47 protein-coding genes and 1 pseudogene (1 of these 48 running past the window's edge) are annotated in these 57,671 nt (G+C 63.1%); 27 read left to right on the top strand and 21 right to left on the bottom strand.

Translation table 11 applies throughout. The annotated features are described in order from the left end of the window. The 3 genes from QD408_RS22765 to QD408_RS22755 form a co-directional block, all read right to left on the bottom strand. Positions 1 to 653, bottom strand: the 5' portion of a protein-coding gene (locus tag QD408_RS22765; protein WP_414140859.1) for a glycosyltransferase family 2 protein. 292 nt of this gene lie to the left of the window's left edge; 653 of the gene's 945 nt are visible here — the first part of the coding sequence; it begins with the start codon at positions 651 to 653; its stop codon lies off the left edge, out of view. Between the two features lie 65 nt (positions 654 to 718). Next, positions 719 to 2,458 carry a GumC family protein gene (locus tag QD408_RS22760; protein WP_414140858.1) on the bottom strand — a complete coding sequence of 580 codons (1,740 nt, stop codon included), beginning with the start codon at positions 2,456 to 2,458 and terminating at the stop codon, positions 719 to 721. A gap of 114 nt (positions 2,459 to 2,572) precedes the next feature. Then, a complete protein-coding gene (locus QD408_RS22755; RefSeq protein ID WP_414140857.1) occupies positions 2,573 to 3,274 on the bottom strand; it encodes a sugar transferase in 702 nt (233 codons plus the stop codon). 450 nt (positions 3,275 to 3,724) lie between these two features. Here QD408_RS22755 and QD408_RS22750 point away from each other — a divergent pair, with 450 nt between their 5' ends. Genes QD408_RS22750 through QD408_RS22730 form a run of 5 tightly spaced genes read left to right on the top strand, consistent with a single transcriptional unit; the run spans position 3,725 to position 9,460 of the window. Then, positions 3,725 to 4,462, top strand: coding sequence for a Crp/Fnr family transcriptional regulator (locus QD408_RS22750; protein WP_088684858.1), 738 nt, complete (start codon positions 3,725 to 3,727; stop codon positions 4,460 to 4,462). After that, a complete protein-coding gene (locus tag QD408_RS22745) occupies positions 4,462 to 5,808 on the top strand; it encodes a glycosyltransferase family 4 protein (protein WP_414140856.1) in 1,347 nt (448 codons plus the stop codon). Before QD408_RS22750 ends, QD408_RS22745 begins: the two co-directional genes overlap by 1 nt. Beyond that, entirely contained in the window at positions 5,805 to 7,049 is a 1,245-nt protein-coding gene (locus tag QD408_RS22740) for a glycosyltransferase family 4 protein (RefSeq protein ID WP_414140855.1), read from the top strand. The genes QD408_RS22745 and QD408_RS22740 overlap by 4 nt, the downstream gene beginning before the upstream one ends. Before the next feature lie 50 nt (positions 7,050 to 7,099). Then, positions 7,100 to 8,581 carry a lipopolysaccharide biosynthesis protein gene (locus QD408_RS22735; protein ID WP_414140854.1) on the top strand — a complete coding sequence of 494 codons (1,482 nt, stop codon included), beginning with the start codon at positions 7,100 to 7,102 and terminating at the stop codon, positions 8,579 to 8,581. Positions 8,582 to 8,632: 51 nt separating this feature from the next. Next, complete coding sequence (locus tag QD408_RS22730; RefSeq protein ID WP_414140853.1) at positions 8,633 to 9,460, top strand: glycoside hydrolase family 16 protein; 828 nt, start codon at positions 8,633 to 8,635, stop codon at positions 9,458 to 9,460. A 19-nt stretch (positions 9,461 to 9,479) separates the two neighbouring features. On the opposite strand, the gene QD408_RS22725 is transcribed toward QD408_RS22730, so the two are convergent. The 6 genes from QD408_RS22725 to QD408_RS22700 all read right to left on the bottom strand — a co-directional run bounded on the left by QD408_RS22725 (position 9,480) and on the right by QD408_RS22700 (position 15,546). Continuing rightward, positions 9,480 to 10,559 (bottom strand): ABC transporter ATP-binding protein, encoded by a 1,080-nt coding sequence (locus QD408_RS22725; protein WP_414140852.1) that lies wholly within the window; start codon positions 10,557 to 10,559, stop codon positions 9,480 to 9,482. Then, positions 10,556 to 11,485, bottom strand: coding sequence for a PfkB family carbohydrate kinase (locus tag QD408_RS22720; RefSeq protein WP_414140851.1), 930 nt, complete (start codon positions 11,483 to 11,485; stop codon positions 10,556 to 10,558). The genes QD408_RS22725 and QD408_RS22720 overlap by 4 nt, the downstream gene beginning before the upstream one ends. Beyond that, positions 11,486 to 12,508: an SIS domain-containing protein gene (locus QD408_RS22715; protein ID WP_414140850.1), complete on the bottom strand. Its 1,023-nt coding sequence runs from the start codon at positions 12,506 to 12,508 to the stop codon at positions 11,486 to 11,488. It abuts the gene before it with no gap. Next, positions 12,505 to 13,350, bottom strand: coding sequence for a carbohydrate ABC transporter permease (locus QD408_RS22710; RefSeq protein WP_414140849.1), 846 nt, complete (start codon positions 13,348 to 13,350; stop codon positions 12,505 to 12,507). The genes QD408_RS22715 and QD408_RS22710 overlap by 4 nt, the downstream gene beginning before the upstream one ends. Further along, entirely contained in the window at positions 13,350 to 14,234 is an 885-nt protein-coding gene (locus tag QD408_RS22705; RefSeq protein ID WP_414140848.1) for a carbohydrate ABC transporter permease, read from the bottom strand. The genes QD408_RS22710 and QD408_RS22705 overlap by 1 nt, the downstream gene beginning before the upstream one ends. 73 nt (positions 14,235 to 14,307) lie before the next feature. Next, positions 14,308 to 15,546, bottom strand: coding sequence for an extracellular solute-binding protein (locus tag QD408_RS22700; RefSeq protein ID WP_414140847.1), 1,239 nt, complete (start codon positions 15,544 to 15,546; stop codon positions 14,308 to 14,310). Positions 15,547 to 15,775: 229 nt separating this feature from the next. On the opposite strand from QD408_RS22700, the gene QD408_RS22695 reads away from it, so the two are divergent. The 5 genes from QD408_RS22695 to QD408_RS22675 all read left to right on the top strand — a co-directional run bounded on the left by QD408_RS22695 (position 15,776) and on the right by QD408_RS22675 (position 21,758). Beyond that, the gene (locus QD408_RS22695) at positions 15,776 to 16,981 is read left to right on the top strand and encodes an ROK family transcriptional regulator (RefSeq protein ID WP_414140846.1); all 1,206 of its coding nucleotides are present in this window, start codon (positions 15,776 to 15,778) and stop codon (positions 16,979 to 16,981) included. Positions 16,982 to 17,343: 362 nt separating this feature from the next. After that, the gene (locus QD408_RS22690; protein ID WP_088684847.1) at positions 17,344 to 18,699 is read left to right on the top strand and encodes an extracellular solute-binding protein; all 1,356 of its coding nucleotides are present in this window, start codon (positions 17,344 to 17,346) and stop codon (positions 18,697 to 18,699) included. Positions 18,700 to 18,826: 127 nt separating this feature from the next. Continuing rightward, on the top strand, positions 18,827 to 19,711 hold the full coding sequence (locus QD408_RS22685) for a carbohydrate ABC transporter permease (RefSeq protein ID WP_088684846.1): 885 nt from the start codon (positions 18,827 to 18,829) through the stop codon (positions 19,709 to 19,711). Between the two features lie 10 nt (positions 19,712 to 19,721). Beyond that, positions 19,722 to 20,636 (top strand): ABC transporter permease subunit, encoded by a 915-nt coding sequence (locus tag QD408_RS22680; RefSeq protein ID WP_414140845.1) that lies wholly within the window; start codon positions 19,722 to 19,724, stop codon positions 20,634 to 20,636. Positions 20,637 to 20,648: 12 nt separating this feature from the next. Continuing rightward, positions 20,649 to 21,758: a sn-glycerol-3-phosphate import ATP-binding protein UgpC gene (locus QD408_RS22675; RefSeq protein WP_414140844.1), complete on the top strand. Its 1,110-nt coding sequence runs from the start codon at positions 20,649 to 20,651 to the stop codon at positions 21,756 to 21,758. Positions 21,759 to 21,764: 6 nt separating this feature from the next. Here the strand turns inward: QD408_RS22675 and QD408_RS22670 are convergent, their stop codons facing one another. Then, positions 21,765 to 22,238, bottom strand: coding sequence for a cupin domain-containing protein (locus QD408_RS22670; protein WP_414140843.1), 474 nt, complete (start codon positions 22,236 to 22,238; stop codon positions 21,765 to 21,767). Positions 22,239 to 22,327: 89 nt separating this feature from the next. Between QD408_RS22670 and QD408_RS22665 the strand changes: the two genes are divergently transcribed. Next, positions 22,328 to 22,861 carry a hypothetical protein gene (locus QD408_RS22665; protein WP_414140842.1) on the top strand — a complete coding sequence of 178 codons (534 nt, stop codon included), beginning with the start codon at positions 22,328 to 22,330 and terminating at the stop codon, positions 22,859 to 22,861. Here the strand turns inward: QD408_RS22665 and QD408_RS22660 are convergent. Continuing rightward, complete coding sequence (locus QD408_RS22660; protein WP_414140841.1) at positions 22,858 to 23,628, bottom strand: TIM barrel protein; 771 nt, start codon at positions 23,626 to 23,628, stop codon at positions 22,858 to 22,860. The two genes, QD408_RS22665 and QD408_RS22660, sit on opposite strands and share 4 nt — an antisense overlap. Positions 23,629 to 23,768: 140 nt before the next feature. On the opposite strand from QD408_RS22660, the gene QD408_RS22655 reads away from it, so the two are divergent. Both QD408_RS22655 and QD408_RS22650 read left to right on the top strand, forming a co-directional pair. Continuing rightward, positions 23,769 to 24,557 carry an SDR family NAD(P)-dependent oxidoreductase gene (locus tag QD408_RS22655; RefSeq protein ID WP_414140840.1) on the top strand — a complete coding sequence of 263 codons (789 nt, stop codon included), beginning with the start codon at positions 23,769 to 23,771 and terminating at the stop codon, positions 24,555 to 24,557. 164 nt (positions 24,558 to 24,721) lie between these two features. Next, a complete protein-coding gene (locus tag QD408_RS22650; protein ID WP_414140839.1) occupies positions 24,722 to 25,186 on the top strand; it encodes an RrF2 family transcriptional regulator in 465 nt (154 codons plus the stop codon). A gap of 44 nt (positions 25,187 to 25,230) precedes the next feature. On the opposite strand, the gene QD408_RS22645 is transcribed toward QD408_RS22650, so the two are convergent. Further along, complete coding sequence (locus QD408_RS22645; RefSeq protein ID WP_414140838.1) at positions 25,231 to 26,355, bottom strand: acyl-CoA dehydrogenase family protein; 1,125 nt, start codon at positions 26,353 to 26,355, stop codon at positions 25,231 to 25,233. Between the two features lie 163 nt (positions 26,356 to 26,518). On the opposite strand from QD408_RS22645, the gene QD408_RS22640 reads away from it, so the two are divergent. After that, complete coding sequence (locus QD408_RS22640; protein ID WP_414140837.1) at positions 26,519 to 27,295, top strand: metallophosphoesterase family protein; 777 nt, start codon at positions 26,519 to 26,521, stop codon at positions 27,293 to 27,295. A 9-nt stretch (positions 27,296 to 27,304) separates the two neighbouring features. Here the strand turns inward: QD408_RS22640 and QD408_RS22635 are convergent, their stop codons facing one another. From QD408_RS22635 to QD408_RS22625, 3 genes are all read right to left on the bottom strand, one after another. After that, positions 27,305 to 30,490 carry an efflux RND transporter permease subunit gene (locus QD408_RS22635; RefSeq protein ID WP_414140836.1) on the bottom strand — a complete coding sequence of 1,062 codons (3,186 nt, stop codon included), beginning with the start codon at positions 30,488 to 30,490 and terminating at the stop codon, positions 27,305 to 27,307. Continuing rightward, on the bottom strand, positions 30,487 to 31,665 hold the full coding sequence (locus QD408_RS22630; RefSeq protein WP_414140835.1) for an efflux RND transporter periplasmic adaptor subunit: 1,179 nt from the start codon (positions 31,663 to 31,665) through the stop codon (positions 30,487 to 30,489). Before QD408_RS22630 ends, QD408_RS22635 begins: the two co-directional genes overlap by 4 nt. A 260-nt stretch (positions 31,666 to 31,925) precedes the next feature. Beyond that, positions 31,926 to 33,470, bottom strand: a complete 1,545-nt coding sequence (locus QD408_RS22625; RefSeq protein ID WP_414140834.1) for a cation:proton antiporter — start codon at positions 33,468 to 33,470, stop codon at positions 31,926 to 31,928. Positions 33,471 to 33,715: 245 nt separating this feature from the next. On the opposite strand from QD408_RS22625, the gene QD408_RS22620 reads away from it, so the two are divergent. From QD408_RS22620 to QD408_RS22610, 3 genes are read left to right on the top strand one after another with little or no spacing between them, the layout of a single operon-like run. Continuing rightward, positions 33,716 to 34,180 carry a MarR family winged helix-turn-helix transcriptional regulator gene (locus QD408_RS22620; protein WP_088684836.1) on the top strand — a complete coding sequence of 155 codons (465 nt, stop codon included), beginning with the start codon at positions 33,716 to 33,718 and terminating at the stop codon, positions 34,178 to 34,180. Beyond that, positions 34,173 to 35,393, top strand: coding sequence for an HlyD family secretion protein (locus tag QD408_RS22615; RefSeq protein WP_414140833.1), 1,221 nt, complete (start codon positions 34,173 to 34,175; stop codon positions 35,391 to 35,393). Before QD408_RS22620 ends, QD408_RS22615 begins: the two co-directional genes overlap by 8 nt. Further along, positions 35,386 to 36,927: a DHA2 family efflux MFS transporter permease subunit gene (locus QD408_RS22610; protein ID WP_414140832.1), complete on the top strand. Its 1,542-nt coding sequence runs from the start codon at positions 35,386 to 35,388 to the stop codon at positions 36,925 to 36,927. The genes QD408_RS22615 and QD408_RS22610 overlap by 8 nt, the downstream gene beginning before the upstream one ends. On the opposite strand, the gene QD408_RS22605 is transcribed toward QD408_RS22610, so the two are convergent. The 3 genes from QD408_RS22605 to QD408_RS22595 all read right to left on the bottom strand — a co-directional run bounded on the left by QD408_RS22605 (position 36,928) and on the right by QD408_RS22595 (position 38,840). After that, on the bottom strand, positions 36,928 to 37,527 hold the full coding sequence (locus QD408_RS22605; RefSeq protein ID WP_414140831.1) for a DNA-3-methyladenine glycosylase: 600 nt from the start codon (positions 37,525 to 37,527) through the stop codon (positions 36,928 to 36,930). Positions 37,528 to 37,593: 66 nt separating this feature from the next. After that, complete coding sequence (locus tag QD408_RS22600; RefSeq protein ID WP_414140830.1) at positions 37,594 to 37,908, bottom strand: hypothetical protein; 315 nt, start codon at positions 37,906 to 37,908, stop codon at positions 37,594 to 37,596. 23 nt (positions 37,909 to 37,931) lie between these two features. Then, positions 37,932 to 38,840 carry a LysR family transcriptional regulator gene (locus tag QD408_RS22595; protein ID WP_414140829.1) on the bottom strand — a complete coding sequence of 303 codons (909 nt, stop codon included), beginning with the start codon at positions 38,838 to 38,840 and terminating at the stop codon, positions 37,932 to 37,934. 108 nt (positions 38,841 to 38,948) lie between these two features. On the opposite strand from QD408_RS22595, the gene QD408_RS22590 reads away from it, so the two are divergent. Further along, positions 38,949 to 39,692 carry an SDR family oxidoreductase gene (locus QD408_RS22590; protein ID WP_414140828.1) on the top strand — a complete coding sequence of 248 codons (744 nt, stop codon included), beginning with the start codon at positions 38,949 to 38,951 and terminating at the stop codon, positions 39,690 to 39,692. 212 nt (positions 39,693 to 39,904) lie between these two features. Here QD408_RS22590 and QD408_RS22585 read toward each other — a convergent pair whose 3' ends face one another. Continuing rightward, positions 39,905 to 40,816 (bottom strand): LysR family transcriptional regulator, encoded by a 912-nt coding sequence (locus QD408_RS22585; protein WP_088684829.1) that lies wholly within the window; start codon positions 40,814 to 40,816, stop codon positions 39,905 to 39,907. A 168-nt stretch (positions 40,817 to 40,984) separates the two neighbouring features. On the opposite strand from QD408_RS22585, the gene QD408_RS22580 reads away from it, so the two are divergent. From QD408_RS22580 to QD408_RS22550, 7 genes are all read left to right on the top strand, one after another. Continuing rightward, the gene (locus tag QD408_RS22580) at positions 40,985 to 41,800 is read left to right on the top strand and encodes an alpha/beta hydrolase fold domain-containing protein (RefSeq protein WP_414140827.1); all 816 of its coding nucleotides are present in this window, start codon (positions 40,985 to 40,987) and stop codon (positions 41,798 to 41,800) included. A gap of 46 nt (positions 41,801 to 41,846) precedes the next feature. Next, positions 41,847 to 43,037: an efflux RND transporter periplasmic adaptor subunit gene (locus tag QD408_RS22575; RefSeq protein ID WP_414140826.1), complete on the top strand. Its 1,191-nt coding sequence runs from the start codon at positions 41,847 to 41,849 to the stop codon at positions 43,035 to 43,037. A 117-nt stretch (positions 43,038 to 43,154) separates the two neighbouring features. Further along, positions 43,155 to 46,355 carry an efflux RND transporter permease subunit gene (locus QD408_RS22570; RefSeq protein ID WP_414140825.1) on the top strand — a complete coding sequence of 1,067 codons (3,201 nt, stop codon included), beginning with the start codon at positions 43,155 to 43,157 and terminating at the stop codon, positions 46,353 to 46,355. 168 nt (positions 46,356 to 46,523) lie between these two features. Further along, entirely contained in the window at positions 46,524 to 47,438 is a 915-nt protein-coding gene (locus QD408_RS22565) for an NAD(P)-dependent oxidoreductase (RefSeq protein ID WP_414140824.1), read from the top strand. Further along, positions 47,435 to 49,219 (top strand): IlvD/Edd family dehydratase, encoded by a 1,785-nt coding sequence (locus QD408_RS22560; protein WP_414140823.1) that lies wholly within the window; start codon positions 47,435 to 47,437, stop codon positions 49,217 to 49,219. The genes QD408_RS22565 and QD408_RS22560 overlap by 4 nt, the downstream gene beginning before the upstream one ends. 140 nt (positions 49,220 to 49,359) lie before the next feature. Further along, positions 49,360 to 51,177, top strand: a complete 1,818-nt coding sequence (locus QD408_RS22555; RefSeq protein ID WP_414140822.1) for a putative bifunctional diguanylate cyclase/phosphodiesterase — start codon at positions 49,360 to 49,362, stop codon at positions 51,175 to 51,177. Positions 51,178 to 51,475: 298 nt separating this feature from the next. Continuing rightward, complete coding sequence (locus QD408_RS22550) at positions 51,476 to 52,327, top strand: GNAT family N-acetyltransferase (RefSeq protein WP_088684822.1); 852 nt, start codon at positions 51,476 to 51,478, stop codon at positions 52,325 to 52,327. Here QD408_RS22550 and QD408_RS22545 read toward each other — a convergent pair. After that, positions 52,324 to 53,241, bottom strand: a complete 918-nt coding sequence (locus tag QD408_RS22545; protein ID WP_414140821.1) for a DMT family transporter — start codon at positions 53,239 to 53,241, stop codon at positions 52,324 to 52,326. The genes QD408_RS22550 and QD408_RS22545 overlap by 4 nt on opposite strands. Before the next feature lie 192 nt (positions 53,242 to 53,433). Between QD408_RS22545 and QD408_RS22540 the strand changes: the two genes are divergently transcribed. After that, complete coding sequence (locus QD408_RS22540; protein ID WP_088684820.1) at positions 53,434 to 54,732, top strand: adenylosuccinate synthase; 1,299 nt, start codon at positions 53,434 to 53,436, stop codon at positions 54,730 to 54,732. A 60-nt stretch (positions 54,733 to 54,792) separates the two neighbouring features. Continuing rightward, positions 54,793 to 57,297: a hypothetical protein gene (locus QD408_RS22535; protein WP_414140820.1), complete on the top strand. Its 2,505-nt coding sequence runs from the start codon at positions 54,793 to 54,795 to the stop codon at positions 57,295 to 57,297. 172 nt (positions 57,298 to 57,469) lie between these two features. Here QD408_RS22535 and QD408_RS22530 read toward each other — a convergent pair. Then, positions 57,470 to 57,671 (bottom strand): annotated as a pseudogene (locus QD408_RS22530) (IS110 family transposase); the annotation flags it as partial.

Raw genomic sequence — 57,671 nt, 5'->3', positions numbered from 1 at the left:
TGGCGCCCGGATCTGACGCCGAGATGCACGCCGCGGGCGCCTTCGACGCGCACGGACCTGCCGTAACGGGCGATGGACCGGCTGAAATCGACATCCTCGAGCCAGCCATAGAGCGGCAGCCGTTCATCGAAGGTCAGCGCATGCTCCAGAACGAGCGAAAGGCGAACCGCCATGTTGCATCCATAGGCGTTGTAGACATCCGTCACCCGCTCGGCCGCTTCGCCAGCCGTTTCGATGGCTCGCAGCGCCTCCGGCATGCCGAGGCCTCCGTCGAGGATGCCGTCGGCCAGGACCTCGCCGGTGGCGATCACCACGTCGGGTCTCGCCGCAAAGACGGCCGCCATCCGGGGAAGGAAGGTCGCGGCGGGAATGAAGTCGTCGTCCAGGAAGATCAGAACGTCGGTATCGGCGGCTGCGGCTCCGATGATGCTGTTGCGCTGGGCGGTCAGGCCGCGGCTGCCGACGATGACTTCCACATCTTGCCGGTCGGCGAGCCCGGCGGCATCGTCGATCGTGGGCACGCAGACGATGAGCCGCTCCGCCTGGTCCGGCAGGCTCGTGAGATAATCGACCGTGTCGCGCAGTACCGCAGCGCGGCCTGCCGAGGCTATCCCCACGGCCATTCGCAGCGAACGGCTTCTATTTCCTCGCATGGCCTCAGCGCTGCAAGGCACGGGCGGTCCACTGTGCTGCCTGGTTGCTCCTGTCATAGGGGCGTTCATGACAATATTCTCTTCGGTGCATGGTTGATGATCGCGCCGAGAATCTCCGCGCCGACATTGCGTAGGGTGTCGATGACGCGCACGGTGTCGTCGATCGAGGTGCGCCCATGCGAGGTGACGACGAGGACGCCATCCAGTTCCGGCGCGATCGCATTGGCGTCAGGAGAAGCGGAGAAGGCGGAAATATCGACGAATATGGCGTCGAACTCTTTTTTCAGGTCGGCGAAGCTCAGTTGCGTGCGGCGGGAACTCAGGCGGACGGCCGGCGTCACCGTTTTCACCTTGCCGAGCGGAAGGAATTTCAGGGTCGGGGTGAGGGGGAGTGCGGCCGCCTGGATCAGTTCGCCATTGTCGAGGACGTCGACGAGACCCTTGGAGCTCTCAGGTGCGATTGACTTGCTGAGCGAGGATTTATCCGCCGCCGCATCGATCAACAGCGTCTGTGCGCCCGATAGGGACGAGAGCGCCGCAAGTTCGCAGGCAATGGTCGAAGCCCCGCTGCCGGGATCGACGGCGACTATGCCGATGACGACGCGGCGTTTTCGCCGAAGACCGACGACGGTTGCGCTCAATTCCGCCATGCCGGGAATGACAGGATAGTCAGCAGCCTTGTCGCCGCCCATGCCGGTGGCGAGGAAGCGCATGGGATGCCCGTTCCGGTTCTTCTGCGATCTCGCCAGCAAGGTGACGAAGGACAGTCCGCCGGCGTCGGCGATCTGGTGGGGACGGACGATCCGGCGGTCGCTGGCGTGCCTGATCATGGCAAGCGCCAGGCCGGCGCCGAGGCCCACTGCTCCAGCAAAGGTCATGATGAGTGTGCTGCGCGGCCGCGCCTTCGAAAGAGGCAGCGTGGCCCGCGAGACGATCGTGGCGTCGGATACGGGATAGGTGATGCGCTGCTTGGCTTCGGTCAGCTGGGTCAGCGTGCTTTCATAAAGGGTGCGGCGGGCATCGGTCGCGCTCTGCAGCTCGGCAAGCTTGAACTGATCGCGCGGATTGCTGTTGAAGGTGTTCAAGGCGCTGGAGGCGTCGGCCAGTCCCTGCTGCTGCTCCCGCAGGAATTTCTCCAGCCAGTTGCTGTATTGGCGGGAGGCATCGGCCTTCATCGAGATATTTTTCTGGATATATTGCCCGGCGAGCGTATCGGCGATGGCGACGGCTTTCTGAGGGCTCGATGCTGCTGCCGAGATCTCGATGACCGTCGAACTTCCGATCCGGCGTATGTCGATCATGCTCAGCAGCGTGGCGACCGTCATGTCGTGGAGGCGTTCCTCCTCGGTCTGCGGTCTGGGCTGCGTTTCGTCCGTCGCTTCTTGCGCGGAAAATCCCAGCAGCCAGTCCTTCGCCTTGTCCAGCAGCGAGGGTTTCCAATCGATGAAATCGGGATCGCCATCGAGATCGAGCGCCCTTACCGTCCCGGCGACGACATCGGTGGAACTGGCGATCTCCAGCTGTCCTTCGATGAATGCGTCTTCCGCGATGGCTCTTTGGGCTTCGGTGCCGCTCACCTGCGGAAAGATCACGAGCTGCGTGCTGGCGACGAAAGTCGGCTTGGCCGTCAGCAGGTAGGTTCCGGCGATGATCAGGAAGGCGATGGTCGTCGCCACGACCCACGGCCAGCGCGTCCTCAGGAAGAAGAGCATGTCGCGCAGCGTCAGCGGCGAATTTCCGCCAGTGGCTGCGGCAGCAGACAGGGAGATCGGGGAAACACCGCTGAAGATCGTGCTCGAGGTCATGTCGTCCTAGTCCAAAAATGGCGAGATTACGGAGATACGAGGTGCTGGCAGCTTGGAGGGGACGAGGGGAGCAGCGCTTCCGATTTCACGCATGATCGGCGCTCCCCTGAATGCTCAGTACGAGCCGCGCTGCGAAAACAGAGCGGGAATGGTCTTGGCGATGATGACGAAGTCCCGGACGAGCGACCAGTTGTTGACATAGTGGACGTCGAGGGAGACCCGGTGCTCGTAGCTGACGTCGTTGCGCCCGCTGGTCTGCCAGTGGCCGGTCAGGCCCGGGCGGACGGCCATGTAGGCCCACACATGCTCGCCATAGCGGGGCAATTCCTCGGCGGTGACCGGCCGCGGCCCGACGAGGCTCATCTCGCCGCGCACGATGTTGATCAGTTGGGGAAGCTCGTCGATGCTCGATCGCCGGAGGATATCGCCGACGGCGGTAATTCTCGGGTCGTCCTTCAGCTTGCGTGTCGTTTCCCATTCGCTGCGCGCGGCCGGATTGTTTTGCAGCAATTCGGCAAGCTGAGCGCTTGCATCGGTCTTCATCGTGCGAAACTTGAGGCATCCGAAGGGTGCTCCGCCGACGCCTATGCGCGTATGCGAATAGAAGACGGGGCCGCGGTCGCTCAGTTTCACGATGATTGCGACGAGCAACAGAAGCGGGGCAAGCAGGATCAAGGCAGCCACCGCAAGGAAAAGATCTATGGCGCGCTTCGACGATCTGCCAGCCGCACGCGGCCGGGACGCATGGAGGCCGCCGTCTTCCGCGGACTGCCCGACACGCGACCATGCCTCGAAACTATGTGCTTCCCAGGCCATCGGCCGCCTCCAAAACATCGGTTAAGAACCGTCGAAACTTTGCTGCGCCGCACTCTGGTTGTCTGTTACCAAGGTCATAATCCTTAATTATTTCTTTATGCTACTAACGGGCCAAGAGAAATTCACTGTTCCGATATAAGCCTTCTTTTCATTGAAAATGGTGATCTAACCTACTCACTGGTGATTAAGCTGTGTCTCTGATTTAGATTTCTGCTTAATTTTAAATCAGCAAGTCTTTTTAGTGAGCATGTCTATTTGGGATTATGATCACTTTTCGACTTGTAAAGGTATTTTGATTTGGCCTCGTGATGTATTTGCATTTTTGTCACTAAATGTAGACTTGACCTTTTTGTTATTTCTCGGTGATGTTATTTGACTTCGATATTAACAAAATATAAATGATGCAGTGCAGCATTACCTATGGTTATCCGAGTACTGGGAGTTTTGCGCATGGACGGGGCGACGCATCTATCCGATCGTAGGGTCGGCATCGGCAGGGGAGCGATTTCGGCCGCTGGGGGCATTCATCGCAACAGCCGCATCTTCCTCGACGACGAATTTCTTTCCTGCCGCTCGAGCGTGCGGCGTTTTCGCCGCGGCGAAGTCATCGCCGGGTCCGGCGTTCTCGTCGATACTTTCGCGCGCGTGCATTCCGGGTTGGTCAGCGCGAGCACGATGCTTCCCGACGGCCGGGAATTCATCGTCGAGATCATTCCGAAGGCGGGCCTGATCGGCGAGCTCGAGGTGCTGCGCAGGCAGACCCTGACCCTCGAATATCGGGCCGGCTCCAATTGCGAGCTGCACTTCTTCGAGGGGCGGCTGCTGCGCGACATGTATGCCAGCGACCCCTGCTTCCGTGAAAAGGTCTTTTCCAGGGCGCTGGCGCGGATTTCGGAGCTCGAACTGCGGATCATCGCAAATGCGGCGTCGACGCTGCAGGCGAGGCTCGCCAGCACGCTGCTGCGGCTCGCCGCAGTCTATGGGAAAGATGCGGCAAACAGCGGAGACGAATTGATCATCTCGCAAAACGACCTGGCCGCGACCCTGCCGGCCTCCCGCGAGAAGGTCAACCAATGCCTGCGGCGCCTGCGGGAAAGCAAGATCATCGACGGAGGGCAGGGCAAGATCCGCATTCTCAACCGCAGAGCGCTGGAAGCTTGCGCCAATGGCGCGATGTCGGTGAAGTGATGCGCCCATCGCTTCCCGAGGCGCCGCAATTCACCACCAATGTCCGCCGCTTTCCTCGTCCCGTCAGGACGAGGATCGACCGCGTGGTCGTCATCGACGACTACTCGACGGCCAGAGGCGGCGCGACGGCGCTGGCGGTGCTGTCAGCGAAGCTGTTTCGCGGCCTCGATATCCCGGTGACCTATATTTGCGGCGATGACGCGGCCAATGCAGAGCTTGAAGAGCTCGGGGTCTCGATGGTGGGACTGAACAGCCGCGACCTGCTCAGCGCCGAACGGGCGAAGGCTTTCGTGACGGGCATTCACAACAACGCGGCCGTGCGCATGGTCGCGGACTGGATCGCCGCAAAGGATACTGCGAATACCGTCTATCATATCCATGGCTGGCATCAGATCCTGTCGCCCGCGCTGTTCAAGGCGCTGACGCCGGTCGCCGGACGATGCGTCGTTCACGCGCATGATTTCTTCACGGCCTGCCCGAACGGCGCCTTCTTCGACTACCAGTCTCAGCAGACCTGCGTTCGCCGCCCATTGGGCGCGGGCTGCATTGCGACGGCCTGCGACAAGCGGAGCTATTCGCATAAATTGTGGCGGGCCGCCCGCGGCGCAAACATCCTCCGGCGGCTGAGGGATCAGGTCGATTTCGGCCGGATCATCTTGCTGCACGAGAAGATGGCCGGCTTTCTCGTCGGCGCCGGCTATCGGCCCGAACGGCTGACGACGATCCGCAATCCGGTCGCGCCCTTGTCGATCAAGCGCATCGAGGCGGAGGAGAACGACGAGTTCGTCTTCATCGGACGGCTGGACGAGGAGAAGGGCATCGAGGATGCCGTGGTCGCCACGCGCCGGGCCGGCGTCCGGCTCTGCGTGATCGGGGACGGGCCGCTGATGCCGCTGGTGGCGGCCGCGGGAGATCATGTCAGGGCGGTCGGCTGGCAGTCGCATGCCGAGATCGGCCCGACGATCCGCAAGGCGCGCGCGTTGCTGATGCCGTCGCGCTATCCCGAACCCTTTGGCCTCGTCGCGATCGAAGCAGCCAGGAGCGGTCTGCCCGTCATCATGTCGCGCAGCGCTTTTCTCGCCGAGGAAATGGAAAGGGCCGGCATGGCGCTTGGCTGCGATACGGCTGACGAAAGCGCCTTTGCCGATACTTTGACGAAATTCAGCCAGATGCCGAAGCATGAGGTCCGCGCCATGAGCGAGCGGGCTTTCCAGATGTCGCCGGATCTCGCCTCGACACACGAAGAATGGCGCGACGCGCTTCTTGCCGAATATCACAGCCTGCTTTCGACGAATGCGGTTTTCGAACCGGCAGACGGTGCGGCGATACAAGGAGTATTCAGTTGACCCTCAACGCAACAACCTCCCTTCCCGATGCGAGGGCGTTTCTCGCCGATGCGCCCGTCATGGCGAAACGGCGTGTCACGGAGGCCGGAAACGCCAGCGATACTAAGCAGCTTCGCGTGGCCATCGTGCATTACTGGCTTGTCTCGATGCGCGGCGGCGAGAAGGTTCTGGAAGAGCTGTGCCGCATGTTTCCGCAGGCCGATATCTTCACCCTCGTCTGCAACCGGGATCGCATCAGCGATTTCCTGAAGACGCGCAACATCCGCACGTCCTTCCTGCAGAAGATCCCCGGCGCGCAACGGCATTACACCAAGATGCTGCCGCTGATGCCCTTCGCGCTCGAGCAGTTCGATCTGCAGGACTACGATCTGGTGCTCTCCAGCGAATCCGGGCCGGCCAAAGGCATCATCACGCGCGCCGACGCGCTGCATGTCTGCTACTGCCATTCGCCTATGCGCTACATCTGGGACCAGTTCCATGTCTATCGCCATGGCCTGCCCTGGATCGGCCGCGCCCTGATGTCGCTCACCGCGCCCATGCTGCGCGCCTGGGATGTGACGACGGCCTCGCGGGTGGATACGTTCGTCGCCAATTCCGATTATGTCGCCAGCCGTATCCGCCGCTTCTACGACCGGGATTCCGTCGTCATCCATCCGCCCGTTGCGACCGACGATTTTGCGGTGGGCAAGGGGAAAGGCGAGTTCTATCTCTATGCCGGGCAGCTGACGACCTACAAACGGCCTGACATCGCCGTGCGCGCCTGCACCGAGGCCGGCCGGAAGCTGGTCGTGATCGGCGAGGGAGAACAACTGCCCTATCTGAAATCAATCGCCGGGCCGACCGTCGAGTTTCTCGGCCATCAGCCCTTCAACGTGCTGCGCGATCACCTGTCGCGATGCCGCGCCCTGTTGTTTCCGGGCACCGAGGATTTCGGCATTCTGCCGGTGGAAGCCATGGCATCGGGGCGTCCGGTGCTGGCCTTCGACGCCGGCGGCGCCAGGGAAACCGTTTCCTCGCCGAAGGTCGGCTTCCGTTTTGCCGAACAGACGACGGAAGCCCTGCTGGAGACGATGGCGGCGTTCGAAGAGGTCGAGGACGATATCGATCCGCATGCGATCCGCGCGCACGCGCTGAAATTCTCCTCCGCCGTGTTCCGCGATCGCCTGAGCAATCTCATCGAGCAACGGCTTTCCAACCATGGCGACCGATCCGCCGAGGCCTTCGGGAGACGGACGGGCTGAGAGCCGCGACCGCAACCGTCTCAATCCGCCGACGAGGAATATAGCAGATCATGTCAAGCGTATCTCAGCGGACGGCGACGGCAAGCATCTGGACGATCAGTGGAAAATTCCTCGCGCGGCTGCTCGATTTCGTCAGCCTGCTCATTCTGGCAAGGCTTTTGAGCCCCGCGGATTTCGGCCTTGTCGCCATCGCAACCTCTGTTCTCGTCATCGTCGAAACGATTCTGGATCTGCCGTTAACACAGGCTCTGATGCGTCAGCCGTCGCCTTCCAAGGAGATGTTTACCACCGCCTTCACCCTCAGCCTGCTTCGAGGGGCGGCCATCAGCCTGCTGATGATCCTCATCTCCTGGCCGATGGCGGTGATTTACGGCGATTCCCGGCTCTTTGCCCTCGTCGCCGTTCTCTCGATCGCGCCTGCCATGCGCAGCATGATCAGTCCGCGCATGGTGCTCTTCATGCAGCGTTTCGATTTCAAGCGCGAATTCGCGCTCGATCTCATCGCCAAGGGATCGACATTGCTGTTCGGCGTCGGTGTGGCGGTGACGACAGGCAGTTATTGGGGGCTGGCCGCCGGCGCGGTGGCGGGACCGACCGCGGCGATGATCACCTCTTATGTCTTTGCGCCGATGCGGCCGGCGTTCAGCCTTTCGGAATGGAAACATTTCCAGGACATGATCAGCTGGAACACCGTGTCGCAGGTGCTGAATTCCATCAACTGGCAGCTGGACCGGCTGCTGCTGCCGCGTTTTACCGGCCTGTCGACGTTCGGCGCCTTCAGCGTCGCCGACAATATTGCCGGGATTCCGTATCAGACCTTCGTCGGGCCGTTGCTGCGCCCGCTGATGGCGGCATTCTCCACCGTCGAAGACCGCCGCAATCTGGTCGTTGCCTATCTGAAGGCAACGAATGCGATCACCTTCGTCGCAGCACCCGTTCTCATCGCGCTCGCCATGCTCGCCGAGCCGACCGTACGCGTCCTCGTCGGCGAGAAATGGGCATCCGCCGCGCCGATCTTGCAATGGCTGTGCCTCGTCAGCCTGCTCGGCCTTCCCACGAACATCATGCCGGCATTGGCGATGGTTCTGGATAATACCCGTTCGCTTGCTCTCAGGATGTTTGCCGAGTTCGCCGTCAGGGTGCCGGTCACTATCCTGGGCATCGCCTATTTCCAGGTGGAGGGTGCGCTCGGCGCCCGGATCATCGCCATGCTCGTCGCCTATGCCGCGTCGCTCGTCATCACACGGAGGCTGATCGGTGCGAGTTTTGCCGCGCAGCTGAACGCCTTCTGCCGGCCGCTGGCCGCGAGCTTGCCGATGATCGCTTTCCTGCTCTGGGTGGAGCCGATGCTCGCCGCCATGCCTGTCGGCTTCAATCTGATCGCCGGGCTGGCGGTTTGCGGCGCGGCGGCGGCTGCGACTTTCTGGGCCTTTGCCCTGCTGCTGTGGCAGATCCTGGGAAGGCCCGACGGTATCGAGACCATCGTCGTTCAAAGGCTGATGCCGCGGCGAAACGGGGTTCTCGCCTCATGATGGAGACAGGTGCAGCCCAGCGATTTGGTTTGGCGGTTTCGGAGAAACGGAATGCGTTACGGGATATCTTCTAGGACTTTGGGTCTGCTCGCCGTTCTTGGCCTGGCGGCTTTGCCCGGCCAGCCGAGCGTGGCCCAGGAGCCGATCAACATGAATGCCTATCAGCTGACGTTCGAGGAGAATTTCGACAGCCTCGATGTCTCGGCATGGGGAGAGAGAAGCTCCCGCTGGATCGCCCATACGCCCTGGAACGGTGATTTCGGCGACGCCCGCTTCACAGACCCGGCTCCCGGCTTCCCGTTTACCACCGATCAGGGCATCCTGAAGATCGAAGCCAGCAAGGGAGAGGACGGAACCTGGCGTTCGGGCCTGCTCTCGGCGGTCAACCCGAAGGGCGAAGGGTTCTCGCAGCAGTTCGGTTATTTCGAAGCGCGGATGAAGCTGCCGCCGGGCAAGGGTGTCTGGCCGGCCTTCTGGCTCATCGGGCTCGACCGGTCGAAATACACCGCAGAGATCGACGTCCTAGAATATTACGGACGCGCGCCCTATGAATTCTCCATGGGCTTTCATATCTGGCGCCAGGCCCACGGCGGTGAGAATTCCAATGGCGGCTATTGGAAAACCGTCCAGGATGGTATTTTGAACGGCGAGTATCATACCTACGGCGTCGATATTCAGGCCGACAAGACGACCTTCTATCTGGATCGCCAGTATCTCTGGAGCTTCGATACGCCGGAGGAGTTCCACATGCCGTTCTATCCGCTGGTGAACCTGGCGCTCGGCTCGGGCTGGCCGATCGACGAAACGCCGAACCCTTCCATCCTGCTCGTCGATTATATCCACGTCTACAAGCGGAAGCCCGCCGACGCGGCGAATTGAAGGAGCGATCCGTTTCGTCCTATCGCTCGCGCAGGCAGCTGAGACCGGTTTGCGGATCGAAGAGGTGCATCGCCTCCTCGTCGAAGAAGAGGGTGAGTGTCTCGCCGTCACGGATCGGCGTGCGCGGCGGCAGGCAGGCCATCAGGCGTTGGTTTCCCGTCAAGGCGGTGACGACGAGTTCCGGGCCGGTCAGCTCCGCGACCTCAAGGGTGGCCTCGATCGAAGGGCCGGCGCCGTCCAGGCGGAGCGCCTCCGGACGGATGCCGAGGATCAGGTCGCGGCCATTGCCGGCCGCTTCGCGGAAGCGGGCGGGCAGGGGCAGGCCGGCATCGGCGCCTGAAAGCATCAGCCGGCCGTCACGCACCGTTGCTTTCAACAGGTTCATCGGCGGCGCGCCGACGAAGGTGGCGACATAGAGCGTTGCCGGGTGGTTGTAGATCTCCTCCGGTGTTCCGAGCTGTTCGATGCGGCCGTCGCGCATGACGGCGATGCGGCTTGCAAGCGTCATCGCCTCGATCTGGTCATGGGTAACATAGACCACCGTTGTCTTCAGCATCTGGTGCAGCCGCTTGATCTCGGTGCGCATCTCCATACGCAGCTTGGCGTCGAGATTGGAGAGCGGCTCGTCGAAGAGGAACACCTCCGGCTTGCGCACCAGCGCGCGGCCGATCGCGACGCGCTGGCGCTGGCCGCCGGAAAGCTGGCTCGGCTTACGATCGAGGAGATTTTCGATCTGCAGGAGCTTGGCCGCATCGCGCACCGCTTTGTCGCGCTCGGGCGCCGGAACTTTCCGCATTTCCAGGCCGAAGCCGATGTTCCGGTGCACCGTCAGATTGGGATAGAGCGCATAGGATTGAAAGACCATGGCGATGTCGCGGTCCTTCGGATGCACACCGAGTACCGAACGCCCTGCGATGCTGATATCGCCGCTGGTCGCCTCCGCAAGGCCGGCAATGATGTTGAGCAGCGTGGACTTGCCGCAGCCCGACGAGCCGAGCAGCACGAGGAATTCACCGCTTTCCAAGGAGATGTCGATGCCTTTCAGCGTCTCGACCTCGCCATAGGTCTTGCGGATGTTCTGGATATCGAGCGCGCTCATCGCACGGGCTCCTGAAGCGATGACGGGGCGCCGTAGCTGCGGGGAAGAGTGGAGATGGCGCGCGAGGCGACCTCGGTTCCTGACGCGAGGCAGGCGGCCAGAGGCTTGCCGTCCGCGAGCGCGGCGAGGAAGGCGGCGTTGAAGACATCGCCGGCGCCGATCGTATCGACGACCTTGACGACGGGTGCGGCCACCGACACCGGGACGCCGTCCGGCCCGATCGCGACGGCGCCGTCCGGGCCGCGTTTGACGACGACGATTGCGCCTTCCGGCATATGCGACCGGATTTCACGGGCAGCCTCGATCGGGTCGCCGACGCCGGCAAGGGTGGTCGTCTCGACCTCGTTCAGCAACGCGATGCGGCTGCGCGAAAGCCAGGCGCGTGTCGCCGCACAATTCTTGTCCGTCCAGCCGTCGAGCGGCCAGCCGGTGTCGAGCGCGACGGTGATGCCATGGCTGTCGGCCCAGTCGAAGAAGGCGTCATATTCCTTTGCCAGATCGTCGGTCAGAAACGCGCCGCAGAGAAGCGCGTAGCCGCCCCGGAGCCTTTCGCCGTCGAGGACGGCGAAGACATCCGCGAGGCTGAAGCGCGGCAGATGGCCGGTCGTCGTGAAAAAGGTGCGTTCGCCGTCGGGATGGGTGATGCCGACGGAGAGCGTCGTTCTCTCGGGGCGTACCGGCCAATTCTCGGAGCGGTGGCCGAAGGCTTCGGCGAGCCAGCGGCCGAACTGGTCGCTGCCGATATTGGCGGCGATCTCGAATTCGATGCCGAGCGCCTGCCAGGCGAGAGCGCTGTTGCCGGCGGAGCCGCCGACCCTGAGTTCGTCATGGTCGACGATGATCTCCGTCCCGGCTTTCGGCCAGGGGGCAGCCGGTCCGAGGATCAGGTCGACGTTGACGTTTCCGATGACTGCAAGCGGCCGCATTCATTCGCTCCGGGTAATCTTGGTTGAACGGACCGGTGTTCCGGCATTCTCGACGCGGGCATCGGCAAAGGCGATCATCAGCCGCTGGGCGACCGGCAGCATGGCGAAGATCGCGGCAAGGCCGGTTGCCGGGGCGAAACGGATCGTCACCGCGCCGGCGACCGGTTCCTGCCCGGACGCATCGAACAGGACGACCGGGGCGCCGGTTTCAACGGCGGAATTCGCCATGATGGTAACGAGGCCGGCCGTCTCGTCCTGGCCGCGAAACAGCACGACGCCGATCTCAGGCCCGAGCATCTCCATCGGGCCATGGCGCAGCTGACCGCCTTCGAGCGAAAAGCAGGGGCGGCGCGACAGCTCCGTCAATCCGAGCGCCAGAGCCTCGGCGACACCCTGCAGCCGGCGGCCCGAGGTGACGACGGTCGCGACGTTTTCGAGTGCCGCGAGCGCGGCTGTGATGTCATGCTCTTCAGGAGCCCCGAGGGCGGCAAATGCGGTCGTGGGATCTTCGCCAAGGGCTGAAAGGATTGCCAGGTGCAGGGCGAAGGTCACCGTCAGGCTGCGGGTGGCGGCAAAGGCGAGTTCGGTGCCGCCGCTGCCGACCAGCGAGGGGGCGGTTCTTGCGAGGAAAGAACCGGCTTCGAGGGTGAGGCCGAAGGTTTCCTCCGTGCCGCCGGTCTCGTTGAACCAGCGCAGGACTTCGGCGCTTTCGCCGGATTGCGAGGTGACGAAGATCGTCCTGCCGGCGACCGGCAGCGGCTGGCCGAGCTGTTCGGAGAGCGGCAGGGCGACGGCATCGATGCCGAGCGCGCGATAGAGCGGCTCGACGGCGCGGTTGACGGCATGCGAACCGCCCATGCCGAGCAGAAGCAGGCGGCCGGTTTTCTCAAGCGAGGCGGCGGCTCTCGCCGCCATCGGCCCGGCCGTTTTGTAGGAGGCGATCGCATCGGCGTGCTGGCGGGCCATTTCGCTATCGATCGCCGCAAGCCCGGCGGGCCGGGTTCTTTCTGTTGTCATGTTCATCCCTTGACGCCGCCGCTGGTGAGCCCCGAAATCAGGGCGCGTTGCATGACGAGACCGATCAGCACTGGGGGCAGGGCGGCGAGCACGCCTGCCGTGGCGATCAATCCGTAATCGGAAACGCGGCCGCCGGCGAGATCGGCAATGGCGACGGTCAGCGTCTTGGCGCGCTGGTCCGAGGTGAAGAGCAGCGCATAGAAGAATTCATCCCAGGCAAGCAGGAATGCGAAGAGGCTCGAGGTCGCGACCACCGGGGCGGCGAGCGGCAGCGTGATGATCCGGAGCGTCTGGAACAGGCTGGCGCCGTCGATCATCGCGGCGGACTCGATCTCGCGCGGGATGGAATCGAAGCCTGATTTCATCAGCCAGGTGGTGAAGGGCGCCAGGATCGTCAAATAGACGAGGGCGAGGCCGAAGACGTTGTTCAGCATGCCGAGATGGGAGAGGCCCATATAGAGGGGTACGGCAAGCGCCACCGGCGGCAGCATGTAGGTGGCGATCACCATCGACAGCGACCAGCCGACGGAAGGCGTGCGCGACACGGCCCAGCCGGCCGGAATGGCGAGCGCGATGGCGGCGATCGTCGCCATGCCGGCCACCTCGATGCTGTTGCGCAGCGACGAGGTGAAGGCGGCGCCGGCGCTGTTTTCGAGTGTCGACAGCAGCATTTGGTATCGCGAGAAATCGACGGCCTGAGGCCACCAGCGCAGCGGCTTGGCGGCAAGATCTGCGGCCGGCGCAATGCTCATGACGAAGAGCCACAGGATCGGCGCCAGGATGACGGCGGCAAGCAGCAGCGCCGAGAGGTGTATGAAGGCTGAGAAGAGCGGGCTCCGGCGTTCCATCAGGCGGCACTCCCGGCGGTCTTGCGCACGAGCGCGGCGTAGCCGGCGGCGAGCAGCGTCACCAGCAGCGTGACGATCAGGGCGAGCGATGCGCCCGAGCCCGCGCGCTGGAAGGAGAAGGCTTCCTGATAGACCAGGATCGAGAGCGTGCGGGTGCTGTTCGCCGGCCCGCCACGGGTCATGACCCAGATGATGTCGAACACCTTGAAGGCTTCGATCGTGCGCAGCACCAGCGCCACCATCAGCGGACCGGCGAGATAGGGCAGGATGACGAAACGGAAGCGGGCAAAAGGACCGGCGCCGTCGACGAGCGAGGCGGCGGTGATGTCGCGCGGCACGGCCTGGAGTGCGGCGAGCGCGATCAGCGCCACTAAGGGAAAATTCTTCCAGCAGTCGGCGACGATGAGAGCGGCGAGCGCCGTGCCCGGTTCGCCGAGCCAGGAACGATAGGCGTCGAGCAGGCCGAGCTGGGTCAGCGCGGCGTTCAGCGCGCCGTATTCCGGATTGTAGATCAGCCGCCAGAGCGTGGCGTTGACGACGGTCGGCAGCGCCCAGGGCAGGATCATCAAGGCGCGCAGCGCGGTGCGGCCGCGAAATTGCTGGTTCAGCAGCAGGGCGGCCAGGACGCCGATCACCATTTCGGCGGCGACCGAGACGATCGCGAACCATGCGGTGGTGATGAGCGTGCGCTGGAAATTCGAGCCGGAGAGCATCTTCACGTAATTGTCGATGCCGACGAAGCTGCCCTCGGTCCCGACGAGCTTGGCATCGGTGAAGGAGAGGCCGACGGTATCGACCAGAGGCCAGCCGATCACCGAGATCATGACCACGAGAAGCGGCAGCATCAAAAGCCACGCGCGGGTTGTCAGCCAAGTGCCCGACATCGAGGCGACCCTTTTCATTCACAAGAGAGGAGGCCGGGCGACGAAGGGCGCCGCCCGGGGTTCCATGCCGGGCTCAGAGCCCGCTGTTTTCGGCGGCCGACTTCAGCGCGTCCTCGGGAGAGGACTGGCCGAGCAGGGATTCCTGGATCGCCTGCTGCAGCGCGGTCGACAACTCCTGATATTTCGGCGTCGTCGGGCGCGGATACATGGCGGCGAGGCCGACCTTGGCGGCGGAGATCAGCTCTTCCTGGCCCTTGGTGACAGTGGGGTCCTCATAGGAGGATGCCCAGATCGGCAGGCTGAGCTTGGCATAGGCGTTCTGCGTGGCCTGCGAGGTCATGAAGGTAATGTACTTCCAGGCCTCGTCGGGATGCTGGCTTGCCGAGGTGATGCCGAGGCCCATCGAGCCGTTGACGGCCGAAGCCTCGCTCTTGCCGGCCACCCCAGGCGCCGGCACGACGCCGACCTTGCCCGCGACCTTGCTGTCCTTCGGGTCGTTGGCCATGTTGTACATGTAGGTCCAGTTCAGCGCGAAGGCCGCATCGCCGTTCTGGAAGACCTTGCGGACGTCTTCTTCCAGGAACTCCTTGGAGTTCGGGTTGGTCAGGCCGGATGCGTAGCTCGCGACCATGTATTTCAGCGCGTCGAGGCCGCCGCCGGCCTGGAAGGCGGGCTTGCCGTCCTTCAGGAAATCGCCGCCATAGGCGCTGACGAGCGTGGTGTAGTCGCAGACGGCGGCTTCGGCCTGCGACCAGCTCCAGGCGATCGGGGTGGCGAGCAGGCCCTTGTCCTTGATCGTCTTTGCCTGTTCGGCCAGCTCGTCCCAGGTCTTCGGCGGGGCCTTGATGCCGGCCTTCTCCAGGATCTCCTTGTTGTAGAACAGGTATTTGGTGTCGAGGATCCACGGCATGCCGTAATATTTGCCGTCATACTGCACTGTGGTCCAGGCGCCCGGCAGCACGCCCTTCTTCATCTCGTCGGTGATGCGGGAGGAGACGTCGACCAGCACCTTGTTGGTGGCGTATTCGGCCGGCCAGATGACGTCGAAGAGGACGACGTCGTAACCGCCGCCGGAACCCTGCGCCAGCACCGTCTTGTCGTGCAGGCCTTCATAGGGAACGAATTCGAGATTGACCTTGATATCGGGGTTCGCCTTGGCGAAGGCGTCGGTCATGGCGCGCACGTCGGCCTCGCTGTAGGCGGCCTGCGCCATGAAGAGCGCGTTCAGCGTCGTTTCGGCGAAAGCATGCGGGGCAAAGGATGCGCCGATCAAGGCCGCACCCAAAAGCGTCTTGTTAAAAGATTTCTGCATTGCAGCCTCCAGTTTTTGAAATTTACGCATGGCCGAGGGCGGTTTTGCCGCCATCGGTTTTCGAGAAGGCACGCGTGAAAAAAAAACGTGCCGGCTTGTCATCTCGGAGCGTCGCTGGAGGCCCTGTACGGCTTCCCGCGTTCCCTGGAACTCTCCGGTCCCTTAATAAGTCAAATGTCTTGACTTATTACTTCGCCAACATTCTATTGGAGTCAAGAGGCAATTGCACATGAATGACGTCAGGCCGATCCGGGCCAAGAGCGGCACCAACCACGAAGGCACCAGCGCCCATAACAGGCGCGTGATGATCGATGCCCTGAGGATCAACGGTGCGCTCTCGCGCGCCGATCTGGCGCGGGCGACGCGGCTCACCAAGCAGACGGTGTCGAATATCATCGAGGAGCTCGAGCGCGACGGCCTCGTCAGTTCGCAGGAGGCGGTGCGCAAGGGCAGGGGCCAGCCCTCGACACCCTATGGCCTGGTGCCCGAAGGGGCTTTCGCGATCGGCCTGCAGATCGACCGGCATGTGACGCGGGCGGTCGCCGTCGATCTCGTCGGCAGCGTTCTCGTGCGCGCGGAAGCCGGTCTGCCCAGAGGAGGTCCGTCGACGGGAGCCAAGGTCATTCTCGATCTCGTCGCCGGCGTGCGTTCCAGGCTTGCCGGGATCGTCCAGCAGTCGGAAAAACGTCTGGTCGGCCTCGGCGCCGCGATGCCTGGTCCTTTCGGTGTGGACGGCAGCGGCGACGATCCCTGGATGATGGAGGCCTGGCAGAAATTTCCGCTGCTGGAAACGCTGAGCGCCGGCACCGGGCTCGATGTCGGCCTGCAGAATGATGCCGCGGCGGCGGCGACCGCCGAGCGCATGGTCGGAGCCGCCCACGGCCTCGACCATGCCGTCTGCCTTTTCGTCGGCTACGGCATCGGCGCCGGCCTCATCCTGCACGGCGAGCTCTATCGCGGCGCTAACGGCAATGCCGGCGAGATCGGCATGGCGCTGCTCTTTGCCGACGGTAAAACGACGCCGCTCGAACACCGCGCTTCGCTCGCCTCGCTCTACCAGCACCTGTCGGCCGATCCGGCCGATCCCGATCTCCATGCGCGTATCAACGACCTCGCTTCCAGCGGCGATCCGAGAATCGAGGCCTGGATCGGGGCGGCGGCGGCGGATCTGCGCTGGAGTATCCATCTCATCGAAACGGTCTTCGATCCGCAGACGGTGATCCTCTGCGGCAGTGCGCCGGAAGCCCTGGTGAAGAGGTTGATTGCGGCGATCGGCCCGCTGCTGCCCTCGATCGCCGAAAGGCGCGGCCGGACGCTGCCGCGCCTGCAGCCCGGCATGGCCGATCCCTGGTCGGTGGCGCTCGGAGCGGCCGCCGGGCCGATCAGCCGTGCATTCGATCCGCGGTTTGCGGCCATTTTGAAGGATTCCCTCTGATTTTGGGCTGAAACCGGACGTTGCACAGCAGTGCAAAGGCAAAAATCCGAATGTTTTTGCAAGTTTCCTTGTCGCGGGCTGCGCGAATAGAGGTGTTTCCCTGTAATATAATTAAATATTGCACATTCCCGAAAATGACGGTTATTCGAATATAAATGCATAGATTTTTCAATATATTTAGAGCCTTTGCAAATATTCTCTAAATATTTTTTCCGTATTTGCGAATAACGATTGTATGTCGTTTTTGTGACAACTAGAATTCGAACATTTCATGTCATGTAATATTCATTGGCAGGGGCAATTTGAACGAGCTAAATGGGCGTGCGCTAAAACTGCGCGTCCCTTTTACGTTCGAGGTTCTCATGCAAGCCAAGCTTCTCGGCGCCGTCGGCGCCCTTCTCGCTACAGCGTTTCTTGCTGGCCCCGCTGCCGCCGCCGAAAAGACCAAGATTGACTTCTGGTTCGGCAATTCCGGTGACATCGCAAAGCGTGTCCAGGAACAGTGCGATCGCTTCAACCAGTCGCAGGCCGATTACGAAGTCGTCTGCACCAGCCAGGGCAGCTATGACGCTTCCCTGCAGAACACGATTGCCGCCTTCCGCGCCGGCAAGCAGCCGACCATCGCGCAGGTTTCCGACGCCGGCACGCTCGACATCATGCTCTCCGGCGCCTACTACCCGGCCAACAAGCTGATGGCCGACATGGGCTACACCGTCGACTGGAACGACTACTTCTCGGGTATATCAGGCTACTACGCCACGTCGAAGGGCGAGATGTATTCCTTCCCCTTCAACTCCTCGACCGCTCTGCTCTACTGGAACAAGGATGCTTTCGCCAAGATCGGCAAGGATCATGCTCCGGCGACCTGGAAGGAAGCGGGTGAAGACTTCAAGGCTCTGAAGGACGCCGGCTATGCATGCCCGCTCGCCTTCGACATTTCCAGCAACGAAATCTGGCAGTACGTCGAGCAGTTCGAAGCCGTAAACGGCGAACCGATCGCCACGAAGAAGAACGGTTTCGAAGGCCTCGACGCCGAGCTGGTATTCAACAAGAACCCGCTTCTCGTCAGCTACATCAAGGACCTCAAGTCCTGGTACGACAACAAGCTCGCCGTCATCAAGAACAAGGCCGTCGGCCAGACCTTCGTCGAAGCGTTCGCCGCCGGCGACTGCCAGGTCATCCTGACCTCGGTCGGCGACCACGGCAATATCGGCCGCACCGCCAAGCAAGGCATGAACTGGGGCGTTGCCATGCTCCCGACCTACGGTGACGCAACCCGTCACAGCTCTTATGTCGGCGGCGCTTCGCTCTGGGTTCTGCAGGGCCATTCCGACGCCGAATACAAGGCCGCTGCTGCCTTCTTCAACTTCATCGCAAAGCCGGAAGAAGCTCTCACCTGGTCGACCGTTACCGGCTATATCCCGGTCCGTAACTCCGGCTTCGAATATCTGAAGAAGCAGGGCTTCTACGACAAGGCTCCCTATGCCGGCCGTGAACTCGCCATTCAGAGCCTGACCATTTCCCCGGCCGGCGACGCTGCCGCCAAGGGCATTCGTCTCGGCGGCCTGCTGCAGGTCCGCACCGAGATCGCCAACGGCCTGCAGGCGATCTTCGTCAACAATGCCGACGTCCAGGCTTCGCTCGACTCGGCTGCCGATCGCGGCAACCAGCTCCTGCGCCGCTTCCAGCAGACCTACAAGAACGTTCAGCTTCCCTGATCGTCCGATATCAGCCGCACCCGGCCGCCTTGCGCGCGCCGGGTGTGTCTTTGTAAGCTCTCTCATCGGTCGCGGATGCAAAGCTGTTGCCCGCGCCTAAAGCAAATCTGGGCGAAAACGACCACCCATGGAAAAGCGCGTCACTTTCTCCTCGACGACGATCGGACTGCTCTTCGCATTCCCGATGCTGTTGCTGATCTTCGTCTTCTTCTATTGGCCGAGCGCGCAGGCGCTCTATTGGGCTTTCACGCTCGAGCAGCCATGGGGCGGCGGCAACGCCTGGGTCGGCTTCGACAATTTCAAACTGCTGCTCAGCGACCCGATCTATTGGGAATCGATTACCCGCAGCATGGTCTTCGGCTTCAGCTCGACGATCATTGCCATGGGGCTGGCGCTCATCCTGGCGCTTTTGACGGATCGTGAACTGCGCGGCCACAAAATCTACCGGTCGGTCTTCATCTGGCCTTACGCGATCGCCGCTCCCGCTCTCGGTCTCGCCTTCCGCTTCATCCTGGCGCCGGAGGCCGGCCTTCTCTCCGTCATCAATCAGGTCTGGCCGGGCCTCTGGAACCCGGCGCTCGACGGCAAGGACGCGATGATCGCCGTCATCGTCGCCTTTTCCTGGAAATATATCGGCTATAACTTCATCTTCTTCCTCTCCGCTCTCCAGGGCATCCCCCGCTCGCTGATCGAAGCGGCCGCCATGGATGGATCGGGGCCGTTGCGCCGCATGTGGGACCTCCAACTGCCGCTCTTGACGCCGACCTTGTTTTTCCTGCTCGTCATCAACATCACCGAAAGCTTCCAGGATTCTTTCGGTATCGTCGACGTCATGACGCAGGGCGGCCCGGCCCGCGCGACGGAACTCATGGTCTACAAGATCTATTTCGACGGCTTCAGGGGGCTCGATTATTCCGGCGCCGCCGCCCAGTCGATCATCCTCATGGCGCTCGTCGTCCTTCTCACCATTTTCCAGTTCCGCTTCATCGAGCGGCGCGTGCATTACAAGTGAGGTCGCGGACATGATCGAACGCACGCCGATATTCAATTTCGTCTGCTACACGCTCCTGGCGCTCGGTATGGTGATCGCGCTTCTGCCTTTCGCCATCGTCATCATCGCATCGACGCTCGATCTGGAGACGGTCAATCGCGTGCCGTTGCCGCTGATGCCGAGCTCGCATTTCTGGGAAAACGCGCATGAAGCCTGGGTGCGCGCCGATCTCGGCAACAAGCTGCTTCACAGCATCATCTTCGCCACGTCGGTCGCCGCCGGCAAGGTCATCCTTTCCGCGATGGCGGCCTTCTCGATCGTCTATTTCCGTTTCCGCGGCCGGTATCTGATCTTCTGGATCATCTTCATCACGCTGATGCTGCCGCTCGAAGTCCGCATCGTGCCGACCTATTCGATTGCTGCCAATGCGCTGGCGCCGTTCCAGACGATCCTCGATATCACGGGAATTACCGCGCTCGTCGCCTGGGTGTCCGGCATCCAGATCAAGCTCGAATGGGGCCTGCTGAATTCCTATACCGGCCTCGTGGCGCCGCTCGTCGCCACCGCGACCGGCACTTTCCTCTACCGCCAGTTCTACCTGACCGTTCCCGACGAGCTCGCCGAGGCCACGAAGATGGACGGCGCCGGCGCCGTCCGCTTCTTCATCGATATATTGCTGCCGCTGTCGCGCTCCAACATGATCGCGCTCTTCACCATCATGTTCGTCTGGGCCTGGAACCAGTATCTCTGGCCGCTGCTCGTCACCACCGATCCGAATTTCGGCATTGCGGTGACGCAGCTCAAGACCCTCATCCCGTCCGAATTCGGCCTGCCCGACTGGAACGTCGCCATGGCAGGCACACTTATCATCATGTCGCCGCCGCTGGTGCTCGTCATCCTGATGCAGCGCTGGTTCGTGCGTGGCCTCATCTCCACCGAGAAGTGAAGGAACAGTCCTGTGGCACCCATCTCAATCCGTGATGTGAAGAAGAGCTACGGCAAACATCCCGTCGTTCATGGCGTCGATCTGGAGATCCAGTCCGGCGAATTCATCGTCATCCTCGGCCCCTCCGGCTGCGGCAAGTCCACGCTGCTGCGCATGATCGCCGGCCTGGAGGAAATCAGCGGCGGCGAAATCGCCATAGATGGCCGCGTCGTCAACAAGCTGGAGCCGCGCGAGCGCGGCTGCGCCATGGTGTTCCAGAACTACGCGCTCTATCCGCATATGACGGTCGCCGAGAATATCGGCTACGCCTTGAAGGTCGCGGGCGTCGCGAAGGCGGAGCGCAATCGGCGCATCGCCGAAGTCGCCAAGGCGCTCAGCCTCGAACCTTTCCTCGACCGCCGCCCCGCCGTTCTTTCCGGCGGCCAGCGTCAGCGCGTCGCCATGGGGCGCGCGATGATCCGCGAGCCGAAGGTGTTCCTCTTCGACGAGCCGCTGTCGAACCTCGATGCCAAGCTGCGCATCGCCATGCGCGCCGAAATCCGCCGCCTCCACCGGCGCCTCGGCGCCACCTCGATCTTCGTCACGCACGACCAGACCGAGGCGATGACGCTGGCCGACCGGCTGGTGGTGATGAACGGCGGCAGGGTGGAGCAGGTCGGCACGCCGGAAGAGGTCTATCATCATCCGGTCTCGCGCTTCGTCGCCGGTTTCGTCGGCACGCCGGCGATGAACCTGCTCGAAGGCACGATCAACGATGAAGGCGTCTTCGTCTACGACCAGAGCCGCAAAATTGCGCTCCCGCGCGAACGCGCCGCACCGCTGAAGGGCAAACGCGTCGTGCTCGGCATGCGCGCCGAGGCTGCCCGGCTGGTCGCGCCGGATGCGCCCGGCGCATTGGTGGCAACGGCCGATTTCATCGAAGAGCTCGGCGCAAGCCGCGTCGTTCACGCCGATTTCGACGGGCTGCCCTTTGCCGTGGCGCTGACCGAGGCGGTGACGGTGAAATCGGGTGATCCGATCGGCATCGCGATCGATCACAATGCGATCCACCTCTATGCCGCCGACACCGGCCGGATCATCGAGAACCCCGCCATGAACAGCGCCGGCGCCGTTCACGCCTGAGCGGCGTCAGCGGTGGATGGGATCGATCCAGGGGACGTCTTCCGGTTTCTCGACCGGTTCGATATCCAGGTTGACGACGACCGGTTCCTGGCCTGAGCGGACGAGCACGCATTCCAGCGTCTCGTCGCGGCTGGCATTGATCTCCTGGTGCGGCACATAAGGCGGGACGTAGATGAAATCGCCGGGGCCGGCCTCGGCCGTATATTCCAGATGCTCGCCCCAGCGCATGCGGGCCTTGCCCTTGACGACGTAGATGATGCTTTCGAGATCGCCGTGATGGTGGGCGCCGGTCTTGGCATTGGCATGGATCGTCACCGTGCCGGCCCAGATCTTCTCGGCGCCGGCGCGCGCATGGTTGATCGCGGTGGCGCGGTTCATGCCCGGTGTCTGTGCGGTGTTCGGATCGAGCGAATTGCCGGGAATGACCTTGACGCCATGTTCGCGCCAGTCGATGTGAGAATGCTCGTGGTCGCCGCTCATGCCTTGCCTCCAGCTTGGATTTGATCAATCTAGGCGGGAGCCGCACGATGGCCAAGCGGATTTACCTCAGGCATCAGAAGGAGGAGCCAATGAGCCATCTCCCGCAGATCGATTACGATACCGCTTCGCCAGAGGTTCGGGCCGCGCATGACGAGGAAATCAGGCTGCGCGGGCGCATGACCAACATGAAGCGGACGCTGCTGCATTCGCCGGTCGCCCATCGCATCTACGCCGAATGGTTCACGCTGCGGGCCGAGCTGGATCCGGTCATCAGCGACCGGGAGATCTGGATCTTCTCGCTTGCGATCTCGAAGGCGGCGAAATCGAAGATCGCCATCACCTTCTTTCGCCGTGCCCTGATCAACAAGGGTTTTAATCCCGACGCACTGGAGCTTTCCCGGGCGGAAGCGCTGCTCGCCGCCTTCGGCAGGGCTGTTGTCGCCGATTCCAACGCCGTTCCGGCCGATCTCTGGGCGGAGCTGAAAGAGCGCTACGAGACCAAGGCGCTCGTCGATCTCGTTGCCTTTGCCGGCATCATGCTGGCGACCGCCGTTTTCAACAATGTCGTCGAGGTCGAATTCGACCCGGAGCTCGAAGCCTTCGCGGAAGCCGGTCCAGCCTAGCCGCCGAGCGAGGCAATCGCGGCACTGACCGCGTCCGCGCCGGATGTGGTCGGCCGGTATTCCAGGCCGACGGCGCCGTCATAGCCGTTGGCGAAGATCCAGTTGAGGCGATGGGCGAGGTCGATGCCGCCGGAGCCCGGCTCGTTGCGGCCGGGATGATCGGCGACATGGACGTGGAAAACACGGTCGAGACGGCCGTCCAGCACGGCTTCGGTGCGTTCGCCCATCACGGCGGAATGGTAGATGTCGTAGACGATGCCGATCTCGGGGTGGGCGACGTCGTCGACGATGTCGAGGCCTTCGCGGGTCGAATCGAGGAAATAGCCGACATGGTCGATGCGGATGTTGAGCGGCTCGACGCCGAGCCGCACGCCGCTGCCTTTCAGGATATCGGCGCCCGCTTTCAGTGTTTCGGTGAGCGCCTTGCGCTGTTCTTCACGGCTGCGGCCGGGGAGATCGTCGCCGGCCTGGGCAATCAACACCGGCGCGCCGAGACGCTTGGCAACAGTGACGGATTCGGCAAGGCCCTTCAGCCAAGCCTGCTGGTTGGCGGCATCGGTCAGCGCGATCATCGGCTCGGCGACGAGGCTGGTGACGACGACACCGGTTTCCTTCAGCGCCACCTCGATCGCGTCCAGATCCTTGTCGGTCCAGCGCCAGAATTCGACCGCCGTCAGGCCGCCGGCATGGGCGCGGCGGATGCGGTCGGGAAAGCTGTCGCCACCTTCGGCAAACAGCCATTCGATGCAGGCTGAATAACGTCGCATGAAAATTCCTCCCGGTGCGGATGCAGGCTGCGACAGAACGGAGCCTGCCGCAAGAGGCGTTTGGGTGCTTGACGCCCGGATTCATTGGCGGAACACTCGTCCTATATGGTCGGGGTCGCTGGCCGCTTCGGGAGGAAGACATGGATCTGGGATTGAAGGGAAAGATCGCCGTCATAACGGGCGCGTCTGTCGGCATCGGGCTGGCGATCGCCGAGGGGCTGGCGGCTGAGGGTGCGGACCTCGTGCTGGCGGCCCGCGGTGGCGAACGGCTGGAAGCGGAGGCCGCCCGCATTGCCGAGAAATTCGGCGTCAGCGCCACCGCCGTCGTTGCCGACGTTGCGACGGCTGCGGGAACCGAGGCGATCATTGCGGCGGCTGCCGAAAAGGGCGGCGCCGATATCCTCATCAACAACGCCGGCACCGGATCGAACGAGACCGTCATGGAGGCGCCGGACGAGAAGTGGCAGGCCTATTGGGACCTGCATGTGATGGCCGCCGTCAGGCTTGCGCGCGGCATCGCGCCGCAGATGAAGAAACGCGGCGGCGGGGTGATCCTGCACAATGCCTCGATCTGCGCCGTCCAGCCGCTGTGGTACGAACCGATCTACAATGTCAGCAAATCGGCGCTGATGATGTTTTCGAAGACGCTCTCGACCGAACTCATCCAGGACAATATCCGCGTCAACTGCGTCAATGCCGGGCTGATCCTGACGCCCGACTGGATCAAGACCGCCAAGCAGCTGACGGCCGAAAGCGGCGGCAACTGGGAAGGCTACCTGCAGAGCGTCGCCAACGAACACGCCGCTTCCAAACGCTTCGGCACGCCGGAGGAACTGGCAAACGTCTTCGTCTTCCTGAGTTCGGAGCGTGCGAGCTACTGCATCGGCTCGACCTATTTCGTCGACGGCGGCATGCTGAAGACGATCTGAGCGTGGTTGACGGCAGCCGGTTCTTTGTAGAGTTGCGGGTTCGGTTGTGGGCGTTGCCAATATAAGCTATAAATAATAGCTATTTTATTGTATGTTCACGCTTTTGGCGCTATTTGCCTGCTATTGGGCAGGGTGAATACTGCGATTTCCACAAGGCGACGACGATGCTGACGAAAAAGGGAAAATACGGGCTGAAGGCGCTGGTCGATCTGGCGCGGCTGGCGCCGGGAGAAACCGCCTTCATCAACGACATCGCGTCACGCAACAATATCCCGAAGAAGTTCCTCGATACGATCCTGCTCGAACTGCGCAATGTCGGCATCCTGCGCTCGAAGAAGGGACCGGGCGGGGGCTATTCCCTGTCGCGGCCGGCCTCCGAAATCCGCATCGGCCACGTCATCCGCACATTGGACGGCCCATTGGCGCCGATCCGCTGCGCCAGCCGCACGGCTTTCGAGGCCTGCGACGACTGCGCCGATCCGGAAACCTGTCAGGTGCGGCGCTCGATGACCGATGTCCGGGACGCGATCGCCGCCATTCTCGACAATATGAGCCTGGAACAATTCGTTTCCGACGGCGGCCGCATCGAAGCCGAGAAGGAAGAATTTCCGATTTCCGCCGCCCGCTGATCTGCTGATTTCCACCCAAAACCGCGGCGCAGTGCCGGATGACGTCAGGTCCCGCGGGGCTTTGCCATATAGTCTCCGGCCGTGCGCAGCAGTCTATCCCTCGGCAGCGACAGCGCATGGATGCGGGCGTTGCGCCAATGGCGGTCGAGATTGAGCCCGATGCCGGCCGATGTTTGCCCGGCAAGTTCGAACAGCGCGTTTGCAGTGGCGAGCGCCGTTTCGCCGGCGGCGATCGCGGCCGCCGACGTGGAGAAGTGCGCGTCCGCCATCGCGGCTTCCACAGGATTGACCTGAGCGATGTCGAGTTTGCGTCCGGCCCGTTCCAGGGCTGCCGCCGTCGTTTCGATGCGCATGGCGTGTTCGCCGAGCCGTGCGAGGACGGTGGTGCGGTCGCCGATCGTGTTCAACAGGTCCGTCCATGCGGCGCGCGCGATGCCGAGGCTCACGCCGGCCTTGAGCAGCAGGGCGAGCGAGACGCCGGTCGAATATTCGAAGGAGGGGGCAGGCGCGATCGTATCGGCATTGACGTGGAACTGGCCGACGATCGCTGTCGCCGATCCGTTCGTGCGCTGGCCGAAGCCGTCCCAATCGTCGACAACCTGGATGCCTTCGTGGGCGCATGCGAGGTAGAGCGTGACCGGGCGGCTGGGCGGGGCGGTGGCGGCAGCGGCGATCCAATCGGCGAAGAGGATGCCGGGCGCCTGCCGTGTGCGCCCGCTGAGGTGATAACCCGGCCCTTCGGCCGATAGTTCGGCGCCCTCGGCGATAGTTGCGGCGGCGAAGCGGTCGCCGAGCAGCGCGCGGGCAAACAGCGATGCCTTCAGATCCTCCGAGGCCTGGATGCGCAGCGTCTCCAGCACGCAGAAATGGTTTTCCAGCCCCTCGCCGATCGAGGCGTCGCCCTCGGCGATGATCGCCACGATCTCGGCGAGCAGGGCGTTCGACACGTCGAGCCCTTCATATTCGGGCGGAACGGTGATTGCCGTCAGCCCCGATGCCGACAGCGCGTCGAATTCGGCATGCGGCAGGATGCGGTTGATATCACGTTCGCTCGCCTGGCGCCGGAATGCGGCGGCGAGATCGCGGGCCGTCGATATCGCCTCTTCTTCGCTTTCGATGCGATGCGCGGGAGGCCTGAGGCTATCTTGAAACTGCGATACCGTTCCCATCGGTCACTCTTCCTCGATGGCTACAGGAGTGAGGGATTGCTCCTCGAATGATAAGGCCGGTTTTTCTACGAAACCCGAAAGCTTTGAATTTTCTTACCAACTTGATCGGCTTGTCCTCTGCTCTACTTAGGGCCAACTAGGGACAATCTGATCGAGACACATGATGAGCGACTCTCTCGCCCGCGACAGCGAGGTTTGGAAAATGGGGCGCCAGCCGAGACCGCGTCCGACGCTTGAAATCGCCGATATCCCGACTTATGCGATCGGCGATGTTCACGGCCGGTACGATCTGCTCGTGAAAGCCGAGGAGGCGATCCTGAGCGATGGCGCGCGGCTGCCGGGGCGCAAGCTGATCGTGATGCTCGGCGATTATATCGACCGCGGTCCGGAATCGGCGCAGGTCATCAGCCATTTGATGGACCCGCTGCCCGATGGTTTCGAGCGCATCTGCCTTGTCGGCAATCATGAAATCGCCATGCTCGACTATATCGACGGCTGGGCTTCCTTTGACGACTGGATGCGGATGGGCTCGGCGGAACTGCTCAAGTCCTATGGCCTCGATCCGGAGCATCTGCCGCTGATCTTCCCGTCCGGCGCGAAGCTGGACGCTTTCATCCGTCATTCGCTGCCGCGCACGCATATCGATTTCATGCGGGCGATGCCCGTGATGCTGGACACGCCCCATGTGGTCTTCGTGCATGCCGGCATCGATCCGACGCTGCCGCTTGCCGCACAGACGGACGAGGATATGGTCCTCATCCGCCACCGCTTCCTTGAGAGCAGGGTGCCCCTGCCGAAGCTCGTCGTCCACGGCCATACGCCGAACGACGAGCCTGATATCCGGCGGAGGCGGCTCAATCTCGATACCCGCGCCTATCGCAGCGGCAAGCTCACCGCCGCCCGTTTCTGGCAGGGCCAGGTGCATCTGTTTTCCACCTGACCTGTCGTTTCAAACCGTTTCCCTCTCTGCTGGGACGGCCTCGGCCGGCGTTTCGGCCGGCCGGCTGCGGCGCCAGCCGCGCAGCACGACGTAGAAGACCGGCGTCAGGAACAGGCCGAAGATCGTCACGCCGAGCATGCCCGAAAAGACGGCGGTGCCGAGCGACTGGCGCATCTCGGCGCCGGGGCCGGTGGCGATGGCGAGCGGCAGGACGCCGAAGATGAAGGCGAATGCCGTCATCAGGATCGGGCGCAGGCGAAGGTGGCTCGCCTCGATGGCGGCCTCCACCGGCGTTTTTCCTTCCTCTTCCGCCTGCCTGGCGAACTCGACGATCAGAATGGCGTTCTTGGCCGCAAGGCCGATCAGGACGATCAGGCCGATCTGCGTCAGGACGTTGTTGTCCATTCCTCTCAGCGAGACCCCGATCAGTGCGGCGAGCACGGCAAGCGGAACGATGAGAATGATCGCGAGCGGCAGAACCCAGCTTTCATATTGGGCCGCCAGCGCCAGGAAGACGAAAATGACGGAGAGGGCGAAGATGTAGACGGCGGTGTTGCCGGTATGGGTTTCCTGATAGGCGAGTTCCGTCCATTCGAAGGTCGTCCCGGGCGGAAGGATCTTGGCCGCCAGTTCCTCCATCTTCTTCAGGGCATCGCCCGTCGAGGTGCCGGGCGTCGGATTGCCCTGGAGCGGCACCGAGACATACATGTTGTAGCGCTGGACGAGCGCTGGGCCGCTGGAGTCCTGAATGTCCATCAGGGTGCCGAGAGGCACCAGTGCGCCGGTGGCCGAGCGTACCTTCAGGGCGAGAATATCTTCCCTGTCCATGCGGTATTGCCGGTCGGCCTGGGCGCGAACCTGGTAAACGCGGCCGAACGCGTTGAAATCGTTCACGTAGGCGACGCCGAGATTGATCGAAAGCGCATTGAAGATATTGGGGATCGGCACGTTCAGGAAGCGCGCCTTGTCGCGGTCGATCGACAGGAAATATTGCGGGCTGGCGTCGGAGAATGTCGTAAAGACGCCGGTCAGCCCTTCGGTCGTGGCGGCGGCCCCCATCATCTGGCGGGCAAGGCCCAGCACGCGCGTCATGTCGGGGTTTTCGAGGTCGGAAATCTGCATCTTGAAGCCGCCGGAATTGCCCACACCGCGCACGGATGGCGGCGGGATGGCGATGATGAAGGCTTCCTGGATGCTCTGCAGCTTGCCGAAGAGCTCACCGATGATCTTGTTGGCGTTCTCTCCGCCTTCCTCGCGTTCGGCGAAGGATTTGAACGGAACGAAGACGACGCCCGCATTCGAGGCATTGGTGAACGTCGCTCCGCTGAAACCGGCAAACTGCACGGCATTGCCGACGCCGGGCACGGTCCGGGCGATGTCGCCCACCTGTTTGACGACGGCATCGGTCCGCGCGAGCGAGGCGCCGTCGGGAAGCTGCACCACGACGATCGCGTAACCCTGGTCCATGGTTGGGATGAAACCCGAGGGAACCCTGGTGCTCATGTACCAGGTCGCGCCGAGAAGGGCGGCGAAGGCGAGCATGGAGCAGGTCAGGCCCACCCAGCTTCTGACAAGGTGCCGGACAACCCAGGAATAGCCCGAGCTCATCCGGTCGAAGCCGCGGTTGAAGCCGTTTGCAAGACCTGATCCCAGGCGTGAGGCGATGCTCTTGCGCTTGGTCTCGTGATCATGGGCTTTCAGCAATATGCCTGCAAGCGCCGGCGAAAGCGTCAGGGAGTTCAATGCCGATATCGCTGTCGTGACGGAGATCGTCACGGCAAACTGCCTGTAGAACTGGCCCGATATGCCGGGGATGAAGGCCGTCGGCACGAAGACCGCGATCAGCACCAGCGAGATTGCCACCACGGCGGTGCCGACTTCGTCCATCGTCACGTGCGATGCCTGCTTCGGCGTCATGCCGCGCGCCAGATTGCGCTCGACGTTTTCCACCACCACGATCGCGTCGTCGACGACGATGCCGATGGCGAGCACGAGGCCGAAGAGTGTGAGCATGTTGAGCGAAAAGCCGAAGGCGAGCAGAACGGCGAAGGTGCCGATCAGCGAGACGGGAATGGCGACGATCGGGATGATCGCGGTCCGCCAGGATTGCAGGAAGACGAGAACGACGATCGCCACCAGGATGGCCGCTTCGGCGATGGTTCTGTAGACCTCATCGATCGAATCCGAGATGAATTCGGTCGTGTCGTAGACGATGCGATATTCCAGGCCCTCCGGGAAATTCTGGGAGATATCCTTCATCAGCGTCTGGACCTGATGGGCCGTATCGAGAGCGTTGGTTCCCGGCCGGGCGAAAATGCCGAGAGCGACCGCAGGGTCGTTGTTGAGATAGCTGTTGGTGACGTAGTCCTGCGCGCCGAGCTCGATGCGGGCGACATCCTGCAACTGCACGAGCCGGCCCGCTCCCGTCGATTTCACGATGACATAGCGGAATTCGCGCACATCGGAGAAGCGCCCGTCCGTTCGCACCGTATATTCGAAGGCGTTCCTGCCGGTCACGGGCGGCGCGCCGATCTTGCCGCCCGATACCTGGACATTCTGGTCTCTCAGGGCGGAGACGACGTCATCCGAGGTCATGCCGTAGGCGGAGAGTTTTTCCGGATCCAGCCAGATGCGCATCGAATACTGCCGTTCGCCGAAAATCTGCACGTCGCCGACGCCATCAAGGCGCACGAGCACGTCGCGGATCCGGTTGCGGGCATAGTTCGAGACGTAAAGCTGGTCATAGCGGTGCGACGGCGACAGGAGGTGCACCACCATCATCAGGTCGGGCGAGCTTTTATCTGTGGTCACGCCGAGCCGCTGAACCTCCTCGGGAAGACGGGGAAGGGCGATGGAAACGCGGTTCTGGACCAGCACCTGCACCTTGTCGAGATCGGTGCCGAGCTTGAAGGTGATCGTCAGCGACATGGCGCCGTCGGCGCTGGAATAGGACGACATGTAGAGCATGTCTTCGACGCCGTTGATCTGCTGTTCGAGCGGGGTCGAAACGGTGTCGGCGATGGTCTGCGGGTCGGCGCCCGGATAGGAGGTGCGCACGACGATGGTGGGCGGCGCGATCTCCGGATATTGGGAGACCGGCAGCTGCGTATAGGCGATGCCGCCGACGACGAGGAAGAGGATCGAGATGACGGCCGCAAAGATCGGCCGGTCCACGAAGAAATGGGCGAATCTCATTGTCCGCTCTCCGCGTTTGCGGATTCAGGCGGCGTGTCCTGCCGCTCCTGCGGCAGTTCGCTCATCTGAGGCGTGATGGTCGAGCCCGGCCGGGCGCGCATCAGGCCGTTGACGATGATCGTCTCGGTGCCGTCGAGGCCTTCACGGATGACGCGATAGCCGTAGAGCCGGGGTCCGGGCCGCACCGGCTTGGTCGAAACCTTGCCTTGCGCGTCGACGACATAAACGACGCGTTCGTTCTGGTCCGAGCCGATCGCCTCGTCCGGGACGAGAATGGCCTTGTAGGTATTGGAGGCTGCGACCTGCACACGGCCGAACAGGCCCGGCTGCAGCACGAGATCGGGATTTGCAAGGCGGGCGCGGATGCGGATGGTGCCGCTCTCATTGTCGACCCGGTTCTCGGCGAAATCGAGTTTCCCCATGAAAGGTTTGGCCGTGGGATCGGAGATGGTGACGGATACGTCGACGCCGCCGCCGCCAAGCTGCAGGTCCTTGCCCTGCTTGCGCGCGGTGTCGGCGAAATTCAGCAGGCGGCGCTCGTCGACGTCGAAATAGAAATCGATCGGATCGAGGGAGACGATCGTGGTGAGCACCGTCTGGTCGGCCTGCACGAGATTGCCGGTCGAAAGCAGCCGGCGGTCGATACGGCCGCTGAGCGGCGCCTTGATCTCGGTATATTCGAGGTCGAGAGCGGCGCGATCGGCGGCGGCCTGAGCGCCGCGGACATTGGCCTGGGCGGAATCGAATTCACGGCGGCGATCGTCCAGCGTCTGTGCGGATTGGCTGCCGCTCGAAGCCAGCGACTGGGCGCGCTTGTACTGCGCATCGGCGAAGACGAGGGTGGACTGCGATGCTTCGAGCGTGGCCTTTGCCTGGTTGAGCGCGGTGATGAACGGCCGCTGGTCGATGACGAAGAGCAGGTCGCCCTGTTTGACCAGCGCGCCGTCCTCGAAATGAACTTCCTGCAGATATCCGCCGACGCGCGAGCGGACGGAGACTTCGTCGACCGGCTGGAAACGGCCGATGAATTCGTCATTGTCGACGACATCGCGCACCACCGGTTTTGCGACGGTGACGGGAGGAGGGGCGGAGGGCGCGCCCTGGGCCATCGCGGCCAGAGGCATGAACGTGGCGATGCAGCCGAGCACCAATATCCGTCGAAGCGCGAAAGTCATACTGGTCCCTCCAATCGCGACGGCCGATCGACTGCCGCCGAACCTAAGATGAAGTGATGTTGTTCTTGTCTTGCTGCTTTGAACGAAGGCCTTTGCCCCCGTGATTTCCCCCGGGCGTCCAGTTCTGGAAAGGAAGGCCGGCATGCAATGCAAATCGGAAAAATCGTAACGCTATGGAACTGGATATAAACGGCAGCGGCGAAAAATAGCAAATGCCAATTGCCCGCGGATTGGAATCCGTGAATCGCCTTGGGAGAGCATCAGCTCTCGATGATCTCGTCGCGGCCCGGCGGCAGGACGGCGAGTTCGGCCCAGTCGAGTTCCTGTTCCAGCATGTGGAAGACATCGTCGTCGATCTCGCCGGCGCGCCGCATCGTCGCCAGTTTGCGGCGTTTGGCGGCGATGACGTTGCGGCGCTGCTTGTCGAGCCGGCTGACCTCGCGCGGGTGTTTTCCATCAGCGGCGATCTCGCGCTCGGAAGTATAGACGTCGCGCAGGATGCGGGTGGACTTGTCCTCGCCGCCGGCGAGTTCGGCAAGCGCCGCATCGATCAACGCGACGCGGGCTTGAGCGAGATCGCGGTTCAAGGAGGTGTCGGGGGTGAATTTCAGGACGCGGATCAGCGGCCCGAGCGTCAGCCCCTGGAGAATGAGCGTGCCGAGGACGACGGCAAGCGCGCTGAGCAGGATGATGTCGCGATCGCGGAAGTCGATCGGCAGGGCGAGCGCGGTCGCCAGCGTGACGAGGCCGCGCATGCCGCACCAGCCGGCAAGCAGGCTCGTCGCGAAGGTGGGAACGGCCTGTCTCGTCCACCCGCGCGCGGCGAGAAAGGTGATGGCGCGGTTGTAGAGGAGCACCCAGGCCAGGCGCACGACGATGACGGTGACGAAGACCGCGGTCGCCAAGGTGATTGCGTAGTTCAGCCGGCCGGGGTCGAGCCCGAGGACGATCTGGCGGACCTGCAAGCCCATCAGCAGGAAGGCGAGCACGTTGAGCAGGAAGACCGCGGCCTCCCAGACCGAATAGGAATGGATGCGGTGGCGGGCGGTCTGGCGCTCGGGCATGTAACGGGCGATCACCATGGCGTAGACGACGATCGCCAGAATGGCCGAAAGATGCAGCCGCTCGGCGATGATCCATGTGCCGAAGGTGGCGACGAATTCAAGCAGGGTGCCGCCGAGCGTGCCGGCGAGCCTTACGCCGACGACCATGTAGAGGCGGCCGAGGAGATAACCGAGGATGAGGCCGCCCGGCGCCGCAAGTGCGAGCTGCGCCAGGGCGCCGCTGAAGAAGGCAGGGCTCGAGGCGGCCGTCACCGCCGCGCTGAAGATCAAGAGCGCGACCGCGTCGTTCAGAAGGCTCTCGCCTTTCAGGATCACATAGGTCTGGCGCGGCAGGTCGAAGCGGTCGAGCATGGCGGTCGCCGCCGCCGCATCCGGCGGCGCGACGATGGCGCCCAGCGCTATGGCCGCGGCAAGCGGCAGGCCGGCCATCGTCACGCCGACGACGGCGACGGCCACCGCCGTCAGGATCACGGCGATGGCGGCGAGCGAGACGAGCGGCAGCCAGTTGTGTCTCAATGTCCGTGGCGGCAGATCATAGGCGGCATCGAAGAGAACGGGCGCGATCAACAGCGCCAGCGCCAGCTGCGGATCGATGGCGACCTCGGGCGCCCATGGCACGGCAGCGACGATGATGCCGGCGATCGCCAGCATGGTGGGATAGGGGACTCGGAATTTCCTGGAGAATTGCAGGAAGACGATCGCCACCAGGAGCAGCGTCAGCATGCTTTCGAAGAACGCCATCGAGCCCTCCTGCGCACCTCCCGCGGAGGCAATCTCCTTCGGAAATTAGGGCCGAAGGCGCTCTGCGGCCACTGGCCGGCACCCTGCAACCGGCAAAGAAGGAAGATGGCTTGGCTTTCCTTGCGGCGGCTGCGGCATTTTGGCCGCGGTTGCGGAATCTGCCGCTGGCGCTCTTGTGCAGCGCACATGCCGAATATATTTATCCATATCATAAGTATGCTTATAAATAGCCGGCAAAGGTTTCCATGAACGCGACGCCCACACTCGGTTTCCTTCTCCACGACGTCGCACGGCTGCTGCGCAAGCGGTTCGAGCAACGCGCGAAGTGTCTTGGGCTGACCCGGTCGCAATGGCAGACGCTTGCCTATCTCTCGAACAATGAAGGCATCCACCAGAGCGGCCTTGCGGAAATCCTCGAAATCGAGCCGATCACGCTGGTACGCATCCTCGACAAGCTCGCCGAGCGCGGGCTGATCGAACGCCGCCAGCACCCGACCGACCGGCGCGTCTGGCTGCTCTACATGCGCGACGAGGCGCATCCGCTGCTCGCCGAAATGCGCGAACTCGGCGACACGACCCGCGCGGAGGCGCTGGCGGGTGTTTCAGCCGAACAGCGCGAGCAGCTTTACCAAATCCTCTCTGTAATGAAGACGAACCTGGTGCAGGCTTGCCGAACACCGGTCGAAGACAATGAGATGAACGATGGCTGATCAACCCTCCCTCCGCGTCGTTGCCGACGCCCATGCCAAGACATCTGCCGAAGAAAACGAAGTCAAACAGCAGGAAACGGTAGCCGAAGCGCCTTCATCCAATTCAGCGCCGGCTGCCGCCGTGGCTGCGCCTGGCGGCAAGGTCCGCCGCCGGCGCAGTCTCACGCGCCCCGTCCTTTTCGCCCTGCTGCCGGTGGCGCTGGTCGTCGGTGGCTACTATTACGTCAATGGCGGCCAGGTGATGTCGACCGACAACGCCTATATCCAGGCCGACATGGTCGGCGTCACCACCGATGTCTCTGGTATCGTCGAGCGGATCGACGTGCATGAGAACGAGGCGGTCAAGGCGGGGCAGGTGCTCTTCAGCCTGAAAGCCGATTCCTTCAGGATCGCGCTCGACGGCGCCAAGGCGCAGCTCGGCGCGCAGCGCAACCAGATCATGAACCTCAAGGCGAGCTATCAGCAATCGCTCGCCGAGATCACCCAGGCTGAGGCCGATCTGCCCTATTACCAGGATCAGTTCGACCGGCAGCAGGCCCTCGTCAACAACGGCAGCGCGACGCAATCCGCCTATGACGAGGCCAAGCACAATCTCGAGGCCGCTCAGCAGAAGGTTGCCGTCGCCAAGGCGGAAGCGGCAACGACGCTCGCCCAGCTTGGCGGCAGCGCCGACCAGCCGGTCGAGGAAAACCCGCTCTACCTGCAGGCCAAATCGCAGGTCGACAACGCCCAGCGCGAATTCGACCACAGCGTCGTCAAGGCGCCGTTCGACGGCATCGTCACCAATGTCAACGCGCTGCAGGTCGGCTCCTACCTGCAGGCTTCGCAGCAGGCCTTCTCGCTTGTCGCCACCGACCATCTGTGGATCGCCGCCAGCCCGAAGGAAACCGAGCTGACCTATGTCAAGCCGGGGCAGGCGGCCGAGATTTACGTCGATACCTATCCCGGCGTGACGTGGAAGGGCAAGGTCGAGAGCATCAGCCCGGCATCCGGCTCCAGCTTCTCGCTGCTGCCGGCGCAGAATACCACCGGCAACTGGGTGAAGGTCGTGCAGCGCATTCCGATGCGTGTCAGCATCGAAGATGCCGCAGGCAAGCCGCCGCTGCGCGTCGGCATGAGCACGGTCGTCGATGTCGATACCGGCCATATCAGAGGTCTGCCCGACTTCGTCAACAAGCTTCTGGGCCGGCCTCAGGGCAAGGACCATGAGTAACGCTCCCGCATCTCCGGCGACCCCGGTCGCCAATCGTGGCGCGATCACGGCCTGCGTCATCCTCGCCGTCATCATGCAGGCTTTGGACACGACGATCGCCAACGTGGCGCTGCCCTATATCCAGGGCAGCGTGTCGGCGTCGGCCGACCAGATCAACTGGGTGCTGACATCCTATATCGTCGCGGCGGCGATCATGACGCCGCCCTCCGGTTTCCTCGCCGCCAAATTCGGCCGCAAGCGCGTGCTGCTCGTCGCTATCGCCGGCTTCGTGGCCGCTTCCGTTCTCTGCGGCCTTGCGCAATCGCTCAACCAGATCGTCGCCTTCCGCCTGCTGCAGGGCCTGTTCGGCGCATCGCTGGTGCCGCTTTCCCAGGGCATCCTCCTCGACATCTATACGGTTGAGGAACGCGGCTCGGCCATGGCGCTTTTCGGCGTCTCGGTCATGGTCGGGCCGGTCCTCGGCCCCGTCATCGGCGGCTGGCTGACCGACAATATCAGCTGGCGCTGGGTGTTCTACATCAACGTGCCGATCGGCGCGCTCGCCTTCATGGGCATTGTCGTCTTCGTCACCGAGACCAAGCGGGATCTGCTCGCCAAGCTGGACTGGTTCGGCTTCGGGATGATGAGCCTGTTCATCGCCGCGCTGCAGCTCTTCCTCGACCGCGGCGAGCAGCTGGACTGGTTCTCCTCGGGTGAGATCATGCTCGAAGCGATCGTCTGCGCCGCCGCATTCTATCTGCTTCTGGTGCACACGCTGACGGCAGAGAAATCCTTCGTCAATCCGAAGCTGTTTCTCGACCAGAACTTCACAGTCAGCATGATCTTCATCTTCGTGGTCGGCGTCACCTACCTCGCCTCGCTGGCGCTGATGACCCCCTATCTGCAGACGCTCATGGGCTATCCCGTCATCACCGCCGGCATCGTCATGGGGCCGCGCGGGCTCGGCACCATGCTCTGCATGTTCATTGTCGGGCGGCTGATCGGCAAGGTCGATACGCGCGTGCTGCTGGTGCTCGGTCTCGGCCTGACCGCCTGGGCGATGTACGACATGACGAGCTGGACGCCCGATGTTTCGCAATGGACGATCGTCTCGGTCGGTTTCATCCAGGGCGCCGGCCTCGGCTTTCTCTTCGTGCCGCTGACGACGATCGCGTTTGCCACGCTGCCCGCCCATATGCGCGGCGACGGCACCGGCCTCTACAATCTGTCGCGAAACATCGGCTCGGCGGTCGGCATCTCGATCGTCTCGGCACTGATCGTCGAGAATACGCAGAGCAATCATGAATCGATCGCGGCCTATGTGACGCCGTTCAACCACGCCTTCAATGCGGTCGCGGCACAAGGGTTGAGCCCTCTGACGGCTGCCGGCCGTGCTTCGCTCAACGAGATGATCACCCTGCAAGCGACGATCATCGCCTATATGGACGATTTCAAGCTCTTGATGCTGATGTCGCTCGCGGTCATTCCGCTGGCGCTGCTGCTGCGCAAGCCGAAGGCGGCGCCCGCCGTCGACCATAGCGCCGTCATGGAGTGATCAGCGGAACGGTTTGCTGAGAAAACGCGATCCTTGAATGCCGAAGCGCCATGGTGCTTCGGCATTTCTCGTGATGCCGATGCGTTTTCCCGAGACGACGGGCACCGGTGCGGAGGGCGTGAGCGCGTAAGGTGCGCGATCGAGCAGCCGGTCGTTGATTTCGATATCGATGCCGAGCGCCTGGCAGAGCTTGCCGGGGCCGCTGCAGAGCGCGGTCAGCATGTCAGTGCCGCGCCGCTCCATCATGGCTGGAATTCCCGTTTCCGGCTCGAGCGCGCGGATCAGCACGGCCGAGCCCGGATGGCAGACGAAATTCAGGCACCAGTACATGCCGTAGATGCGGTAGATGTAGACGTTGCCGGGCCGGCCGAACATGGCGCCGTTGCGCTTCGTGGGCCCGCGAAAGCTGTGCGAGGCCTCGTCATCGGGGAAATAGGCTTCCGTCTCGGTGATGCGGCCGCCGGCGCCATCGACTGTCAGATGGCAGCCGAGCAGATCGCGGGCGACAGTGATCGCGTCGCGCTCGAAAAACGCCTTGAGGCTTTCACCGGCAAGCGCGCCGGCGCCGATCGGGCCCTTTGTCATTCCACCTTCGGTCATGGCCGTGCAGATACCATTCGCCGCCGCCGGCGTCATCCCGAAACCGTTTCATGCATCAGGCCTGCATCATCGGCCTGCGTTCGGATCGCGCATCGGGATCGAGGATGATGTGACCGAGACCGGGTCGCTCGCGGGGAAGGAATCTTCCAGGCCCTCCTCCAGTTCCTCTTCGAGAAGAGCAGGGTCCTTGCTCCGCGCGCCGTCGCCGTGGGCCGGTTCGGTCGCCGCCGCAAGCAGGGCCTTGGCGCGGGCGACGGCATTTTCGGTGGTCAGCTCGGGCGTGCTTCGCAGCGTCACGGCAATGCTGTCTTCGCCTTCGCCGCCGAATTCGACGACGAAGCCGTCTTCCGTCTGGTAGACGGTGATATCGTTGAGTGCCATGGCCGTTCCCTCAAGCGCTTATATTAGGAAAGCGCGTTTTCCGGATTTTGTCGAGCGAAGACCTTTACGAGCCAGTCGATGAAGACGCGCACGCGTGGCGAAAGCTGGCGGTTGCGGGGATAGAGCAGGGAGACCGGGGTCGGGGTCGGCGGGAAATCCTCAAGCACGTGGATCAGCGTTCCCTCGGCGAGATCTCTTTCGGCGTGATAGCGCGGGATCTGGATCAGGCCGAGGCCCATTTTCGCTGCCGAAACATAGCTTTCAGCGGCGTTGACGGCGATGGTGGCGGGAATGGCGATCTCACGCACCGCGCCGTCGACGATGAATTCCAGCGGCAGCAGCCTGCCGGTGCCGCTGGAGTGGAAGCCGACCATGCGATGGCCGGCAAGCCGGTCGGGATGCTGCGGCAGGCCGTGGGCGGCGACATAGGCAGGAGAGGCGAGCGTGACCTCGTCGAGCATGGCGACGCGCCTGATGGTCATGTCGCTATCCTCGGGCGCGCCGACGCGCAACACGCAATCGATGCCTTCTCGCACCAGATCGACCAGCCGGTCGCCCTCGCTCATGTAGAATTCGATTTCGGGATAGGTTTGAAGAAAGGACGGCAGGCTCGGCAGCACGAAATGGCGGGCGAGGGTGCCGTGCACGTCGACACGCAGCAGGCCCTTCGGTCTGGCACCGGCAAAAGCGCCCTCGGCATCCTCGATGTCGGCGAGGATCGACAGGCAGCGCTGATAATAGGCCTCGCCGTCAAGCGTCGGGCTGACATGGCGCGTGGTGCGCTGGAGCAGACGCACGCCGAGGCGGACTTCCAACTGCTTGATGGCGTCGGTGACGGTCGAGCGCGGCAGGCCGGTATCTTCGGCGGCAAGGGTGAAGCTGCGCCGTTCCACGACGCGGCAAAAGACCCGCATGGCATCGAATCTGTCCATATTTTTTGTTCGTGATTTCCGGATAGTGATGGCGGATGATGCATGATTATCCGCTGGAGGAAAAGGCGCATCTTCTCCTCATCGAAAACGAGGTGAAGGAGAAGAACCATGGTTTCCAATGAAAACGGCAAGGTCGCACTGGTCACCGGCGCTTCCCGCGGGATCGGCGCCCAAGTCTCCCGGCGGCTCGCCAAGGACGGCTTTACCGTCGTCGTCAATTATTCCGGCAGTTCGGCTCAGGCCGAGGAACTGGCTCGGGAAATCGAGCAGACCGGCGGCAAAGCGTTGACGGCCAGGGCCGATGTCAGCGATGCCGAAGCCGTCCGCCGCATGTTCGATGCGGCGGAAACCGCCTTCGGCGGCATCGACGTCCTCGTCAACAATGCCGGCATCATGATGCTTTCCTCGCTTGCCGAAGCCGACGATGCGCATTTCGACCGCCAGATCGCCGTCAATCTCAAGGGCACCTTCAATACGCTGCGCGAAGCCGCCAGGCGCCTACGCGACGGGGGCCGGATCGTCAATTTCTCGACTTCGGTCGTGGGGCTGAAGCTCGAAACCTACGGCGTCTATGCCGCCACAAAGGCCGCTGTGGAAACGCTGACGGCGATCATGGCCAAGGAGATGCGCGGCCGCAACATCACCGTCAATGCCGTCGCGCCCGGCCCTGTCGCCACCGATCTCTTCCTCAACGGCAAGTCGGAGGAGCTCGTCGCCCGGATGGCGAAGATGAACCCGCTGGAGCGCCTTGGAGCGCCCGATGACATTGCTTCTGCGGTCGCCTTCCTTGCCGGCCCTGATGGAGGCTGGATCAACGGCCAGACGCTGCGCGCCAATGGCGGCATGATCTGACGAAGCGGGTGCTTCGGACCATCTTGCCTGAGGTCCGCCCTTCATCGCAGCTATTTGAACGATGCGTGCAGAATTTTCCTCTTACAATTTTGTGTAGAGTGTCTATAAATAGCTTATCGTGAAAGAGTGAAGTTCCCCCGCTCTCTTGCGAACCTCCAGCATTGCGGCCCGTCGAAGGTTTCCCCTGCCTTCCGGGCCGTATCTGTTTAGCCTCAATAGTCGTTCAGCCGCGCCTCGACCAGGAGCTTCACCAGCCAGTCGACGAAGACGCGGACCTTGTTGCTGAGGTGGCGGTTCGGCGGATAGACCACGTAGAGCGGCACCGGATCACGGCGCCATTCCGGCAGCACGCGGACCAGTTCGCCTCGCGCCATCGGCTCGCGCGCCATGAAGGTCGGAATCTGCGCAACGCCGAGCCCCGTCAGCGCCGCCGTCAGATAGGTGCGGCTGTCGTTGACGGAAGCGATGTAGCGCGGGGTCGTCTCCACCATCTCATTGTCCCTGCGGAATTCGAAGGGCAGCGTCCGGTTGTTCTGGGCGCGGAAATAATTGACGGAGAAATGCGTCGCCTCCAGATCCTCCGGCCGTTCGGGCATGCCGAATTTTTGAATGTAGAGCGGCGCGGCGCAGGTGATCAGCTCGATCTCGGAAACGCGCCGCGCGATCAGCGACTGGTCGGCCGGCGTGCCCGCGCGCAGCGCGCAGTCGACGTTTTCCACGAGGTAATCGACCGTGCGGTCGCTGACGCCGAGATCCAGGCGGATATCGGGATAGCGCTGATAGAAATCGCACAGTGCGGGAACGACGATCGCATCGGCGAAGGCGCCGCTCATTTCGACGCGCAGCCGCCCGCTCGGCAGGCTTTGCGAATTGGAGAGGCTGCCGTCGAGTTCTTCCAGCTCGGAGATGATCTGGGCGGCGCGCTCGTAATAAAGTGCGCCGTCCGTAGTCACCATGACCCGGCGGGTGGTGCGGTTCAGAAGCTTGGTGCGCAGATGCGCTTCCAGGCCCTGGATGAGGTTGGTCACGGTCGCCTTGGGCATGGCGAGCATGTCGGCGGCGCGGGTGAAGTTGCCCGTCTCGACGACGCGGATGAAGACGCGCATTGCCGAAAGTTGATCCATCGGTTTCAAGTCCGCAGTTTGCGTTGCAACATTATTCGAGAATTGGAACAGTGTAATCGCGATATGGCTTCTTATTCCCTGTTCTGAATAACAATATCTTTTTTTCATGAAATGCAAGCGGCAGGCGCTGTGCGCCGGGGCCGAGATGCAAAAGAAAGACCGGAATCGATGACGGTGGAATGGAAAGACATGATGCTGGACAAGGTGGCCATCGGCCCCGTTTCCGCGCGTGTCTACCAGGGCGCCGATTACGGCAAGGGCCCGCCGATCGTGCTTTACCTGCATGGCGGCGCGTTTCTCGACAGCGAAACGAACGTCGACCGGCCGGTGGCGATGAGCCTGGCCAAGGCAGGCGCGATCGTCGCCGCCGTCGATTACAGCAGCCTGTCCGGCAATTTGTTTCCGAAGGCGCTGGAAGTTTCCTTTTCCGTTTTCACCTATCTCGCCAACAAACGTGCTGCCGGTCTCGGCGACCGCAAGTCGCTGCTCTTCGTCGCCGGCGAAGAGGCGGGCGGCAATGTCGCCGCCGGCGTGGCGCTCAAGGCGCGCGACCAGATGCCGGATGCGCTCGACGGCCAGGTGCTGATTTCGCCGCTGCTCGATCCCTTCATGGGCACGTCCTCGATCCGCAAGGCCGAAGCGATCGGCATGCGGCAGCGCTGGACGGACGGCTGGAGCCATTACTTAAGCGGCGGCGGCTGCCACCCTTACGCGGCGCCTTGCCTCTGTTCGCGTCTTTCAGGTGTCGCGCCGGCGCTGATCTTCACCGCCGAGGATGACCCTCTGCACGACGAAACACTCGGCTACGGTGCTCGCCTGAAAAAGGCCGGCGTCGGTGTGCGCCAGCATGTCCTTCCCGCCGGGACGGGCTGGCCTTCGATTTATGGTGGGAAATCCGGGGAAGCGCCCGACTGGCAGGAGCACGTCAGCCGCCATTTCGGAAGTTTCCTCCAGGACGTGAGCGTCCAACCGCAATTGCATTGAAGAAGATCTGATATTTCGGCGGCCTGGGGCCGCAAGGAGAGTACTGATGACGTCCAGAAGCAAGCGCTGGGCCCTCATGGGCGCCGGCATAGGCCTTATTGCGTCCGTTTCAGGCGCTGCATTGTTTTTCGAACTGCCGATGAGCTCGACCGCCACGGCCGCATCCGAGCCCGCGCAGCCTCCTGCCGTGCCGGTGACGGTTGCCGTCGTCGCGGCCCGCGACGTGACGGCCTGGGAGAGTTTTTCCGGCCGCCTCGAAGCGGTCGATCGTGTTCAGGTCCGCCCCCGTGTCGAAGGCGCCATCCTTTCGGTCGCTTTCCGTGAGGGTGCGCTGGTGAAGCAGGGCGACCTGCTCTTCACCATCGATCCGGCTCCCTACCAGGCGAGCGTGGCGCAGGCGCAAGGGCAGGTGGCTTCGGCCGAAGCCAAGGTCAGCCTGGCGCAGACCGAACTCGACCGCGGCCGCAGGCTTTCCGACAACCGCACCATCTCCCAGAGCGATCTCGATCAGCGCCAGAGTGCGCTGGCCGAGGCGCAGGCGGGGCTGCGTTCGGCGCAGGCCGCATTGCAGTCGGCCCAGCTCAATCTCGATTATACGCAGGTGCGGGCGCCGGTTTCCGGCCGCATCGGCAAGATCGAGGTGACGACAGGCAACCTGGTTGCGGCCGGCTCGGCTTCGCCTGAGCTGACGACGCTCGTTTCGGTCGATCCGATCTATGCAAGCTTCAACGCCAGCGAAGAGATGGTGACGCGCGCTCTTGCCCAGCTTCCGCAGACGAACGACGCCCTGCCGCCCGTCGAAGAGATCCCGGTCGAGGTCGGCACGCTCGCCGACGAGGGCACGCCGATCAAGGGCAAGCTGCAGCTGATCGACAACGAGGTCGATGCGTCGAGCGGCACGATCGGCGTTCGTGCCGTTTTCGACAATCCGGGCGGACGCCTGATCCCCGGCCAGTTCGTGCGCGTGCGCATGGGCCAGCCGAAGGCCGAGAACAAGATCGTCATCAGCGACCGGGCCGTCGGCACGGACCAGGACAAGAAGTTCGTCTTCGTCGTCGACGGCGAGAACAAGGTCGCCTACCGGCAGGTCCAGCTCGGCACGCTGGCTGACGGCCAGCGTGTGGTCGAAAGCGGCCTGACTGCCGGCGAGAAGATCGTCGTCAACGGCCTGCAACGCATCCGTCCGGGCGCCGTCGTCATTCCGCAGATGGAAGAGAAGGTCGCGACCGCTCAATAGGATTTCGCCTTCTCCCCCAGGAGAGGGCCAATACCCGAAATGATATGACCCGCCGGCGGTTTCCGAACCGCCGGAGAGGGACTTTGCATCCATGTTCACCCCGGAGAGGGCTTTGATATGAACATCTCCAGATTCTTTGTCGACCGGCCGGTTTTTGCCGGCGTTCTTTCGGTCCTCATCGTGGTTGCCGGCCTGATCGGCCTGCGCGCGCTGCCGATTTCCGAATATCCCGAGGTCGTGCCGCCATCGGTCGTCGTGCGCGCCACCTATCCCGGCGCGAACCCGAGCGTCATCGCCGAAACGGTGGCGACACCGCTCGAAGAGCAGATCAACGGCGTCGAGGGCATGCTCTACATGTCCAGCCAGGCGACGTCGGACGGCGTGCTCAACGTGACCGTCACCTTCAAGCTCGGCACCGATCCCGACAAGGCGCAGCAGCTCGTGCAGAACCGCGTCAGCCAGGCCGAACCGCGCCTGCCTGCCGAAGTTCGCGCGCTGGGTATTACGACGGTCAAGAGTTCGCCCGACTTCATCATGGTCGTCAACCTCGTCTCCGACGGCGACAGTCACGACATTACCTATCTTCGCAACTATGCGACCTTGAATATCAAGGATCGGCTTGCCCGTATCCCCGGTGTCGGCCAGGTGCAGGTCTTCGGCGCCGGCGATTATTCGATGCGCGTCTGGATCGACCCGCAGAAGGCCGCCGAGCACGATCTCGCCGCAAGCGACATCAGCAATGCGATCAGCTCGCAGAACGTCCAGGCCGCCGCCGGCATCATCGGTGCGTCGCCGAGCCAGCCGGGCGTCGACCTGCAGCTGAACGTCAATGCCCAGGGCCGCCTGCGCACGCCCGAAGAATTCGGCAACATCATCGTCAAGACGGGCGCCAGTGGCGAGATCACCCGCCTTCGCGACGTCGCCCGCATCGAACTCGGCGCTGCCGACTATACGCTGCGCTCGCTGCTCGACGGCAAGCCGGCCGTTGCCGTCGCCGTGCTTCAGGCGCCCGGCTCGAACGCGATCGAGATCGCCGACAATGTGCGCAACACGATGGATCAGCTGCAGCTCGCCATGCCGCAGGGCGTCAAATACGAGATCGTCTACGATACGACGAAGTTCGTGCGTGCCTCGATCGAGAAGGTCATCGATACGCTGCTCGAAGCCGTCGCGCTCGTCGTCCTCGTCGTCATCCTGTTCCTGCAGACATGGCGTGCTTCGATCATTCCGCTGATCGCGGTCCCGGTCTCGATCATCGGCACCTTCGCGGTCATGTATGTCTTCGGCTTCTCGATCAACGCGCTCAGCCTGTTCGGATTGGTGCTGGCGATCGGTATCGTCGTCGACGACGCGATCGTGGTGGTCGAAAACGTCGAGCGCAACATCGAGCACGGCCTGTCGCCGCGAGCGGCCACCTACAAGGCGATGAAGGAAGTGTCCGGCCCGATCGTCGCGATCGCGCTGGTGCTCGTCGCGGTCTTCGTGCCGCTCGCCTTCATCTCCGGCCTGTCCGGCCAGTTCTATCGCCAGTTCGCGCTGACGATCGCGATTTCGACCGTCATCTCGGCCTTCAACTCGCTCACACTGTCGCCGGCGCTCGCCGCCCTTCTCCTGAAGGGCCATCATGCGCCGAAGGACTGGCTGACGCGGTTCATGGATGCGATCTTCGGCTGGTTCTTCCGCGGCTTCAACCGCGTCTTCGGCGCCGGCTCGAATGCCTATGGCAAGGGCGTAGGCGGGTTGGTGTCGCGCAAGAGCATCGTCATGGTGGTCTACCTGGCTCTGGTCGGCGCGACCTACAGCATGTTCACCACGGTTCCCGGCGGCTTCGTACCCTCCCAGGACAAGCAGTATCTGATCGGCTTCGCTCAGCTGCCGGATGCGGCAAGCCTCGACCGTACCGAGGATGTCATCAAGCGCATGACCGACATCGCCTTGAAGCAGCCGGGCGTCGCCAATGCGATCGCCTTCCCCGGCCTGTCGATCAACGGCTTCACCAACTCGTCCAATGCCGGCATCGTCTTCGTGACGCTGAAGGATTTCGAGGAGCGCAAGACGCCGGATCTCTCGGGCGGGGCCATCGCCATGGCGCTGAACCAGAAATTCGGCGCCATCCAGGATGCCTTCATCGCCATGTTCCCGCCGCCGCCGGTCAACGGTCTCGGCACGACGGGCGGTTTCAAGCTGCAGATCGAAGATCGCGCGGGCTTGGGCAACCAGGCGCTCGACGAGGCGACCAAGGCGGTGCTTGGCAAGGCCTACCAGACGCCTGAGCTTGCCGGGCTGTTCTCAAGCTTCCAGATCAACGTGCCGCAGCTCTATGCCGATCTCGACCGCGCCAAGGCCGAGCAGCTCGGAGTGTCCGTCACCGACGTCTTCCAGACGCTGCAGATCTATCTCGGTTCGCTCTATGTGAACGACTTCAACGCCTTCGGCCGCACCTACAGCGTCCGCGTGCAGGCCGATGCGAAATTCCGCGCCCAGCCGGAAGACATCGGCCAGTTGAAGGTCCGTTCGGCATCGGGCCAGATGATCCCGCTGTCGGCTCTCTTGAAGGTGGAGCCGAGTACGGGTCCGGAGCGCGCGAACCGCTATAACGGCTTCCTCGCCGCCGATATCAACGGCGGTCCGGCACCGGGCTTCTCGTCGGGCCAGGCGCAGGCGGCAATCGAGAAGATCCTGAACGAAACGCTGCCCGCAGGCATCGACTTCGAATGGACGGATCTGACCTATCAGCAGATCCTGGCCGGTAATTCGAGTGTGGTCGTCTTTCCCTTGGCGCTGCTGCTCGTCTTCCTGGTGCTGGCCGCCCAGTATGAAAGCCTGACGCTTCCGCTGGCGATCATCATGATCGTGCCGATGGGCGTGCTGGCCGCACTGACGGGCGTCTGGCTCACGGGGGGAGACAACAACATCTTCACCCAGATCGGCCTCGTCGTCCTTGTCGGCCTATCGGCGAAGAACGCGATCCTCATCGTGGAATTCGCCCGCGAACTGGAGTTCGAGGGCCGGACGCCGCGGGAAGCCGCGGTCGAAGCCAGCCGCCTGCGCCTTCGCCCGATCCTGATGACCTCCATGGCCTTCATCATGGGCGTCGTGCCGCTCGTCGTCTCCACCGGTGCGGGCGCGGAAATGCGCGCGGCCATGGGTGTCGCGGTTTTCTCGGGCATGATCGGCGTGACCCTCTTCGGCATCTTCATGACGCCGGTGTTCTACGTGCTGCTGCGGCGGCTGACGGGCAACCGTCCGCTCGTCCAGCACAAGCCGGACGAACACAAGGAGGAAGAGGCCGAGGTCATCCGGCTCGCCGCGGAATAACGGAATTCAACCTTCCTTTGTCGAGTAAATCGGGCGGGAACTTCGGTTCTCGCCCGTATCGTTTTGCGCATGCTTCCAGCATCCGACAAAATGCGTTCCGTCGATTAAAACGATTTGCATCGGTGGGCGAGGGGACTATCAAAGACGGGCAACAGTTGGGAGGACTGAATGACAGCTTCGGGTAAAGGTCAGGATGGCAGGCGGATCGCCTTTCTCGGCACCGGCCTTATGGGTGCGCCGATGGCTCGCCGGCTGATCGGCGCGGGCTTTGCCGTCACGGTCTGGAATCGCGATCCCGGCAAGGCCGAGGCGCTCGCGGCGGATGGCGCGGTCCGCGCGCAAACGCCGGGCGATGCCGTTTCGGGCGCCGATGTCGTCATCACCATGCTGACGAACGCCGAAGCGGTGGGGAAGGTGCTGTTCGACGGCGGCGCGGCCGAAGCGATGGCCCCCGGCGCCACCGTTATCGACATGAGCTCGATCGCCCCGCATTTTGCCCGCGACCACGCGGCGAGGCTTGCCGAACGCGGCATCGGTCATATCGATGCGCCGGTTTCCGGCGGCGTCGTCGGAGCGGAGGCCGGTACGCTCGCGATCATGGCGGGCGGCGACGAGGCGGTGATCGAAGGGCTTCATGACGTCTTTGCGCCGATGGGGCGCGTCACCCGTGTCGGCCCGAGCGGATCGGGTCAACTCGCCAAGCTTGCGAACCAGCAGATCGTCGCGGTGACGATCGGCGCCGTCGCCGAGGCGATGATGCTGATTGCGGCGGGCGGCGGCTCGCCGGCAGCCTTCCGGGACGCCATTCGCGGCGGTTTTGCCGAGAGCCGCATCCTCGATCTCCACGGCAAGCGCATGGTCGAGCGGCAGTTTGCGCCCGGCGGTTCGTCCACCAACCAATTGAAAGATCTGAATGCCGCCATGGAAACGGCAAAGGCCCTGTCGTTGACGCTGCCTTTGACAGCCGCAGTCCACGCCGAATTCGGCGAATTCGTCGCCAACGGCAATGGCGAGAAGGATCACAGCGGGCTTCTTCTCCATCTCGAAGAGAAGAATGGGCGGCCGGGAGGAGGAAAACGGTGACGGACAGCCAATCGAGGAAACGCCGCCTGCGTTCACAGGACTGGTTCGACAATCCCGATCACATCGACATGGCGGCGCTCTATCTCGAGCGTTTCATGAATTACGGTATCACGCCGGAGGAACTGCGCTCCGGCAAGCCGATCATCGGGATCGCCCAGAGCGGCAGCGACCTCACCCCCTGCAACAGGGTGCACATCGAGCTTGCCAAGCGCGTGCGTGACGGCATTCGCGACGCCGGCGGCATTCCGATCGAATTTCCCACCCATCCGATCTTCGAAAACTGCAAGCGCCCGACGGCGGCCCTCGACCGCAACCTTGCCTATCTCGGCCTCGTCGAAATCCTCTACGGCTATCCGCTCGACGGTGTGGTGCTGACGACCGGCTGCGACAAGACCACGCCTTCGGCGATCATGGCGGCCTCGACGGTCGATATTCCGGCGATCGTGCTCTCCGGCGGACCGATGCTCGATGGCTGGCACGAGGGGGAGCTTGTCGGTTCCGGCACCGTGATCTGGCGGATGCGCCGGAAATACGCGGCAGGCGAGATCGACCGGGAAGAGTTCCTGCAGGCCGCGCTCGATTCCGCACCTTCGGTCGGCCATTGCAATACGATGGGCACGGCTTCGACGATGAATGCGCTCGCCGAAGCCCTCGGTCTTTCATTGACCGGCTGCGGCGCCATTCCGGCTGCCTACCGCGAGCGCGGCCAGATGGCCTATCGCACCGGGCGGCGCGCCGTCGAGATCGTATTCGAGGATCTGAAACCGTCGGATATCCTGACGCGTGAGGCTTTTCTCAACGCGATCCGCACCAATTCGGCGATCGGCGGCTCGACCAATGCGCAGCCGCATCTCGCCGCCATGGCCAAGCACGCCGGCGTGGAACTCCGTGCCGACGACTGGCAGGTGCACGGCTTCGACATCCCGCTGCTTGCCAATGTCCAGCCGGCGGGCGCCTATCTGGGCGAACGCTATCACCGCGCCGGCGGCACGCCGGCGATCATGTGGGAGCTGTTGCAGGCCGGAAAGCTCGACGGCAACTGTCGCACCGTGACCGGCAGGACGATGGCCGAAAACCTCGAAGGGCGGCAGGCCAGCGACCGTGAGGTCATCCGGCCGTTCGGCGAACCGCTGAAGGAGCGGGCCGGTTTCCTCGTCCTCAAGGGCAATCTCTTCGATTTCGCCATCATGAAAATGAGCGTCGTCTCGGAGGATTTCCGTCGTCGCTACCTCCAGGAGCCCGGGCGGGAAGGTATATTCGAGGGCAGGGCGGTGGTTTTCGACGGATCAGAGGATTATCACAAGCGCATCAACGATCCTGAACTCGGCATCGACGAGAATACCATTCTCGCCATCCGCGGCGCGGGGCCGCTCGGCTGGCCGGGTTCGGCCGAAGTCGTCAACATGCAGCCGCCGGATCATCTGCTGAAGCGCGGCATCCGCAGCCTGCCGACAATCGGCGACGGCCGCCAGTCGGGCACGGCCGACAGTCCCTCGATCCTCAACGCCTCGCCGGAAAGTGCCGCCGGCGGCGGTCTTGCCTGGCTTCGCACCGGCGACATCATCCGCATCGACTTCAATGAGGGGCGCTGCGACATGCTGGTCGACGAGGTCGAGATCGAGCGGCGCAAGGGTGACGGCATTCCGCCGGTGCCGGCGGATGCGACGCCGTGGCAGCGGATCTACCGCCGCTCGGTGACGCAGCTTTCGGACGGCGCGGTGCTCGAAGGGGCGGCTGAGTTCCGCCAGATCGCCAAGACTCCGCCACGGCACAACCACTGATCTGGAGGACGACGGTTTTAAGGGCGGACTGCAACCCCTTTGATCCAAAAGGGGAAGTCGTAACGAACAGTTCACCTAGTCACTAGTTCGGGCATTGGGACAAGGCTTCTTTAATGCCGGCCTGAGACCATATTGCAAATATGGAAGCTTCCAAGGCTGAGACCGCGTTGCCAGAAAACAAAGCCACACGATCCGAACAAGAGTTTCAGGATCTTCTGCGCCGGCTCGAACTCGCCCTCGATGCATCCCAGATCGGTGTCTGGGAGCACAGCATCGCCAAGGACGGGATCTTATGGGATGCGCAGATGCACCGGCTCTACGAAACCGGTGAGACATGCCGGCATGTGCCGGCATGGTTCTGGTCGAATGCGATCCATCCCGATGATCGCGAGCGGGCCGAACGCGACTTCGACCAGGCGATCGCGGCGCGAGGTGCTTACAACTCGCAATTCCGGATCGTGCTGCCGAGCGGCGAAATCCGCCATCTGCGCTCGCGCGCGCATTTCTACGTCGACGCGGAGGGCGCGCCCTCTTTCATCGGAGCCGAATGGGATGTCACTGCCGACGTGCAGCTCAATGCGGAACTCGAACGGCAGAAGATGATGGCCGAGGCGAGGGCGCTGGCGCTCGAGGAGAGCAATGCCCGCATCGAGCATGTCGCCGATCACGATTATCTCACTGGCCTGCCGAACCGCCGCCTTCTGGACAAGCGGCTCGCGGAGCTGCCCACTGACCGGAGCATCACGACGCTTGGCGTGCTGCATCTCGACCTCGACCAGTTCAAGCAGATCAATGACAGCCACGGTCATGCGGCGGGCGACGCGGTGCTGAGAGCCGCAGCCCTTCGCATCACCGCCGCCATTCCCGCCAACGGCATGGTCGCCCGTGTCGGCGGCGACGAATTCGTCATCGTGCTGGTCAATTTCACCGACCTCGCCGAATTGAAGGCGATCACCGAAGACCTCCAGCGGCGGCTGCGGAAGAAGATCCGCTTCGGCGAGCAGATGCTGCACTCCGGCGCCTCGATCGGCGTTTCCTGGAGTGGCGACCGGCGGGCGCGCAACCTGCTTGCCGAATCCGACCTCGCGCTCTACCAGGCCAAGAAGCTCGGGCGCAACCGCGTCGAATTCTTCACGCGGCAATTGCAGGAGGATCTGCGCTCCAAGCGCCGCCTCGCCGAGGAGCTGAAGCTCGGGCTGGAGCGGGGCGAAATCGTTCCCTATTATCAGGTGCAGCTCGATGCCCGCACGCGGGAGGTCATCGGCTTCGAGGCGCTGGCCCGCTGGAAGCATCCTGACAGGGGCGTGCTTGCGCCGGGGGTATTCCTGAAGGTCGCCGACGAGCACGGGCTTTCGGCCGAGATCGATGCGGCGATCCTGAAAAGCGTTCTCGAAGACCGGCTGTTCTGGCTGCTGCGCGGAGTCGCGGTTCCGCGCATCGCCGTCAATATCTCGGCGTCCCGCCTTGCCGATCCGGCGCTTCTTGGCAAGCTGAAGAAACTCGATATCCCGCGCGGCGTCATCGCTTTCGAGTTGATCGAGACCATTTTCCTCGACGACAGCGACGAGAAGCTGCTCGAGCATATCGACGATATCAAGCAAATGGGCATCGACATCGAGATCGACGATTTTGGATCGGGCCACGCCTCGCTGATCGGCCTCGTCAAGCTGCGGCCGAAACGGCTGAAGATCGACCGGCAGCTCGTCAAGGAGGTCGTCAGCTCCGCCGAGCAGCGCCGTGTGGTCGGGTCGATCGTGGAAATCGCCAAGGCGCTCGATGTCGAGGTGATCGCCGAAGGCATCGAGACCGAAGCCCATGCCGTCGTGCTGGCCGAGCTTGGTTGCGAAGGCCTGCAGGGTTATGCTTTCGGCTATCCTGCCCCGGCGGCCGAGATGGACCGGCTTTTTTCGTCGATGACGAGCGGTGCCGAAAAGCAAAAGGCCGCGATGGGCGGTTGAGATGCTTCCCCAGCTTTTAAAAGCGGGCGGGCGATATCTCTTCGGTGCGGCGTTTTGCTCCCACCGGCAGGAAGATAATTGGCGCGCAAGTCATTTTCTTGAGCTTGCAACGCCCCTGTTTCATGGTAATGCGGAAATGAAGCTTTCTGCATTGCATCAAAGATGACTATACGCGTCGCCAAGACCATGAGCGCGCGGCTTCTCCATCATTTGCGGGTGCAATCGGGGAGCCGGGGCCTGACAATTGCTTTGCCGTTGCCGGGATGGACTTGCGGGACATTAAATCTGGGAAAGTCGCATGAATTCGGGGGAATTTGCCGTTCGTTCGATGCGGCCCGGCGAACTGGAGCTCGTGCTCGAATGGGCGCGTCAGGAGGGCTGGAACCCCGGCCTCGACGATTCGCTCGCGTTCCTCGAAGCCGATCCGTCTGGATTTTTCGTCGGCTCCATCGGTGAAGTCCCGGTCGGCTCGATTTCGGTCGTCAAATATGGCGATAGTTTCGCCTTTCTCGGCCTCTACATCGTCCATCCGGATTTTCGCGGCAAAGGTTACGGCAAGGCGATCTGGGAGACGGGGATCGCCACGGCGGAAGGCCGGACGATCGGCCTCGACGGCGTTGCCGCACAGCAGGAAAATTACCGCAAGGCAGGCTTCGAGCCTGCCTATTCCACCATTCGCTACGGTGGCGTTCCCACCTCCCTGCCGGTCTCGACGCTCGTTGCGCAGCCGGTGCTGGATTCACGCCTCGAAGGGCTGCAGCGCTACGATTCGGCGATCTTTCCGCAGCCGCGCGACGCTTTCCTCGCTGCCTGGTGCACCGGCCGCAAGGGGCGCCGGACGGCGGTGGTGCGCAAGAGCCACAAGATCCGCGGCTACGGCACGATCCGCCGCTGCTACGAGGGCTATAAGATCGGCCCGCTCTTTGCCAATGACGCCGACAGCGCCGCGGCGCTGCTTGCCGAACTGATCCCCGAGGCCAAGGGGGCTTCGATCTTCATCGACATTCCCGCCGAGAACCGCGAGGCGGCGGCGCTTGCCGAAGCCATGGGCCTTCAGCCGGTGTTCGAGACCATGCGGATGTATCGCGGACCGGCCCCGGTGATCCCGCTGAAACACGTCTTCGGGGTGACGACGCTGGAGCTTGGTTAATCCACAGGCGACGCGGGCACGGTGGGAGCGGACGCTTTCGGCCTGCCCTTTTCGGCGATCGCGATGCCGCCGAGCGTCAGCATCAGCGCGACCATGTGGAAAGACTGAAGCCTTTCTCCGATCAGTACGACGGAGAGCAACGTTCCGAACACCGGCACGAGATTGATGAAGAGGCCGGCGCGGTTGGCGCCGATAGCCTCGACGCCCTTGATGTAGAGGATCTGCGCCAGCAGCGAGGGAAAGATCGCCGTGTAGAGAGTGATGCTCCAACCGGCCTGGTCCGGCCACTGCGCGGCGCCGCGGCTGATCTCCCAAAGAAGCAGCGGCAGCGAGGTCAGCATGGCGGCGAAGGCCGGGAAAGCCATCAGGGTGCGCCAATCGACCGGCGGCTTCCAGCGCAGGAAGATGGTGTAGAGCGAATAGGCAGCGATGGCGACCAGCATCAGCCCGTCGCCGCGATTGAGCTGCAATTGCAGCAGTGTCGTGAGGTCGCCGTGGGCGGCCGTCAGCGCCACGCCCACCAGCGTCATGCCGAAGCCGAGACATTGCGCCAGCGAGATTCCGGTGCGGAAAAAGAAGAAATTCAACAGGAAGATCAGCATCGGAATGCCGGCCTGCTCGATGGCGACGTTGATCGCCGTCGTATATTGCACGGCCGAATAGAGCATGGCGTTGAAGAGCGTGTAGCCGATGGCGCCGTAGCAAAGGAGCAGCGGCAGGTTTTTCCTCGCCACGGGCCAGTCCTTCTTCAGCTGCGGCAGCGAAATCGAGGCGATCAGCGCGACGGCGAGGAACCAGCGCAGGAAGGTCAGCATCATCGGGCTGATATGCCCGACCGCAAGCTTACCGGCGACGGAGTTGCCGCCCCAGCAGAGGGTAGCGATGACGAGGCAGATATAGGCCGTGGCTTGCAAGAGCTTTCTTCCTCGTCTTTTTGCGATCGCCAAGCGGCGTTTTCTCAGGGGAAATAGCCTGCCGCCTGCTGATTTGTCACGTAAAAAGCCCAATCGGCTGTGACAACAGGGTCGCTTTCCCAAAAACAAAGCTTTATAGATGCGCGGGTTTGAGCAGGTGCGCGGTTCTGCGCCGGTAACAGGAAGAGTTAGATGACGAATGTAGTCGTGGTCGGTTCGCAATGGGGTGATGAAGGCAAGGGCAAGATTGTCGACTGGCTTTCGGAACGTGCGGATATCGTCGTGCGCTATCAGGGCGGACACAATGCCGGCCATACGCTCGTCATCGACGGCACGAGCTACAAACTCTCGCTGCTGCCCTCCGGCGTCGTGCGCCCCGGCAAGATGGCGGTGATCGGCAACGGCGTCGTCGTCGATCCGCACGCGCTGATCGCCGAGATCGGCCGACTGGAAGCGCAGGGCGTTACGGTTACGCCCGACAATCTGCGCATCGCCGACAATGCGACGCTCATCCTGTCGCTGCACCGCGAGCTCGACGCGATGCGCGAGGATGCGGCCTCGAACAGCGGCACCAAGATCGGCACGACGCGCCGCGGCATCGGCCCGGCCTATGAAGACAAGGTCGGCCGCCGCGCCATCCGCGTCATGGACCTTGCCGATCTCGAAAGCCTTTCCGGCAAGGTCGATCGCATTCTGACGCATCACAACGCGCTTCGCCGCGGCCTCGGCGTTGCCGAAGTCAGCCATCAGGCGATCATGGAGGAGCTGACTTCGATCGCCGATCGGGTGCTGCCCTTCCGCGACACCGTCTGGCTGCTGCTCGACAAGGAGCGCCGCAAGGGCGCCCGCATCCTGTTCGAGGGCGCGCAGGGCAGCCTGCTCGACATTGACCACGGCACTTATCCTTTCGTGACCTCGTCTAACACGGTGGCCGGCCAGGCCGCCGCAGGTTCCGGCATGGGGCCGGGTTCGCTCGGCTATATCCTCGGCATCACCAAGGCCTATACGACGCGCGTCGGTGAAGGCCCGTTCCCGACCGAGCTCACGGACGAGATCGGTCAGTTCCTCGGCGAAAAAGGCCATGAATTCGGAACCGTAACCGGGCGCAAGCGTCGCTGCGGCTGGTTCGACGCGGCGCTGGTGCGCCAGTCGATCGCCACCAACGGCATCACCGGCATCGCGCTGACCAAGCTCGACGTGCTCGACGGCCTCGAAGAATTGAAGATCTGCGTCGGTTATATGCTCGACGGCGAACAGATTGATCATCTTCCCGCAAGCCAGGCAGCGCAAGCTAGGGTCGAACCGATCTACATCACGCTGGAGGGATGGAAGGAATCGACCGTGGGCGCCCGCAGCTGGGCGGATCTTCCGGCACAGGCGATCAAGTATGTTCGCCAGGTCGAAGAGCTGATCGGGGCGCCGGTCGCGCTCCTTTCCACCAGCCCGGAGCGGGATGACACGATACTTGTGACCGATCCGTTTGAGGATTAAGCTCACGGGTCACTGTAGGGGATAGTTCGGGAGAGTGCCGGACTTCTTGAGAAAGTACTGATGGCGGATTTTATTGCAGTTATTCGGCGGGCCGTCGACGGCCTGTCTGAAAATACCCCCGAGATGCGGGTGAAGGTCTACGAACGTGCTCGCGGCGCAGTGCAGCGGCAGCTCGAGAACATGAAGCCGCGCCCGCCGGAAGCCATGCTGCAACGCCAGCTCGAAAAGCTCGAGGCCGCCATCCGCGAAGTGGAAGGCGAACACGCCGAGGCGCTGCCGCTCGACGAGCCGATTGCCGCCGTCGCCGAGCCGGAACCTTCGGAAGAAGCGGAAGAACAAGCGGTTCACGACGAAGCCGAAGCGGCGCCCGCGCCGGAGGCCGCTGCCGGAGAACCGGTTTACGAAGCCTCTGCGGAACCGCAGGCCGCCGAGGCCGTTGAGGAGCCGGATCACGAGGAAGCCGTAGCGCCGCAGGAGCCCGAGGAAGAAGCTCCGGCCGGCGAGCCCCTTTACGAGGAGGCATCCGCTTCCGCCGAGACGCAGGTTGCTCCGGAGGCAGAGGAGCCTGCTGCCGCCGAAACATACTGGCATCCCTCGCATGAGGAGGAGGCGCCGGCCGAGGAATGGCATGCGGCCGAGGCGCATCATGCCGTGGCCGAGGACGTGCCGGGCGAAGATGACCGCCGGGAGCCGCTCGTCGAGCATTCCTACGAGGAGGCCGGCGAATACCATCGTGACGAGCAGCATCCAGAGGAAGCCGAGGAGATCGCAGCCGAACCGGTCGCTGTCGAAAGCGACGAGCCTCGGGCCGAGGCGGCTTACGAGCCGATCGAGTCCTTCCAGCCGGTGACGGGCGGCCTCGACCATGCGGCCCACCGGCTGGTGGAGCCGGTCGCCGATTTCGATCGTCCGCAGGAGTTTGTCGAGCATAGCCGCGAGGAGCCGCTGCAGGCGGACGCTGCGGGACATTTCGATCCCGTCTGGACCGAGCCTGCCGCCGAGACCCCGGCTCCGGCGCCTAAGGATGCGGAGACCGAATGGGCCGAAGAGGAGCTCCGGCAATATTCGGAAACGGCGCCGGTCACCGCCGACGCTTCGGCGCGCGCCTTCGAAGACGTGATATCGAGCCTCGAAAAAATAGCGCCCGCCGCCGTCATGCCGGCCGCCAAGGAGGCTTTCTCCTGGGAGAAGGCCGCCTTCGACGACCTGCCGCCGATCGAGGCGGGCACCGAGAAGAAGACGCCGGTTGCCTCGCATTTCGACGATGTCGATATCTTCGCGGAAGTGCACGACGGAAAGCCCGCGCCGGCCACCGGCGCGCCGAACGAGCAATGGCGCGAGGCGAAGGCGCTGCGCGGCTATGATCGCGGCGGCCCGGTCGCTGCTGACGACGATGACGCCAATTCGGGAATGGATATCGATCAGCTCGTCGCCTCCAAGCTGCAGGGCAAGAGCTTCCGCATGGAACCGAAACGCCGCCGCTTCGGCATCGGCACGGTGATCACGCTCATCTTCGCGCTCATCCTGATCGGCGGCGGGGCCTATGCCGGCTGGATGAACAGGGAAGCGCTGGTCGCGATGGTCGACGGGCTCGTCAGCTCCGCGCCGTCGCAGGCAACGCGGAACGAAGCGACGGTGGCACCGGAATCCTCGACGCCCCCGCAGCAGGGCGCAGCGGCGCCGGCTCAGCCGACACCCGCTCCTGAAGCTCAGAATACTCCCGCGGCGCCGGCGCAGCCGAACCAGCAGGTGGCGTCGCTGAACAATGACGGATCGGCGGCCAATTCCAAATTTACCCAGCGGCTGCTGACCGACGGCACCGAGGTCGACAGCGGGCCGGCAAGCGTGCCGGGAACGCCGACGGCGGAAGGAAAGTCGGTCGCCGAACAGAACGTCGCCGCAGCCGATACGCCTCCGGCGAGCGCCCAAGGCGATGCGGCACCCGCCGAAACATTGACGCCGAACGGCCCGGCGGCAGCGCCGCAGCAGACGGCACCCGTCGGTTCCTCGCAAAAGATGTTCCTCTATGAGGAGCGCATCGGCCAGAGTTCGCCGACGGCAATCGAAGGATCGGTCGTCTGGAGCGTGCAGCACGAGGCCGGCCAGGACGGCCGCCAGGAGGCGACGGTGCAGGGCAACGTCACCGTTCCCGAGCGCAATCTTTCGGCTCTCGTCACCTTCAAGCGCAATTCCGATCCGTCGCTGCCGGCAAGCCATCTCGTCGAGATCGTCTTCTCCGTCCCGCCGAATTTTGAAGGCGGCAGCATCGAAAGCGTCCAGCGCATTTCGATGAAGCGCACGGAGCAGGATCGCGGCGACGCGCTGATTGCGGTGCCGGCGAAGATCACCGACGATTTCCACATGATCGCGCTCAACGATTATCCCGATGCGCGCAAGGCCAACCTCGAGCTCATGTCGACCCGCAGCTGGATCGATATCCCGATCACCTACCGCAACGGCCGCCGCGCGCTGCTGACGATGGAGAAGGGCGACTCCGGAACGGAGGCCTTCAATACGGCGATCAAGGAGTGGACGGCGTTGGGGGATGTTTCGACGAGCCAGTGAGTGGGTTCTCGGTGCGTTGTGCCACCGGCCCCTCATCCGCCTGCCGGCACCTTCTCCCCGCTGGGGAGAAGAGAATCGTGGCAGCGTCCTGCCTTTCTTAAAGCTTCCTTTTTGGAAATGAGGGCGAGCAGCTTGCTCCTCCTCTTCTCCCCAGCGGGGAGAAGCGCAACCATTAAGCTGAAGACCTTTGCGGCGGGGGATTTTTTACCCACGGGGTTTGGCGTTTGAGGACTGTGTTGGCGAAGATGATAAGTTTGCGCACACATGCAATGAGGGCCGTTCTGTGGGCTTTACCTTTTTCGACGAGGCGTCTGTAGAGCGCCACCAGCACCTCGTTCCAGCGCTGCGACGCCGGTAAGGCGGCATTGAACAGC

Origin of the sequence: Rhizobium sp. BR 249, assembly GCF_047445895.1 — a bacterium.
GTDB lineage: Bacteria > Pseudomonadota > Alphaproteobacteria > Rhizobiales > Rhizobiaceae > Rhizobium.
The sequence above is the reverse complement of the archived record's forward strand: the minus strand, read 5'-3'. Positions and strand labels throughout refer to the sequence as shown.

Coding starts and splice junctions, on each gene's coding strand:
- QD408_RS22730 (WP_414140853.1), top strand. CDS start 8,633: ATGCGTTACGGGATATCTTCTAGGACTTTGGGTCTGCTCGCCGTTCTT.
- QD408_RS22640 (WP_414140837.1), top strand. CDS start 26,519: ATGAGCGACTCTCTCGCCCGCGACAGCGAGGTTTGGAAAATGGGGCGC.
- QD408_RS22665 (WP_414140842.1), top strand. CDS start 22,328: ATGAGCCATCTCCCGCAGATCGATTACGATACCGCTTCGCCAGAGGTT.
- QD408_RS22565 (WP_414140824.1), top strand. CDS start 46,524: ATGACAGCTTCGGGTAAAGGTCAGGATGGCAGGCGGATCGCCTTTCTC.
- QD408_RS22755 (WP_414140857.1), bottom strand. CDS start 3,274: ATGGCCTGGGAAGCACATAGTTTCGAGGCATGGTCGCGTGTCGGGCAG.
- QD408_RS22570 (WP_414140825.1), top strand. CDS start 43,155: ATGAACATCTCCAGATTCTTTGTCGACCGGCCGGTTTTTGCCGGCGTT.
- QD408_RS22750 (WP_088684858.1), top strand. CDS start 3,725: ATGGACGGGGCGACGCATCTATCCGATCGTAGGGTCGGCATCGGCAGG.
- QD408_RS22605 (WP_414140831.1), bottom strand. CDS start 37,527: ATGACCGAAGGTGGAATGACAAAGGGCCCGATCGGCGCCGGCGCGCTT.
- QD408_RS22725 (WP_414140852.1), bottom strand. CDS start 10,559: ATGAGCGCGCTCGATATCCAGAACATCCGCAAGACCTATGGCGAGGTC.
- QD408_RS22660 (WP_414140841.1), bottom strand. CDS start 23,628: ATGCGACGTTATTCAGCCTGCATCGAATGGCTGTTTGCCGAAGGTGGC.
- QD408_RS22625 (WP_414140834.1), bottom strand. CDS start 33,470: ATGGCGTTCTTCGAAAGCATGCTGACGCTGCTCCTGGTGGCGATCGTC.
- QD408_RS22535 (WP_414140820.1), top strand. CDS start 54,793: ATGGCGGATTTTATTGCAGTTATTCGGCGGGCCGTCGACGGCCTGTCT.
- QD408_RS22575 (WP_414140826.1), top strand. CDS start 41,847: ATGACGTCCAGAAGCAAGCGCTGGGCCCTCATGGGCGCCGGCATAGGC.
- QD408_RS22585 (WP_088684829.1), bottom strand. CDS start 40,816: ATGGATCAACTTTCGGCAATGCGCGTCTTCATCCGCGTCGTCGAGACG.
- QD408_RS22610 (WP_414140832.1), top strand. CDS start 35,386: ATGAGTAACGCTCCCGCATCTCCGGCGACCCCGGTCGCCAATCGTGGC.
- QD408_RS22650 (WP_414140839.1), top strand. CDS start 24,722: ATGCTGACGAAAAAGGGAAAATACGGGCTGAAGGCGCTGGTCGATCTG.
- QD408_RS22580 (WP_414140827.1), top strand. CDS start 40,985: ATGACGGTGGAATGGAAAGACATGATGCTGGACAAGGTGGCCATCGGC.
- QD408_RS22680 (WP_414140845.1), top strand. CDS start 19,722: ATGATCGAACGCACGCCGATATTCAATTTCGTCTGCTACACGCTCCTG.
- QD408_RS22690 (WP_088684847.1), top strand. CDS start 17,344: ATGCAAGCCAAGCTTCTCGGCGCCGTCGGCGCCCTTCTCGCTACAGCG.
- QD408_RS22630 (WP_414140835.1), bottom strand. CDS start 31,665: ATGACTTTCGCGCTTCGACGGATATTGGTGCTCGGCTGCATCGCCACG.
- QD408_RS22760 (WP_414140858.1), bottom strand. CDS start 2,458: ATGACCTCGAGCACGATCTTCAGCGGTGTTTCCCCGATCTCCCTGTCT.
- QD408_RS22710 (WP_414140849.1), bottom strand. CDS start 13,350: ATGGAACGCCGGAGCCCGCTCTTCTCAGCCTTCATACACCTCTCGGCG.
- QD408_RS22645 (WP_414140838.1), bottom strand. CDS start 26,355: ATGGGAACGGTATCGCAGTTTCAAGATAGCCTCAGGCCTCCCGCGCAT.
- QD408_RS22550 (WP_088684822.1), top strand. CDS start 51,476: ATGAATTCGGGGGAATTTGCCGTTCGTTCGATGCGGCCCGGCGAACTG.
- QD408_RS22620 (WP_088684836.1), top strand. CDS start 33,716: ATGAACGCGACGCCCACACTCGGTTTCCTTCTCCACGACGTCGCACGG.
- QD408_RS22720 (WP_414140851.1), bottom strand. CDS start 11,485: ATGCGGCCGCTTGCAGTCATCGGAAACGTCAACGTCGACCTGATCCTC.
- QD408_RS22555 (WP_414140822.1), top strand. CDS start 49,360: ATGGAAGCTTCCAAGGCTGAGACCGCGTTGCCAGAAAACAAAGCCACA.
- QD408_RS22595 (WP_414140829.1), bottom strand. CDS start 38,840: ATGGACAGATTCGATGCCATGCGGGTCTTTTGCCGCGTCGTGGAACGG.
- QD408_RS22670 (WP_414140843.1), bottom strand. CDS start 22,238: ATGAGCGGCGACCACGAGCATTCTCACATCGACTGGCGCGAACATGGC.
- QD408_RS22600 (WP_414140830.1), bottom strand. CDS start 37,908: ATGGCACTCAACGATATCACCGTCTACCAGACGGAAGACGGCTTCGTC.
- QD408_RS22735 (WP_414140854.1), top strand. CDS start 7,100: ATGTCAAGCGTATCTCAGCGGACGGCGACGGCAAGCATCTGGACGATC.
- QD408_RS22695 (WP_414140846.1), top strand. CDS start 15,776: ATGAATGACGTCAGGCCGATCCGGGCCAAGAGCGGCACCAACCACGAA.
- QD408_RS22685 (WP_088684846.1), top strand. CDS start 18,827: ATGGAAAAGCGCGTCACTTTCTCCTCGACGACGATCGGACTGCTCTTC.
- QD408_RS22615 (WP_414140833.1), top strand. CDS start 34,173: ATGGCTGATCAACCCTCCCTCCGCGTCGTTGCCGACGCCCATGCCAAG.
- QD408_RS22655 (WP_414140840.1), top strand. CDS start 23,769: ATGGATCTGGGATTGAAGGGAAAGATCGCCGTCATAACGGGCGCGTCT.
- QD408_RS22745 (WP_414140856.1), top strand. CDS start 4,462: ATGCGCCCATCGCTTCCCGAGGCGCCGCAATTCACCACCAATGTCCGC.
- QD408_RS22590 (WP_414140828.1), top strand. CDS start 38,949: ATGGTTTCCAATGAAAACGGCAAGGTCGCACTGGTCACCGGCGCTTCC.
- QD408_RS22540 (WP_088684820.1), top strand. CDS start 53,434: ATGACGAATGTAGTCGTGGTCGGTTCGCAATGGGGTGATGAAGGCAAG.
- QD408_RS22700 (WP_414140847.1), bottom strand. CDS start 15,546: ATGCAGAAATCTTTTAACAAGACGCTTTTGGGTGCGGCCTTGATCGGC.
- QD408_RS22705 (WP_414140848.1), bottom strand. CDS start 14,234: ATGTCGGGCACTTGGCTGACAACCCGCGCGTGGCTTTTGATGCTGCCG.
- QD408_RS22715 (WP_414140850.1), bottom strand. CDS start 12,508: ATGAACATGACAACAGAAAGAACCCGGCCCGCCGGGCTTGCGGCGATC.
- QD408_RS22635 (WP_414140836.1), bottom strand. CDS start 30,490: ATGAGATTCGCCCATTTCTTCGTGGACCGGCCGATCTTTGCGGCCGTC.